The following is a 57,563-nucleotide window of genomic DNA, read 5'->3' on the forward strand; positions in this document are numbered from 1 at the left end:
TCGTGGACTTCGTTCTATTATTGAAGGCTTAATGCTTGATGTAATGTTCGAACTTCCATCTCGTAAAGATATCGAGAAGTGTATTCTTACAAAAGAAACAGTAGCTGATAATGAGCCGCCAAAATTGGTGTTACAAGACGGTACTGTACTTGATACAAAAACATCTGCATAATGCGAAAGGGAAACAGCAATTTTTATAATTGCTGTTTTTCTTTATGTTTAGCTACGTTCCTCCGCGGAAATACTAAGAGATAAAATATTGCGGGAGGAAATAAATAATGAGCTGGACAAATATATTTTTAGTTGTTCAACTTGTTTTTGGTGTAATTGTCGGATTGTATTTCTGGCATTTACTTCGAAATCAACGAACACAAAAAGTTTCAATTGATCGAGAATCGAAAAAAGAATTAGAACAGCTTCGTAAAATGCGTGAGATTTCTTTAACAGAGCCGCTAGCAGAAAAGGTGCGTCCTACAACCTTTTTAGATATTGTAGGGCAAGAGGACGGAATTAAGTCGTTAAAAGCGGCTCTTTGTGGTCCGAATCCGCAACATGTAATCATATATGGCCCGCCAGGTGTTGGGAAAACAGCGGCAGCACGTCTTGTATTAGAAGAAGCGAAACGAAATCCTAAATCTCCATTTCGTACGAATGCAACATTTATTGAACTTGATGCGACAACAGCTCGGTTTGATGAACGTGGTATCGCAGACCCTTTAATAGGTTCGGTGCATGATCCGATTTATCAAGGTGCTGGGGCGATGGGGCAAGCAGGTATTCCGCAACCGAAAAAAGGTGCTGTAACAGATGCACATGGTGGTATTTTGTTTATTGATGAGATTGGCGAGCTCCATCCGATTCAAATGAACAAAATGTTAAAGGTGTTAGAAGATCGAAAAGTATTTTTAGAAAGTGCGTACTATAGTGAAGAAAATACGATGATCCCAACATATATACATGATATTTTCCAAAAAGGCTTACCGGCAGATTTTCGCTTAGTTGGAGCAACGACACGTTCGCCAGAGGAAATTCCTCCTGCTATTCGGTCACGTTGCTTAGAAGTATTTTTCCGTGAATTAGATACGGAAGAAATTCAAAAAGTAGCGAAAAATGCCGCGGAAAAAGTGGAAATGCAAATAGGTGAAAATGGTATTGAAATGATCGGGATGTATGCAAGGAATGGACGAGAAGCGATTAATCTCGTGCAAATCTCTGCTGGTATGGCGATAAATGAAGAACGTTCTTTCATTAAGGATGAAGATATAGAGTGGGTTGTTCACTCAAGTCAGCTTACACCGAAATATGAAAAGCGCATTTATCCGATTCCAAGGATTGGTCTTGTAAATGGTCTTGCTGTATACGGACCAAATACAGGTGCGTTATTAGAAATTGAAGTAACAGCAATCAAGGCGAAAGATAAAGGATCGGTAAATGTTACCGGAATTGTGGAAGAAGAAAGTATTGGTAGTCAAACGAAATCGATTCGTCGTAAAAGTATGGCGAAAGGCTCTGTTGATAATGTATTAACAGTACTTCGTTCTTTAGATGTGTTGTCAGAAGGATATGATATACATATTAATTTTCCAGGTGGTATCCCGATTGATGGCCCTTCTGCAGGAATCGCTATGGCAACAGGTGTATATTCTGCGGTGCACCGCACGTATGTAAATAATGAAGTAGCGATGACAGGGGAAATAAGTATACACGGAGAAGTAAAACCTATTGGTGGCGTGTACGCAAAAATAAAAGCTGCGAAAAAAGCGGGAGCTAAGAAAGTCATTATTCCTGCTGAAAATATGCAACCATTTTTGTATACGATCAAGGGAATTGAAATTATTCCTGTCCGTAAGTTAAAAGAAGTATTTGAGTTAACGTTTATGCAAGAAAATATGCATAGAGAGCTAGATGTACATACTAAGGTAGACGAAACTGATGCACAATCTATGTGAAAATAAACAATAATAAAATTTGCCAGACTTCGTTTAAGTTTGTATGCTTAATCGGAGTCTTTTTTCTTTTCGTGAGGTAGAAAAACAAGCTATTTACAATTGCGCGGAATCTCAGCAATTGCATCTAGGTGTATTGTAATATAAAATAGTTGAACAGGAGTTTAATTTATTATGGAGGTGCTATGTCTAGTATGAATACGAACGAAAGAATCGTGCCCCTCCTACCATTAAGAGGCGTTCTCGTATATCCAACGATGGTTTTGCATCTTGATGTAGGACGTGATAAATCGATACAAGCACTAGAGCAGGCGGCAATGGATGAAAATATCATCTTTTTAGCAATGCAAAAAGAAATGAATATCGATGATCCGAAAGAAGATGACATATATAGTGTAGGTACGGTGGCGAAAGTGAAGCAAATGTTAAAATTGCCGAACGGTACGCTTCGTGTCCTTGTGGAAGGTTTACATAGAGCAGAAGTAATAGAGTTTATCGAAGAAGAAAATGTAGTACAAGTGTCGATTAAAACGGTAACTGAAGAAGTAGAAGATGATTTAGAAGAGAAAGCTCTTATGCGTACGTTACTGGAGCATTTCGAACAATATATTAAAGTTTCGAAAAAAGTTTCAAATGAAACATTTGCAACGGTAGCTGATGTGGAAGAACCAGGGAGATTAGCTGATCTAATTGCTTCTCACTTGCCGATTAAAACGAAGCAGAAACAAGAGATTCTAGAGATTGTATCTGTAAAAGAACGATTACAAACACTTATTTCAATTATTCAAGATGAACAAGAGTTACTTAGCCTAGAAAAGAAAATTGGGCAAAAAGTGAAACGTTCCATGGAGCGCACGCAAAAAGAATATTTCTTACGTGAGCAAATGAAGGCGATTCAAACTGAACTTGGCGACAAAGAAGGCAAGGGCGGAGAAGTAGAAGAACTTCGTGAGAAAATTGAACAGTCAGGAATGCCGGAAGAAACAATGAAGGCTGCGCTGAAAGAATTAGATCGTTATGAAAAGTTACCAGCAAGTTCTGCGGAGAGTGGTGTTATTCGCAATTATATTGATTGGTTATTAGCGCTTCCGTGGACAGAGGCAACAGAAGATATAATTGATCTTGCTCATTCGGAAGAGATTTTAAATAACGATCATTACGGTCTTGAAAAAGTGAAAGAGCGTGTACTTGAATATTTAGCTGTACAGAAGTTAACGAATTCATTAAAAGGACCTATCCTTTGTTTAGTAGGCCCTCCTGGGGTCGGCAAAACTTCGTTAGCGCGTTCAATTGCAACATCATTGAATCGTAACTTCGTCCGTGTATCTCTTGGTGGTGTGCGTGATGAATCTGAAATTCGTGGTCACCGCCGTACATATGTTGGAGCAATGCCAGGACGCATTATTCAAGGTATGAAAAAGGCGAAAACAGTTAATCCAGTCTTCTTATTAGATGAGATTGATAAAATGTCTAACGATTTCCGTGGAGATCCATCAGCGGCATTACTTGAAGTATTAGATCCAGAACAAAACCATAACTTCAGTGATCATTACATTGAAGAACCATATGATCTATCAAAAGTTATGTTTGTAGCAACTGCTAATACACTTTCAAGTATTCCAGGTCCATTACTTGACCGTATGGAAATCATTTCGATTGCTGGCTATACAGAACTTGAAAAAGTACACATTGCTCGTGAGCATTTATTGCCGAAACAATTAAAAGAACATGGCTTACGAAAAGGTAATTTACAAGTGCGTGATGAAGCGCTGCTTGAGATTATTCGTTATTATACACGTGAGGCTGGTGTTCGTACACTAGAGCGCCAAATTGCAAAAGTTTGCCGTAAAGTAGCGAAGATTATCGTTACAGCAGAACGTAAACGTATCGTTGTGACAGAGAAAAAGATTGTTGATTTACTTGGTAAACACATATTCCGTTATGGGCAAGCTGAAAAAACAGACCAAGTTGGTATGGCAACAGGTCTAGCTTACACAGCAGCAGGCGGCGATACACTTGCCATTGAAGTTTCTGTAGCGCCAGGAAAAGGGAAACTAATTTTAACAGGGAAACTTGGGGATGTTATGAAAGAATCAGCACAAGCTGCGTTTAGTTATATACGTTCTCGTGCAGAAGAGCTTCAGATCGATCCGAATTTCCATGAGAAAAATGATATTCATATTCACGTTCCAGAAGGAGCAGTTCCAAAAGACGGACCGTCAGCAGGTATTACGATGGCAACGGCACTTATTTCTGCGCTAACAGGTATTCCTGTAAGTAAAGAAGTCGGTATGACAGGTGAAATTACACTTCGTGGTCGTGTATTACCAATTGGTGGTTTAAAAGAAAAAACATTAAGTGCTCACCGCGCAGGCTTAACAAAAATTATTTTGCCAGCAGAAAACGAGAAAGATTTAGATGATATTCCAGAGAGCGTAAAAGAAAACCTTACGTTTGTGCTTGCATCTCATTTAGATGAAGTATTGGAGCACGCATTAGTAGGAGTGAAACAATGAAAGTAACAAAAGCAGATATTGTAATTAGTGCTGTTAAACCAGAACAATATCCAGACAGTGATTTACCAGAAATTGCATTAGCAGGTCGTTCAAATGTGGGGAAGTCTTCCTTTATTAATAAAATTTTAAATCGTAAAAAGTTAGTACGTATTTCTTCTAAACCAGGAAAAACGCAAACGCTGAACTTTTTCTTAATCAATGAGATGATGCACTTTGTTGACGTTCCAGGTTATGGATATGCGAAAGTATCTAAATCGGAGCGCGCTGCATGGGGGAAAATGATTGAAACGTACTTTACAACGCGTGAACAATTAGACGCAGCTGTATTAGTAGTTGATTTACGTCACCAACCAACAAGTGATGACGTGATGATGTATGATTTCTTAAAGCATTATGAAATCCCAACAATTATTATTGCGACGAAAGCCGATAAAATTCCGAAAGGGAAATGGCAAAAGCATTTAAAAGTTGTAAAAGAAACGCTTGCTGTTGAAATTGGCGATGAAATTGTTCTATTCTCTTCTGAAACAGGACTTGGAAAAGAAGAAGCGTGGAAAGCAATTCATAAATTTACAAAAACAAAAAACGCGTGACGAATGTCGCGCGTTTTTGTTTTGCTAAATTTTTTAGCGTACGTTTAATGTAACTTCAATATTTCCTCGTGTTGCTTTCGAGTAAGGACATACACCGTGAGCCGCTTCCACAAGTTCTTGTGCTTCGCTATGTGAAACGCCAGCCACATGTACATCAAGTACAGCAGATAGGCCGAAACCACCATCTGTATCTTTTCCGATAGAAACGTGAGCAGTTACTTCTGTACTTTCTACTTTCACACGTTTTGTACGAATGACAAGTTGTAATGCACTATCGAAACAAGCTGCATAACCAGCTGCAAATAGTTGTTCTGGATTTGTTGCTTCTCCGCCTGCACCACCTAGTGCTTTCGGCATTTTTACATCAAGATTTAATATGCCATCATCTGAAACTACTTTCCCATTTCTTCCACCTGTTGCTGTTACTGAAGCAGTATATAATTTATCCATATTTATTCCCCTTTTCCATCATTAATTGTTTTCATTGTGTCAATCAGTTTATTTAGTTGAATTAATAAAGAGCGATATTCTTGCTCTGTAATTCCTAAGTTTGTAGCCATCGTTGTCGGTAATGAACAAGCCTTTTCCTTTAAATCTTTGCCCTGTTCTGTTAATTCAATACAAACTTTTCGCTCGTCTTCTTTGGAACGAACACGTTTTACAAGTTTTAATGATTCCATGCGTTTTAACATAGGTGTTAACGTACCAGAATCTAAAAATAGACGTTCTCCAATTTCTTTTACTGTTAGTCCATCTTGCTCCCATAGTACGAGTAAAGTAATGTACTGGGGATACGTAATACCCATTTCTTCTAAATAAGGTCGATAAAAACGAGTAACCTCTCTAGAGCAGGCGTAAATAGAAAAACAAAGTTGGTTATCTAGATGCAAAGAGTCTTCTGTCATAAATAACTCCCTTCTAATTAAGTTGTGCACAATTTAATTTTGTAAAACCAATATAACGAAAAAGAAATACAATGTCAAATACATTGTATTGAGAAAGTCTTTGTTACATTTTGGAACAATCATACATATTTTCCTTCATGATGAAAGAAGATAGGGAAGATGATGTTATAATTTATATGGAATAGTTTCCATCACTTGATTATGAGGGCTTTTTTTGGTAACGTACAAATAGAGTTATTAATTTATAATCATTATAAAGTAGAAATTTTTTTATTAGTGTTACTGAATCTCCTTTATTACATACGGAGAATAATTAAAAAATAATCGGTTGTTCACACGATTGTCAGATTCATAAGAGGAAAGTTGTATTATGATAGTAGATAAAGTGATAAAACGGGTGAAGGGGGACATGCTGCGTGCATATTCTTGTTGTTAGTGTAAATTATCGAACAGCCCCTGTAGAATTTCGTGAGAAACTCACATTTCAGGCAGCAGAACTAGAGCGAGCGATGACTACATTACAAAATCAAAAGAGCGTGTTAGAGAATGTCATTGTGTCAACTTGTAATCGCACTGAGATTTATGCTGTTGTCGATCAATTACACACGGGACGGTATTATATTAAGAAGTTTTTAGCTGATTGGTTTCAGCTTGAAATAGAAGAAGTCGCGCCATATTTAACTATTTTTGAACAAGATGGCGCAATAGATCATTTATTCCGCGTAACGTGCGGTTTAGATTCAATGGTAGTCGGAGAAACGCAGATTTTAGGTCAAATAAAAGATAGCTTTTTAGAAGCGCAACAAGTTAAAGCAACAGGCACAATTTTTAATGAATTGTTTAAGCAAGTCATTACATTAGCAAAACGTGCCCACTCAGAAACAACAATCGGGGAAAGTGCAATGTCTGTTAGTTATGCTGCTGTTGAGCTTGGAAAGAAAATATTTGGCGAGTTAACAGATTGTCATGTGCTTATTCTTGGTGCTGGTAAAATGGGCGAACTTGCACTACAAAACTTATATGGAAGTGGTGCTCGTAAAGTAACAGTTATGAATAGGACGCTTTCGAAAGCAGAAGTAATGGCTGAGAAATATATGGGACATGCAAAATCGTTAAGCGAATTACAATGTGCATTATTAGAAGCAGATATTTTAATTAGTTCAACTGGTGCATCTGAGTATGTCATTACGAAAGAGATGATGACAAAGGTGGAGAAAATGCGCTCTGGTCGTCCATTATTTATGGTTGACATTGCAGTGCCGCGTGATATTGATCCAGCGATTGATGAGCTAGAAGGTTCTTTCTTGTATGATATTGATGATTTACAAGGAGTAGTGGAGGCAAACCGTGCTGAGCGTTTGAAAGAGGCAGAGAAAATTCAATTTATGATTGAAGAGGAAATTGTTCTGTTTAAAACGTGGTTAAGTACACTTGGTGTTGTTCCATTAATATCAGCTCTTCGTGATAAGGCACTTGCAATCCAAAGTGAAACGATGGTAAGCCTAGAGCGAAAAATACCAAACCTTAGTGATCGTGAGAAAAAAGTTATTAGTAAGCATACGAAAAGTATTATTAATCAATTATTAAAAGACCCAATTTTAGTAGCGAAAGAAATAGCTGCTGAAGAGGGAGCGAGCGAAAAATTAGCGTTATTTGCAAAGATTTTTGATTTAGAAACGGAAGAAGTAGAGAGTCGTGCGGAAGAAGTAGAACATAAAAGAGTGTGGACACCATCCGTTCCATCTTTATAATTTGGAAGGATGATCGGATGAGTTTTTTAAATAACAGTATTATTTATCATATTGCAATTATTTTATATGCTTGTAGCATTAGTTTATATTTTATAGATTATTTCCAAAGTAACCGAAAGGCGAACCGATTTGCTTTTTGGTTACTTGCGATTGTATGGGTCCTGCAGTCTATTTTTATGTTGCTTAGAGCTACAGATTCAGAAACGAATCCTATTTTAACTTTATTATCAGGGATTTATTTTTATGTTTGGTTATTGATTACGATGTCGTTAGTTATTAATCGATTTATGAGAATTGACTTTTTAGTCTTTTTTACAAATGTTGTAGCATTTGGCGTAAGCGCTTTTTCTATTTTTACACCGCTCGGAAAGATGTCGCCAGTACTTGCGGAACAATTAGTTTCAGAACTTGTATACGTGCATGTCGGTATGGCAATTATTTCTTACGCAACGTTTACTGTATCGTTCATTTTTTCTATTATGTATTTATTGCAATATCGCCTATTAAAAAAGAAAAAATGGAATGCGAGATTAAGAAGGTTAGGGAATTTACCGAAGCTAGAATCTATGTCTTACGGATTAAATTTATTTTCTGTTCCATTTTTCTTACTAGCAATTTTATTAGGATGTATATGGGGATATACAAAATTGGATAATTTCCATTGGTATGATACGAAAGTAATCGGATCTTTTGTCGTTCTATTTGTGTATTGCACAGGTTTATATTTACGAGCGGCAGATGTGTTGCAAGGTAAGAAAATTGTACAGTGGAATATCGGATCGTTTCTCGTAATGCTAGTAAACATTTTTCTATTAAGCAGTTTGTCCAATTTCCACTTTTGGTATTTATAATGAGGAGAGAGAATTATGCGCAAAATTATTGTAGGATCACGAAAGAGTAAACTAGCATTAACGCAAACAAACTGGTTTATTGATCAGTTAAAAGCCTTAGGTCTACCATATGAATTTGAAGTGAAAGAAATTGTCACAAAAGGTGATGTTATTTTAGATGTTACTCTTTCAAAAGTAGGCGGAAAAGGCTTGTTTGTGAAAGAGATTGAACATGCGCTACTTACGAAAGAAATTGATATGGCTGTACATAGTATGAAAGATATGCCGGCCGTACTTCCAGAAGGATTAATGATCGGTTGTACACCAAAGCGTGTTGACCCTCGTGATGCTTTTATCTCAAAAAGCGGAGCGTCGTTTAAAGAGTTAGCAGAAGGCGCTATTTTAGGTACGAGTAGTTTAAGACGTAGTGCACAGCTACTCGCTGCGAGACCAGACTTACAAGTGAAGTGGATTCGCGGAAATATCGATACACGTTTACGTAAATTAAAAGAAGAAGAATATGATGCAATTATTTTAGCGACAGCAGGATTACAAAGAATGGGCTGGGATAATGAAGTTATTACAGAACATTTAGATGAGACGTTATGTGTACCTGCTGTAGGACAAGGTGCATTAGCGATTGAGTGTCGTGAGGATGATAAGGATTTATTGCAGTTGTTAGCGCATATTAATGATACGATAACAGAAAGAACAGTGGCAGCGGAGCGAGTATTTCTTCATAAACTTGAAGGTGGATGCCAAGTTCCAATTGCTGGATATGCAACCCTTACAGAAAACGATGCAATCGAATTAACAGCTCTTGTCGGCTCTATGGATGGCTCTGTTTTATTAAAAGAGACAGTAGTGGGTACTAATCCTGAGGAAGTAGGGTTAGAGGCCGCGGACCGTTTAATTAAACAAGGCGCCAAAGAACTCATTCTTGCTGCAAATAAGGAGCAACAATAAATATGAACGCTCTCGCTGGAAAAACGGTATTGATTACACGTGCCCAGCATCAAGCGAAACAAATGAGTGTAGCAGTGAAAGAAAAGAGCGGAATTCCATTGGAAATTCCGCTTTTGCGTATGGAAGGTATGTCTCATAGGCAAATTCAACATATTGAAGAGCAGCTACATTCATACGACTGGGTTATTTTTACGAGCAGAAATGGTGTAGCTTTTTTTCTAGATAGTTTAAAAAAGAAACTACCGCTAACCATTAGAATCGCTGCGGTAGGTGTGAAAACAAAATTAGAGTTAGAAAAAAGGGGCTATCAAGTTCATTTTGTTCCGACTTCATTTGTTGCAGAAGCATTTGCAGAAGAGTTTCTAAAAGAATTAAGTGGAAACGAACGTATTTTATTTCCGAAAGGGAATTTAGCAAGAGAGGTAATTCCGGTTGCACTTCGGGAAATTGGTGTTTCTCTAGATGAGCTAATCGTATACGGTACGAAAGTGAATATAGAAAAAAAGCAAGAGCTTATAGCAGTATTGAAGTTAGGGAAAGTAGACATTATTACATTTACGAGCCCTTCAACTGTTACTAGTTTTGTTCGTTTACTTGAGGGTACAAACTGGAGAGAATGGACAAAAAAATGTACAATTGCTTGTATAGGACCTATTACGGAAAAAGAGGCAAGTCTTTATTTTCCGTCTGTTATTGTGCCGAAAGAGTACACTGTAGAAGCATTACTACAATATGTTTGTGAATCTATAAAATGAAAGAATGGGGATAGAAATCTATGAACTCTTTACAATTTAATCGTCATCGTCGTTTAAGACAAAGCGGGGGCATGCGTGCACTTGTGCGTGAAACGTTTTTACATACGGAAGATTTTATTTACCCTATTTTTGTATTAGAAGGTGAAAATGTTCGTAATGAAGTTCCTTCTATGCCGGGCGTATATCAAATGTCTTTAGATTTATTGCAAGCTGAAATGCAAGAAGTTGTTGATTTAGGTATTCGTTCTGTTATTGTATTTGGTTTACCTGCTGAAAAGGATGAAGTTGGATCATCAGCATATTGTGATCATGGAATTGTACAACGTGCTATTCAGCAAATTAAAGGTGATTTCCCTGAGCTAGTAGTAGTTGCAGACACGTGTTTATGTCAATTTACAAGCCATGGTCATTGCGGTGTAATTGAAGATGGGATTATTTTAAATGACGAGTCTCTTGCAGTTCTTGCGAAAACAGCTGTAAGTCAAGCGAAAGCAGGAGCGGATATTATTGCGCCATCAAACATGATGGACGGCTTCGTAACAGCAATTCGTCATGCGTTAGACGAAAATGGTTTTGGACACGTGCCAGTTATGTCGTACGCTGTGAAATATTCATCAGCATTTTATGGACCATTCCGTGATGCTGCGCACGGTGCACCGCAATTTGGTGACCGTAAAACATATCAAATGGATCCGGCAAACCGTATGGAAGCATTCCGTGAAGCAGAATCAGATGTAATGGAAGGTGCAGATTTCTTAATCGTAAAACCAGCTCTTTCTTACTTAGATATCGTTCGTGATGTGAAAAATAACTTTAATTTACCAGTTGTCGCTTATAATGTAAGTGGTGAATATTCGATGATTAAAGCGGCAGCGCAAAATGGTTGGATTAATGAAAAAGAAGTTGTTCTTGAAAAATTAATTAGTATGAAACGTGCAGGGGCAGATTTAATTATTACGTATCATGCAAAAGATGCAGCAAGATGGTTACAAGAAGGAGGCGCTAAATAATGAAAAAGTTTGATAAGTCAATTGCAGCGTTTGAAGAGGCGCAAGACTTAATGCCTGGTGGCGTAAATAGCCCGGTTCGTGCCTTTAAGTCTGTTGGGATGAATCCGTTGTTTATGGAGCGTGGAAAAGGCTCTAAAGTATATGATATCGATGGGAATGAATACATCGACTACGTATTATCATGGGGGCCTTTAATTCATGGTCATGCAAATGATCGTGTTGTAGAAGCGTTAAAATCTGTTGCTGAAAGAGGTACAAGCTTCGGTGCACCAACAGAAATTGAAAATAAATTAGCAAAACTTGTTATTGAGCGCGTGCCATCAATTGAGATTGTGCGTATGGTTAACTCTGGAACGGAAGCAACAATGAGTGCACTACGTTTAGCTCGTGGTTATACAGGTCGTAATAAAATCTTGAAATTTATTGGTTGTTACCACGGTCATGGTGATTCGTTATTAATTAAAGCTGGTTCTGGTGTGGCGACTTTAGGTTTACCAGATAGTCCTGGTGTACCAGAAGGTGTAGCGAAAAATACGATTACAGTAGCTTATAACGATTTAGAAAGCGTAAAATACGCGTTTGAACAATTCGGTGATGATATTGCTTGTGTAATTGTAGAACCAGTAGCAGGAAATATGGGGGTTGTTCCTCCGCAGCCTGGATTTTTAGAAGGTCTTCGTGAAGTAACAGAACAAAACGGTGCATTGCTTATTTTTGATGAAGTAATGACAGGGTTCCGAGTAGCTTATAATTGTGGCCAAGGTTATTATGGCGTAACGCCTGATTTAACATGCCTAGGTAAAGTAATCGGTGGTGGTTTACCGGTAGGAGCATACGGTGGTAAAGCGGAAATTATGCGCCAAGTTGCGCCAAGCGGACCGATTTACCAAGCTGGTACTTTATCAGGTAATCCACTTGCAATGGCGGCAGGTTATGAAACGTTAGTACAGTTGACGCCAGAATCATATGTAGAATTTGAGCGTAAAGCTGAAATGTTAGAAGCTGGATTACGTAAAGCAGCTGAAAAACATGGCATTCCGCATCATATTAACCGTGCAGGCTCTATGATTGGTATTTTCTTTACAGATGAACCCGTTATTAATTACGATGCAGCAAAATCTTCAAACTTAGAATTCTTTGCGGCTTACTATCGTGAAATGGTAGAACAAGGTGTATTCTTACCACCATCTCAATTCGAAGGTTTATTCTTATCGACAGCACATAGTGATGCAGATATTGAAGCAACGATTGCAGCAGCTGAAATTGCAATGTCAAAATTAAAAGCGTAGTGTATTAGAGAAAATCGCTCTCCATAAGGGGAGCGATTTTTTTTTATTCATAAAGTAAGCTTCCCACACATAAATCTGTAATGACATATAGTTTGGGAGGGGGAAAAGAAGTGGCTGCAGATCATTCATTACGATTTTCATTAAAAGAATCTGTGTGGTTCCAAAAAGGACAGGAAGTCGAAGAACTTTTGTCAATTTCGTTAGATCCAGACGTTGAGATAGAAGAGCTTGATCATGAAGTAATCGTGAGAGGACAATTAGATTTAACGGGAGAGTATGTTGCACGAAAAGATGATTCCGCGTATTCATTAAGAGAACTATCGCCAGCAAAGTCAATTGATTATGTAGAAACAAGAGAAGATGGGGTTAATGAACTTGTTCATTCCTTTCCACTTGAAATATCAATTCCGAGAAATCGAGTGAAAGTAATTGAAGAGCTATATGTATCAATCGAGGAATTTGATTATGAATTAAAGGAAAATGGTTGCTTACAATTATTAGCGGATATATCTATTACCGGTTTGTGTGATGAAGAGAGAAGCGAGGATGAAGTTGAAGAGGAAGAAACGGTGTATGTTGAGTTAGAAGAAGATTCAGCGCAAGAGGATGAAAATAGACCGGCGCCGCATGTAGAAGAACCAGCATATAAGGAATCAGATGAGTGGGAAGATTACGCATTTGAACCGTTCCAATTAGAGGAAAGAAAAGAGCAGGAATTAGAAGAAGAGAAAATAGAAGAACATGAATTTGTGGAACGTGAAGAGGAGCAAGAAACAACGCCGCAATTTGAACTGTTCGGACGAAAAGATTTCAAGAAAGAAAAAGCGAAAAAGCAGGAAGAACAAGAAGAAGAGTACTCACAGCGAGATGAAAATGCGCTTTATTTAACAAAACTATTTACGAAAGAACCGGAAGAAGAATTTACAAAGTTAAGAATGTATTTCGTGCAAGAAGGGGATACAATTGAATCTATTGCAGACCGTTATGAAACGTCTGTACAAAATTTATACCGTGTCAATCAAACAGAAGATATATTTTTAAATACGGGGCAAATTATTTATATTCCCGTTTCAAGGGTAAAGGCGAAATAAGGAAGTGAGTGTTTTCACTCACTTCCTTTCTTAGAGGCTATGTTTTGAATAGAAAGGGTTATTCGTATGGATATTGAGTTGCGAAATCACTATGAACCTATCGTGAGGCAATATAGATTGGATACGCAGCATATGGAAGAGTACGGAAATGTAATGAAAATTTATACGAATCAAGGTCCATATGCACTCAAGAAAATAGAAGGCAGAAAGTTAGAGCGGAATAACTTTCTGCATCATATTCAATATTTGAAGGAGAAAGGTTTTTCAAATTATGTACCTATATATCATGCGACGGATGGAAGTTATATTTTAAGTGACGGGACGTATAATTATTATTTAATGCCTTGGTTAGAACGTGCAGAAGGAAACGGTGAGGACAATGATCAATACCATAAAATGTTTCAGACACTTGGAACGTTGCATCAAAAAACTGTGAAGGAAGAAACGTATACGGAAGAAGATTTAGAAAAACATTATACAAGTATATCCGATCGTTGGGAAAATGATGGTGAGATGTTAGAAGAGTTTCTCGTAGAATCTGAATCAAAATGGTATATGTCCCCGTTTGAATTGCAATATTGTACGTACTATCATCATGTAATGAGAGCGCGTGAATTTGCAACGAAGCAATTAAATGAGTGGAACGATGCGATGAAAGAAAAGGAGAAAACGCGTATTACTTTTGTGCATGGTAATGTGTCACTGAATCATTTTTTATTTGACTATGAACGGAATGGCTATTTTATTAGTTTAGAAAAATCGAAGTTTGCAACGCCTGTGCAAGATATAGTAGGTTTTTATTCACGGTCTTTAAACACATATCCAATCGCAAGAAGTGATCGGTTTGAATGGTTTCAAATGTATCAAAAAAATTTCCCTTTTACGAAAGAAGAGCAACTACTTATGTTTGCGTATATGACGTATCCATCGCAATTTATTCGGCAAATCCAGTCTTATAAGAAAAGAAGAGATAATCGTAACGAGGAAAATGAACTGCGCGGAGTAAAGAGTTTGCAACAATCGCATTGGCTCGTTAGCAATATAGAATATTTCCTGTCACAATTACAAGCTGCCCAGCAAGGGAACGGATAAAGTAAACATTCCCCGCTGATGATTAGCCTTCACTAATTGGGCGTTTACGGGCACCAGGGCTCCCATCTAACTTCTTTGCTTCAGCTGAGTTTTGAGGTGGAGGTCTTACTGCCCACAAATAGCGGGGTAAAGAAGATAAGTAGAGGATTCTACTTATCTTCTTTTTGGCACCAAAAGCTGTAGTTTTAAATTTATCTTGACGAATAAGGTTTCGTTTTTTACACTATTGTATATAATAATTAACAATCATATAAATGCCTTGAAGGGGAAGAGTATAACATGAAACGTCTTCAGAGAGGAGAATCATTAGCTGGGAGATTCTCTAGATAGTTATGTTAGAAGGTAGCCCTGGAGCATCTTTTCTGAACGGAATAGTTCTTATTAGGAAAAGACGGATTTGTCCGTTATCAAATTAAGAGTATAAGCAAATTATGAATTTGTTTGTAAATAAAGGTGGTACCGCGATGTCCCTCGTCCTTTTTGGATGAGGGACATTTTTTATTTTAAGGAGGGAAAATAATGTCAAACACGGAAAAGAATTTACCAACTAAATATGATCATATGTCCGTTGAAGAAGGCCTTTATCAATGGTGGCTTGAAGGCAAATATTTTGAAGCAACAGGAGACGAGAAGAAACAACCGTATACAATTGTAATTCCACCTCCGAACGTAACTGGTAAGTTACACTTAGGTCATGCTTGGGATACAACTCTTCAAGATATTTTAACTCGTACGAAGCGTATGCAAGGATACGATGTACTATGGCTTCCAGGAATGGACCATGCTGGTATCGCAACACAAGCGAAAGTAGAAGGAAAACTTCGTGAAGAAGGTATTTCACGTTACGATCTTGGCCGTGAAAAATTCCTTGAAAAAGCTTGGGAGTGGAAAGAAGAGTACGCTTCTCACATTCGTCAACAATGGGGGAAAGTTGGTTTAGGACTAGACTATTCTCGTGAACGCTTCACATTAGACAAAGGTTTATCAGATGCGGTTAATAAAGTATTCGTTCAATTATACGAAAAAGGCTTAATTTACCGTGGTGAATATATCATCAACTGGGATCCAGCAACACGTACAGCTCTTTCTGATATTGAAGTAATTCATAAAGAAGTTCAAGGTGCATTCTACCATATGAACTATCCGTTAACAGATGGTTCTGGTCACATTCGTCTTGCTACTACTCGTCCAGAAACGATGCTTGGTGATACAGCAGTAGCAGTTCATCCAGAAGACGATCGTTACAAACATTTAATCGGAAAAACAGTTACACTTCCAATCGTAGGCCGTGAGATTCCGATTATTGCTGATGAGTACGTAGAAAAAGATTTCGGAACGGGCGTTGTAAAAATTACACCAGCTCATGACCCGAATGACTTTGAAGTAGGTAACCGTCATGACTTACCACGCATCTTAGTAATGAACGAAGATGGATCGATGAACGAAAAAGCTGGTAAGTATAACGGTATGGATCGTTTCGAATGCCGTAAAGAATTAGTAAAAGACTTACAAGAAGCTGGCGTATTAGTAGAAATCGAGCCACATATGCATTCAGTAGGTCATAGTGAGCGTAGCGGTGCGGTTGTTGAGCCTTATTTATCAACACAGTGGTTCGTAAAAATGGCTCCACTTGCTGAAAAAGCAGTAGCGCTTCAACAAAAAGAAGAAGAAAAAGTAACGTTCGTACCAGAGCGTTTTGAAAACACATATTTACGTTGGATGGAAAATATTCATGACTGGTGTATTTCTCGTCAATTATGGTGGGGACACCGTATTCCAGCTTGGTACCATAAAGAAACTGGTGAAGTATACGTAGGTACAGAAGCACCAGCAGATATTGAAAACTGGAATCAAGATAACGATGTACTTGATACATGGTTCAGTTCAGCATTATGGCCATTCTCCACACTTGGTTGGCCAAATGAAGATTCAGCAGACTTCAAACGTTACTATTCAACAGATGCACTAGTAACGGGTTATGATATTATCTTCTTCTGGGTATCTCGTATGATTTTCCAAGGTTTAGAGTTTACAGGCGAGCGTCCATTTAAAGATGTATTAATTCACGGTTTAGTTCGTGACGAGCAAGGTCGTAAAATGAGTAAATCTCTTGGTAACGGTATTGATCCAATGGATGTTATCGAGAAGTACGGTGCAGATGCAATGCGTTTCTTCTTATCAACAGGAAGTGCACCAGGTCAAGATTTACGTTTCAGCATGGAAAAAGTAGAATCTACTTGGAACTTCATTAATAAAATTTGGAACGCATCACGTTTCGTATTAATGAACATGGATGATATGAAGTATGAAGAAATCGATTTAACTGGCGAAAAATCAGTTGCGGATAAGTGGATCTTAACTCGCTTAAACGAAACAATCGAAAGCGTAACACGTAACATGGATAAATATGAGTTCGGTGAAGCTGGTCGTTCATTATACAACTTCATTTGGGACGATTTCTGTGATTGGTATATTGAAATGGCGAAACTTCCACTATACGGTGAAGATGAAGCAGCTAAGAAAACAACTCGTTCTATTTTAGCTTACGTATTAGATCAAACAATGCGTCTATTACACCCATTCATGCCATTCGTAACAGAGAAAATTTGGCAACATTTACCGCATGAAGGCGAGTCTATTACAGTAGCTGCGTGGCCAACAGTTCGCGAAGATTTACAAGATACGGAGGCTGCGGCAGAAATGCACCTTCTAGTTGATATCATTCGCTCTGTTCGTAACATCCGTGCAGAAGTAAATACGCCAATGAGCAAAAAAGTTCAAATGCAAATTAAAGCAAAAGATGAGGCTGTACTTGCTCAACTTACGAAAAACAGCTCTTACATTGAGCGTTTCTGTAACCCAAGCGAATTAACAATTCAAACAGACTTACAAGCGCCAGAAAAGGCAATGACTGCAATCGTATCAGGTGCAGAGTTATTCTTACCGTTAGCTGATCTTATCAATCTTGATGAAGAGAGAGCTCGTCTTGAGAAAGAACTTGAGAAGTTCGATAAAGAAGTAGAACGTGTACAGAAGAAACTTTCTAACCAAGGTTTCGTAGCGAAAGCTCCTGCAGCGGTTATTGAAGGAGAGCGTGCGAAAGAGCAAGATTACCTAGAAAAACGCGAAGCAGTTCGTCAACGTCTAGCAGATCTTGAAAAGTAAAAATGTTTTTAGAGACTCACTATATTGGTGAGTCTCTTTTCTTTGCGTATAATAGAACTATGAAAGTTGTCTTTTGAAAGGGGAAAAGCATACGTGATACATACATACGAAGAAGCGATAGGGTGGATCCATAGCCGATTGAAATTTGGAATTAAGCCAGGATTAGAAAGAATGAGATGGATGTTAGAAGAACTTGGAAATCCAGAGCGTCATATCAAATGTGTTCATCTTGCTGGTACAAATGGAAAAGGTTCAACGTTAACATATATGCGTTACATGTTAGAAGGCGCGAAATATAAGGTAGGAACGTTTACCTCTCCTTACATCGAATCATTTAATGAACGCATTAGTGTGAATGGAACACCAATTGCAGACGAAGAGATTACTGAACTTGTAAAGCTGGTAAAACCAGTCGTGGAAAAACTAGATGAAACGGATTTAGGGGAAGCGACAGAGTTTGAAATTATTACTGTTATGGCGATTTGCTATTTCGGAAAATTCAATTTCTGTGATGTTGTTTTATTTGAAACAGGGCTTGGTGGACGTTTTGATTCTACCAATGTTATACACCCTGTTCTCACGATTATTACGAATATCGGTCACGATCATATGCATATTTTAGGAAATACACTAGGAGAAATTGCATATGAAAAGGCGGGGATTATTAAGTCTGGCGTGCCGGTAATTACTGGTGTACAAGATGAAGAAGCTTTGCAAGTCATTCAAAATGTTGCAAAGGAAAATCATGCAAACTTATACGAGATGGGCAACCATTTTACAGCATTACATAAACAGTCTAGTGAAGATGGAGAACAGTTCGATTTCACTTGTCCTTTCGCCTCTTTTGAAGATGTGCGAATCACAATGAAAGGCAGCCACCAAGTAGGAAACGCAGCACTTGCGCTTATGGCAGTCATGTATGTAAAAACATACTTATCATTTTTAATTGAGGAAGAAGAAATAAGAACTGGATTACAGGAAGCGTATTGGGTGGGGCGCTTTGAAAAACTGCAAAGTAATCCAGATATTATTATAGATGGTGCTCATAATCCAGAAGGTATCGAAAGCCTTGTGAAAACAGTAGAAGCGCATTACAAAGATAAAAATGTAATAGTGTTATTTACTGCCCTTGGTGATAAACAATTACATAACATGGTAGGCCAATTAGAAACCATTGCAGATGAAATTATTTTTACAACATTCGCCTTTGATCGTGCTATTTCTGCTGATAAGCTTGCATCATATTCACAGAAAGAATCAAAATTAGTTTTTGAAAATTGGAAAGAGGCAATTGATACAAAAGTTGAAATGATAGCAGAAAATGATGTTTTTATCATAACAGGTTCTCTTTATTTCATTTCTGAAGTACGAAAATATATTTGCGAGAAAAACTAGATAGTCTTTGCTATCTAGTTTTTTTGTTCTACAAATGAAGTCAAATGCATACATATAAGATAAATATATAGGGTTATTTGGCGAATTCCTCTGACAAATATCTCGTTTTTTTATGAAATGAATATGATATGATGCGGACAACGATAAGAGGTGAGGTGTGAGTGTATGGACAAGCAATCACGAACGATCTCAGTGAAAGTGAATGGAACAGAAGCGAAGTATGAGGAAAAAAAGAAAGATGAATTTGAATGGATGGTAGTAGAAAGTGAACGACCGAAAAATGTTGTTCCGTTTCAAAAAGCGAAATCAATGTCTGTGGAAAAATACCGAAAGAAGTGGAGTAATACATTAATTGTAATCGTTGCAACTGCAATCATTATCGGTACGGCGTTTGGAATGGGGATGCTTCATTTACTTACTGGACAAGGAACGACAGGAGGAAGTGAAGTGACAGCTTCAAGGCCGACTGGAAATGGAGAATCAAAGGTGGGTGGAACGGCAGAACAAACACCAGCACCGAAAGAAGAAAAACAAAAAGCACAAGCAGGAACGTCATTGGATCCAATGAAATTATTTTTTGTTCAAGGGGGGCTTTATTCTTCTGAAGAAAAGGGACAGGCAGCTCTTGAAGAATGGAAAGGCAATGGGGGCATTGGTGCTTTGAGACCGAGCGGTGATAAGTATGCAATAGTTGTTGGTATTGCTAGCGATGAACAGTCTATAGATCAATTAATGACTAAGTATAAAAATGATGGTGTCTCCGTTTTAAAAAAGAACTGGGATATAACAGATAAAGCATTGCTGAAAGATGATAAAGAAGTAGGAACATTTTTAACAAAAGTGCAGCCATTATACACTCATTTAGCAAAATATGCTTCTAGCGTACAAGTTGGTGGAAAAAGTAGCGCAAAAGATATAGAAGTAATTGAAAAAGAATGGAAAAAGGTTGAAAAAGAAGGGAAAAGTATGAAACAAGAAGAAGCAAAGAAACTGTATATGTATACGTCGGTAGCTGTACAAACAGTAAAAGATGGGAAGATGGATAAGGAATCTTTGGCGAAATTAAATCAAGTTATTATTGATGGTTTACTCTCGTATGAAAAAATTGTTTCGTAGAAAGTGAAATGATAGGATAATAAAATGAGTAAGAAAGAAGTACATGTACTTCTTTCTTTTCTTTTGAATTTAGAGCAAAGTGCTTTCTCTATGACAGGAATATAATCGTATGCAATAAAGAAGTGTTATTTTAGTTAGAGAAATTAATATTTCTTTCATTTGTGGACAAACTATTCCTTTGATACGATTAATATAAATTGTTCTGCTTCATGTGAGAAAGGAAGGAGAAAATATGAGAAAAATAATTTTAGCTTCAGGGTCACCTCGGAGGAAGGAATTGCTTGAGTTAGCTAGTGTGCCATTTGAAATCGTTGTAAGTGAAGTAGAGGAAACAATTGGTGCATATTCATCGCCTTCTGATATTGTAATGTCGCTTGCCTTGCAAAAAGCATCAGCGGTGGCAGAAAATAATAGTGATCACATTGTGTTAGGTGCAGATACAATTGTTACATATGAGTCGCGTATTCTTGGTAAGCCTTCTAATGAGGATGAGGCGAAAGAGATGTTGCAATTACTATCAGGGAAAACACATGAAGTGTATACAGGTGTTGCAATTATAGCAAAAGAAAAAACGGTTACTTTTTATGAGCGTACAGAAGTTACATTTTGGGAGTTAACAGAAGAGGAAATTGATACATACGTCGCGTCGAAAGAACCTCTTGATAAAGCCGGTAGTTATGGGATTCAAGGTAAAGGATCTATTTTCGTTCAAAATATTCAAGGGGACTACTATAGTGTAGTTGGCTTACCAATTGCACGTCTCGTTCGGGAATTAAAACAATTTGATATTGATGTAACCCATGCGTAAAATTGCATGGGGTTTTCTTTGAGAGAACAAATAAAGGGGTGGAGAGATGAACGGTATTCGTGATGTTGTAAGAGAAGAACAGCCACGGGAGCGTTTATTGTTAGAAGGTGCTGGAAGTTTATCAAATCGAGAGCTTCTCGCAGTGTTACTCAGAACAGGTTCTAAAGAAGAAACAGTTTTAAAGTTGTCAGATAAAATTTTACATCAATTTGATGGCTTACGTATGTTGAAAGATGCAACATTAGAAGAGCTAATTAGTATACATGGTATTGGGATTTCAAAGGCATCGCAACTTATGGCAGCCTTTGAACTAGGCAGAAGAATGGTACGTTTAGAATATCAAAATAGATATAGTATTCGAAGTCCAGAAGATTGTGCGAAATACATGATGGAAGAAATGCGTTTTTTACAACAAGAGCATTTTGTTTGTTTATATTTAAATACAAAAAATCAAGTTATACATAGGCAAACGATCTTTATTGGAAGTTTAAACACGTCAATTGTACACCCGAGGGAAGTTTTTAAAGAAGCCTTCCGTCGTGCAGCAGCCTCTATCATATGTCTTCATAACCATCCCTCAGGAGATCCCTTATCCATAGTATAATAAAACATAGATTATAAAGTAGTAAAGTAGGGGAACGTACTTTTTATATTACTTTATATAATAAATATATGTAGTTAAAATTGATACTATATAAAGTATTCAAAGAGGAGGTAAATATGAAGGTACAACGGATAGAAGTAAAGGGGAAATCTTATCCACTTTATATATTATTAGATAGTCAATACAAAATGGTAATTCCGGTTATGGAGTTTATCAAGTATTTAGATAATACAGGCAAAGCACCAAATACAATTAAGACATATTGTTATCATTTGAAATTATTTTATGAATTTATTGAAAGAAAAAATATCAAGCTTAATCAAGTACGACTTGAAGGATTAGTAGAATTTATTGGATGGTTGAGAAATCCTTTAGAAAATCAAAGTGTATTCAATTTTCAACCTTTAGAATCAATAAGAGAAGAAACTACTATAAACGCTATTTTAAATGCAGTATTAAGTTTCTTTGAGTATTTAGCTCGATCTGAACAATATGAAGGAATTAATGTATTTAAAGAAGCGAGAGGAAGGGATTTTAAAGGATTTCTTCACCATATTAGCAAAAATAAAAAAGGTAAGAAAAATATTTTAAAGTTGCGAGTGAAAAAGAAAAGAATAAAAACACTTACTGAGCCAGAAGTGAAGAATATTATAGGAGCGTGTAATTGCTTAAGGGACAAACTAATAATGATGTTAATGTATGAAGGAGGACTTCGTATAGGCGAAGTTTTAAACCTTCAAATAGAGGATATTATAACGTGGGATAATCAAGTGAAAATTACACCGAGAGAGATATCTTTGAATGAATCATATATAAAATCCAAAAGAGAACGTATAATTCATGTTAGTAAAGAGCTTATGAAATTATATACTGATTATCTTATTTATGAATACCCTGAAGAACTGGAACATGCTTATGTATTCATAAATTTTAAGAAATCTTATTTTGGAAAACCAATGAAATATCAGAGTGTACTAGACTTAATTAGACGTTTATCTAAAAAGACAGGCATTAAGTTTAATGCACATATGTTTCGTCATACTCATGCAACGGAGCTAGTTAGAAATGGTTGGGATGTTTCTTATGTGCAAAAACGATTAGGTCATGCTGCAGTTCAAACTACTTTACGGACATATGTGCATCTTTCAGATGATGATATGAAACAGGAATATCAAAAGTATCTTAAAAGGAGAAAATAGTCTTGCTTACTTCTAAAAAACAGAAAATTTTAGAAAGTTCGATTATTCACAGAAAAATAGTAGAAATGAGTGAAGAGTTAAAGGGTTTTTGGAAAGATGATCGGTGGGATATTAGAAAGTGCCCACATCCTTCCGCTATGGAGATAGCTAAACGTAAAGCAGTTCGTATTAGATGGGTGAATTTTCAGGACATAGAAAATATCTGGTTAAAAATTGAGCTAAAATATTTTTTTTTCTATCATATAAAAAATGAAATATGGAGTGCACAAACTGTATGGATTAGAAAAGGTACAGTTATTGGTCGAATGTTGAAGTTTTTTATATCGCGATATCCAGATGTTAAAACTATTACAGAAATCCCCATTGAAAAAGCATTAAGTGAATATCGAATGTATCTCGTGAAACAGGGCATACGGACCACAACAACTAATTATAAAGTAACAGCGAAACAAGAACGTATTAAAGTTGAAGCAAATTCTTATTATATTACAATGTTGAAGCAATTTATGGAATTTTATGAAGACTATTATTTTGATGGTAAAGAGTTAGAAAAGGATGTATGGGATAGGCGGAAGCTGAATTTACCTAAGGAAAAAATCAATCCAACACAATATGGATATTTAATAAATTTTAAGGGCTATAAAAATCATTATTTTAAAGAAATTGTAAAACGGTATTGTCAATTAAAATTAAACACAGATAGTTTTAGTCATGTATCAGATATAGCACAAAGTTTGAGAGTTTTTTTTAACTTTTTACACGACCAATTCCCTCATATCGGAAAAATTAAGCAGATAACGAGAAAAATTATGGAGGAATACATTGGAGTTCTGAATGAGCAGGGGTTAGCATCATCAACTATCAGGGGAAAAATTAGTGCAATTCAAATGTTTTTTTCATCGATACAACGTTTTGACTGGGAGGATATTCCTCAAAAAACACTAATATACCCAGAAGATTACCCTAAAATGGTCAGACCGACTCCAAGGTTTATTGATGATTATGTACTGGAACAATTAAATAAGAAATTGGATAAATTACCTAAATATATTGCAACTATGGTAATGATTATTCAAGAGTGTGGTATGAGAATTAGTGAGTTATGTTCTTTGAAAAAAGATTGTTTATTACAGGATAAGGACGGAGATTATTTCTTAAAGTATTATCAATGGAAAATGAAAAAGGATCATATTATTCCTATCTCTAAAGAGGTAGCAGAATTAATACAGGTACATGAAAAATATACAGATCCATCCTGTGAGTATTTATTTGCTACTAAGCAAGGGTTGCCTTTAAAACAAGACACATTTAGAAAAGCGTTAAATGATTTAGCCGTGGAAGAGGAAATTGTTGATCGACAAGGGAAAGTGTTTAGATTTCATGCGCATGCTTTCCGACATACAGTTGGAACCAAAATGATTAACAATGGAGTACCACAGCACATTGTACAAAAATTTCTTGGTCACGAATCTCCTGAAATGACAAGTAGATATGCTCATATTTTTGATGAAACTCTTAAGATAGAATTTGAAAAATTTCAAGAGAGGTTAGTGACTAAAGAAGGAGAATTTGTTGACTTTGAAAAAGGAGAAGTTAACACTACAGATTTTCAATGGTTTAAAAAGAATATTAATGCACAGGTATTGCCAAATGGATACTGTCGTCTACCTATAGTGACAGGGCCCTGTCCACATGCTAATGCTTGTTTGGATTGTACACACTTTTGTACTAGTAAAAAGTTCTTAAAAGAACATGAAGAACATTTAAACAGAACGGAAGAGCTACTAACTTATGCAATGAAAAATCAATGGCAACGGCAAATTGAAACAAATAAGCGTGTAAAAGAAAAATTAGAGCATATTATCCATTCTTTAAAGGAGACAGAATGATATGGTTGAACATAAAAGAAATACCAAATCAATTGTTCATTTGGCTAAAGAAAAATCAAAAAAAACAAAAGAAAAAGTAGACAGAGTAATTTCTCAGTTAGCGTTGAGTGGGGAAACAATTAATTTTAATACAGTATCTAAAGTTGCGGGTGTTTCAAAGTCTTGGTTATACAAACAAGAAGGTGTAAGGGAAAGAATTGAATTATTAAGAGGACAACAAATCAAAAGGAAGGTTGTTGTTAATCAACATAAAAGTCCACGATCAGAAGAAGTTTTAATCAAAACTTTGAAGAACAGGCTAAAAGTTTTAGAAGAAGAAAATAAGATTTTAAAAAAGCAAATTCAGGAGTTATATGGACAAGTCTATAGCCAAAGTAATTAAAGATAGGTGTCTTTAGAGCAATATGGATATTAACTTTTAGGAAAATTGTGCGCTAAGGAGCCTATAAATGTTTCTTAATAGATTTATAAACGTGACAAACCGTGATTTAACAGGACTACAAGCTTTATCCTTAAAGTTAAACTTTAAAATACAGCATTGTTTAATTGCCCCCATAAAGCTTTTTGCCTGTATAGAAGAAGGCAACTATTGCTATATTATTACACTTACCCCTTAGTAAAAAGACTATTAATTTTTCTAATTAAAAATCTGAATCACTTAACTTCACATATAACAAATATTGGATTAAGTGATATAATTTAATCAATGTTGTGATAATTATAAAACTTAATTTTGGGGGTAAATAAAATGGAAACAGAAGGAGTCAAACAGGGGTATTGGGCAATTGCGACACAAAAACACTTAAGGTTGTATGCTCAAGAGAGTCCTGGATTGGGAAGATTAGGTAATTTAAACACTGCTGGTAAAGCGGGAAGGTTTCTAGGGGTTATAAGGGGCAATGACAGAATAACTAATATGGATAAACTTCAACAAATGGCTGAAAGTGTAGGAATTGTTAGCCGGGCGGAGCTAGAAAGAATTATTTTGCCGGACATTGAAAAGGCATCCGACAAAAGGGTAGAGCTAATCAAGGATGTTAAGGGTGATATTGTTGGTATTCAAGAATATCTGCTTTCCAATAATTCGATATTAGAGACCACTGGAAAGTTATTTGAGAATTTAAATCCAAATGAAATTGAACTCTCCTCTATAGAAGCAATGGATGAGACGAAAAGAATCCCCTACTTTCAAAATGAACTGATTCAAATTTTAGCAGCTAAAGGCTTTAAAGAAGAAAGCATTAAACTTTCTTTAATTCTTCAACAAGAATATAAGTTATTGACGATGGTTAACAAAAGCAAACATTCAGATCCTATCATAAGCAATGAATATGTTTGGGGATACAACCATGACAAAATTGCACTAGCTGTTTCTTCTCTTGGTATTACAGAAAAAGAAACTCTTAAGCAAATAATTGCAAAAATTCAAGGGCATCAAGGGATTCCTATGGAATGGTTACCTAAAGAAGCGGAAGAAATAATTAAAACAGCTAAAAGAACAGGAATGATTAATCCCACCTCGATAATTTCAAATAGAGGCATTCAAAAAGAATTTGGATTTAGTTCTAAACTATTAGAAGTAGATAATCTAATGTATAACGATGATATCTTAGACGATGTTAAATTATTACTTGCATCTATTAGATTCGGGGAAAATTATACTGAGTATTCAACGATTACTGATCCAGTAAAATTCCTTTCAAAACTTCTTAATACAGGATTTATTGGACCTCACTCGGCAAATGCAACAGATTATACTTTGCTTGAGAAGAAGGGGATTGTAAGGGTAGTTACCAAAACAGTACCTGGTTTTTATGGAGCTAGAACTGGTCCATGTTTAGAAATTGTCAAGGAAGACATAGCACAAAATACTTTAAATATAATCTCCAATCCTGATTTTATAATGAATGATTATGGAGGAATTAATGATTTTTCATCTATGATGGATGCAGGAGGATTTATAACTCCTGAGCATAATAGAGCAATTTTAGGTGAATTATCAGAATCATCCAGGGAATTAGAGGAGGAAGCTCTTAAGAAGTTGAGAGGTGAGAATATACAATGAGTGATAATGATAAACAAAAACACACTAAAATGGAGTCAAGTCAAGGAACCTTTAATACCGAAGGTTCTAAAGGTACAGAAGTAAAAAGAAATGAAGTGAAAATAAAGGGTGATAGTAAAGGGAAATCGTCAACCATAAAGATACCTAAAGGTGATTTGCTGGAATATAGAATAAAAAGACTTCTATTTCATATGGGGTATTTTCCTAAAACCAATGTATTTATTAAATCATCAATAGATGACGGTGCCGATCCTATTACAGACCTAGATGTTTACGGGATTTCAGTTTTAAATAATTTTTCAACTAAAACATTATGGGCTGATTGCAAATCGGGTAGTGTAAGGGTACATGAGAGGATATCTTGGATCAAGGGTGTAAAAGAGGAAGCCAATATAGATGAGGTTTTATTTGTAGCTCCCAACGTAAGGACAACTGTAAAACAGTATGCTGGTAAATCAAATATCAGAATATTAGATGTTAATTTAATAGAAAGATTAGAAGGTAATTACAATATTGCCTTCAATGATTGGAAAGGATCCTGGAACCCTTATGAACAGTTAGGTTATCTAAATAAGCTTTCTAACATTAATGTTCCTACAATCGGATTATATAAAAAAATAGCGAAATTTATTTCTACAGATTTTTGGGTGCTTGACTGCTATAGTCAATTAAAAAAAACAATAACTGGAATAAAAGATTTGTACTTGGGATACGGAGTTCATTCGGACCCAGAAGTAAAACGAATAATTAAAATGGCAATTTATGAACTTATTACGCTCCTTACGTCAGCTATTTTAACAATAGTAAAGGAAACACTGTATTTCAAAGACGAAGAGAAGAAGGAAATAATATTTGATGCGCTCTCTTCAGGCGATATCCCAAACAAAAAACGAAAAGAAATATTTGATGCTGCTTTCAGATATGCATACAGTATGATTAAAAGAAGTAAACCAGATATCGAAATTCCAGTCGAAATGCCAGTAATCAACATTACTCCTCCAAATTATGCGCCGATACTTTTTGAATTAATTTTAAGAATTAACAAATATCCTAATCAATATACAGATGTATTAAGATTTATTGATGTAAGTCTTATGGAATATGAATTACAATCAAAACCATTGGATAGGTTATACCTTAATAAAATTTTTAATAATAATGATGAATTAATACGTGGTGTAAAAACTATTCTCCATTTCGTTTGTGAAATAACAGATATTCCTCGGTCCTTTTTTATGGTATTAGAGTAAATTTAGTGGGGCAAACACATACAAAGGTTTGCCCCTTTTTATTATAAATAATGATTTATACATAGCTAACTAATTGACTTTATATAGGCTTAACAAAATGGGGGTTTTGTGCATCTTTTTATATTTTTTATGAGGCAAATCTCGTTCTTGTTAGGGAACATATATGATATATTTAAGATAATATAATTAATATAAAAAGAGGTTTTAGAGAAGAGGGGTTTGAGGTTGAAAGTTCATTTTATCCAATTATCAGATATTCATTTTCAATATCAAAATTATAATATAATGCGAATGAGAGATTCATTATCAGAGTATCTCGAGCAATTAAACAAGGAGAATGGAATAGACTTTTTTGTTGTAACTGGTGATATTACTCATCAAGGAAGAGGATACACTACGGATGTCAAAGAATTTTTAGATGACGTTTTAAAAAGTACAAATCTTACAAAGAAAAGTATGTACATTATACCAGGCAATCATGATGTTAACCGCTCTAAACAAGTAAGGGGTTTCATAATTGATAATATGCAAGGGAAAAAAGATGCGTCTGATGAATTAAACGGAGAAATGTATTCTACTTTATTACAGGGACAAGAAGAATTTTTTAAATTTTATAGTAGTTATTTAGGAGAAGAATATCCGCAGGAAGAGCTACATTTCATAAAAAAATCCGATAAATATAACGTTTTTCACATTAATACTTGCTTAGTTTCAGGTAAAAATGGTGAAGAAGGGCATTTATTAGTTGATATTAATAAGTTCTATAAAGTTATAAGAGAATTAAGACAAACTAAAGATGAAAAAGTATTGAATATTGCAATTGGGCATCACACACTTGGGTGTCTTTGTGAAGCAGACAGAAATGCAATGATGAGTAATTTTGTTGACTACAACGTCGACTTATATTTATCTGGACATGTTCATGATCCCTCATATAACGTAAGTGCAAATCATGGAGATGCACCATTCCTTGAATTGGTGAGTGGTGCTGTAATGAGTGATGAGTATGCAACACCAGGATTTGTAGACGTTGAGGTAAATTTAGAAAATGGTCAAACTAATGTCAGATATCATATATGGAATAATTCTGCAGAATATTGGGCTGTAGATAATCAAGTAGGTAGAAGAGTGAGGAGCGGTACATTAAACCATACCGTAGAAAGATTAAATAAAAAAAAAGTACCTGAAGTATTAGCTGAATTGGGGGTATATAAAGGAGACTCTTTAGAAGTAGATGAAAATGAGTTTAAAAACTTTATTATTGATCTACATGAGAGTATAGCTTCTCAAAAGCATACAGGAGGAAGTTTTGATTATAAAGTAGATTTAGAAGACAAATTTACAAATATGGTTTGTAGTGAAACCTTCCAGATAAATTTTGATACTTACTCGAGGTACTTTGATATAATTGAGAAGATTATGTCCTCTACATCATATGTTTCATCTGATAAGAAAGAATTGATAACGGAGGAAATTAGCGATAAGTATTTATTGATTCATCACCAATGTAAAACGGGTGATGAAATTTTTATAAAATTAGTTGAGCAACTAACAGAAGAATATGCTAGTTATTTTTCTTATTCTAAATTACGAGTAAAAAGGCATATAAAGATACTAACCAGCTGGGTTATATACAAATGTCTAATATTTAATGACGATAAAAGAGAGATAGTAATGTAGAATGGAGGGCTTAAGACTTACTGCAGATTGTATACTTAGAGATTCGATTTATGCATATTTTAAAAAAAATAAAGCCGTTACTACTAATTCAAAAAATGTAGTGGTTCCTTTTTTAAAAAATATTAATTTAAACTTCGATAAAAAGGAAAGGTTAGCTATGAAATATTTTCTGTTAAATAAACAAAGTACAGTTGAAGAAAACGTGATGTTTACGGCTAAAATTCTTTATGAACAAATCGGTGATTCAAAGCTACATATAGATGAGCTTTTCTTAGAGTTTATAAAAAAACAAGATATTACTTTGAACTTAAATATAGAGCGTGTTTTATATTTAGCGTTAACATTCTTGTTCACAATAGGGAAAATTAAATTTAATGATAATATGATAGAAAGGGTAGAGAAAAAATAACAATGATTTTAAAAAAATTGATTATATATAGTCTACGTGACAGGGAAAAATTAAAAGAGTATGAATTTAATCCTAAAGGTTTGAATATAATTTTAGGGGAAAAAAGAGAAAACGAAGATGAAACTAATGGTGTCGGTAAAACAACTATGGTGGATTGTTTACAAATGTTATTAGGGAAAAGTATCTCTAATTATTATGAAAATAACGTTATCTTAATTGAGAGAAATCCATTTATTGTTCTTGAAGTAGAAGTACGTGGTGAAACAATATTTTTAGGTAGATTGTTTACTAGTCCACGCAATGGCTATATTCTACGTTTAGAAAAAGTATCTTTTGATATAAATGACTGGGAAAAAATAAAGATTACGGATTATAAAAAAGCTATAGAGAGCTTTGTACTAGATAACAGTGATAAAAAAATTACTTTTGCAGGTCTAAGGGAATATATTATTCGAGATGAGAAAACGGGATTTAATGATATTGTACTTCCTAATAGGGCAGCACTTAAACAATACATGCTATTAGCATATCTTTTTAAAATGCCGTATGAGACAGAAAATAAAATTAAAGTTTTGAATAAGGAAATAGAAAAGCTTAATAATGAAATTAAACTAATCGAATCTTTAACAGGTGACATCGGAAAACTAAAGGTTAGAGAAGAAGAATTTATTAAGGAAATAGAAGAATTAAACTCTTTAATAGAGCAAGCGAAAACAGTAAAACGATACAATGAGAATACGGTTGAGTATTCAAAGGTGAAAAAAACTTTAAATGAAGTACAGGATACAATATTTGAGTACGAACATATTTGTAATCAATATAAAAAAAATATAGACAACCTAGTAGATAAAGTCAATGAAATAAAAAAATTAGATGATGTGGAAGAGTTTTATGAGGAATTAGTAGGATTCTTTCCAACTGAGGTTAAAGAGAATTATCAAGAAGTTAAAGAGTTCTATGATTTTATGGTAGAAAGTAGAGGGAAATACTTTAATAATAAAATAGAAAATTTACAGTCCAAGTTAAAAAAGCTTTATGAACTCAAAGCTGAATTAGAGGTGCAATTAGAAACAAGTACGCAAATGCTCAATACGAATGAATTTATTGAAGACCTCTCGATTTTAATGAATGATCGTAGGGAAAAAGAAGTTGAGCTAACTGAAATTAAATTACGCATCAAAGACTATAATAAAATGAATACATTAAATGATCAGATCAATGAAATTCAACAAGAGATACTAAGAATAAACTCAATGAATTATGATGAAGTTACCTCGTATAATGAACAAAAAGAACGATTACAAGAAATTTTCAATAATCTAATGCAAGTTACGTATAATCAAAATGGTTTCCTAGACTTTGAATATGATAATAGGATTAAAAATGCTACCCTAGGTAGGCTGAAAGTAAGTTGTTCAATCCCGGATGAGAAGTCACATGGCAGACTACATATGAAAGTAAATATGTTTGACTTAACATGGTTCTTGTATAGGAGAGAACAAAACGAGCCTATAGAGTTTCTAATTCATGATGGTTCTTATTCAAAACCGGATGATCATGTAAAGGGTAAATTATTAAGAGTCATTGGTGAGGAGCTACACAAAGTAGGTAGTGGACAATATTTTGTAACTCTTAATAAAAGCGAATTATTAGAAGAGGATTTAAAGTTTTTTGAACAAAATAGATGTATTGTAGCAAAATTAGACCGAACTGAAGAAGAAGTAAATAGATTTTTCGGTTTTAAATTTTAAATAAGAATATAAAGCAAAAAAGTTTCAATCCCTTCTTTTAATATTAGTTATAAGAAGGGTTTTTTTTGAGGAATTATGTTAAAAATATGTTTGATGTTAAAGTATACATATGTATACAGGTTGTCTTCATACTCATAAAGAATATGCATATAGTTCTTTTATAATTCATTTTTAAGATCAAATTCTATAATCAATTCGTGTATTATAAAATCTAGACATTGAACTTGACCCAAAAGACTATCTCGCATACAAGAAAACTCATTTTGTATAAGTTGACTGGCAATAATCTCTTTTCGGGAAATAAGGCGCTTAGTGTGATCAATTATTTTTCCCCTTCTAAATGTTTCTGCCATCTATATCACCTCGTGTGTTTTTGTGGTTTTCCATCATGTATACGATTGTATACGTATTTAAAATGAAGATGTAGAACCTTCTGGTAAGAATACTTCCCTAAAAATATTTTAAATATGTGAAAAGTGATGTGAAATAATTCAAGATGTAACTCTTCTTTAAAGACATGTACTCAAAGTTAGAAGGCTGATTTGAAAGTTTTTTTTGAAATTCACTATTGATAAGACCCAACGCCGAGCCGTGAAGATATTGCAGTAACAAAACGCTTAGTAGAATGCGGCCAGATTATCGGAATTGAAGTGCTTGATCATATTATAATAGGTGACCATAAATTCGTGAGTTTAAAGGAAAAAGGTCATATTTAAGACTATGCTTTTTACTTATTTTGTTTTATAATGTGATTTATGAGTTTTTTGTAGAAATTTATCTACAAAAAGGATAAAGATATAAAAAACGTACTGTTTTTATAATATAAAGTAAGAAAAAATGAGTCCGTGAAAACAAGAAAGGAAGATAAATAATATGTTTGGATTTGGTGGATTTACTCGCGATCTTGGAATAGACTTAGGAACTGCGAACACGCTTGTATATGTAAAAGGAAAAGGTGTAGTTTTACGTGAACCTTCAGTAGTTGCGTTACAAACTGATACGAAACAAATCGTTGCTGTAGGTAGCGATGCAAAACAAATGATTGGTCGTACACCAGGGAACGTTGTGGCACTTCGCCCGATGAAAGACGGTGTAATTGCTGATTATGAAACAACTGCAACAATGATGAAATATTACATTCAACAAGCTCAAAAATCAAACGGTTTCTTCTCACGTAAGCCGTATGTAATGGTATGTGTACCATCTGGTATTACAGCTGTAGAAAGACGTGCAGTAATCGATGCGACTCGTCAAGCGGGTGCTCGTGATGCTTATCCTATCGAAGAGCCATTTGCAGCAGCAATTGGTGCAAACTTACCTGTTTGGGAACCAACTGGTAGTATGGTTGTTGATATCGGTGGCGGTACAACAGAAGTTGCAATTATTTCTCTAGGTGGTATTGTAACAAGCCAGTCAGTCCGTGTTGCTGGTGATGATATGGACGATTCAATCATTCAGTACATTAAGAAAAGCTATAACTTAATGATCGGTGAAAGAACAGCTGAAGCATTAAAATTAGAAATTGGTTCTGCAGGCGAGCCAGAAGGTATCGAGCCTATGGAAATTCGCGGTCGTGATTTAGTAAGTGGTTTACCAAAAACAGTACTAATTCAGCCAGAAGAAATTGCAGATGCATTAAAAGATACAGTAGATGCGATTGTAGAATCAGTTAAAAATACGTTAGAAAAAACTCCACCTGAATTAGCGGCTGATATTATGGACCGCGGTATCGTATTAACAGGTGGCGGGGCATTACTACGTAATTTAGATAAAGTAATTAGTGAAGAAACGAAAATGCCAGTTCTTGTTGCAGAAGATCCATTAGATTGCGTAGCAATTGGAACAGGTAAAGCATTAGACAATATCGATCTTTTCAAAACTGCTGCTCGATAATATTGCAAAATAAAAATCAGTGAAATTAAGAGGGTGTGAACGTGCCACAGTTTTTCTTAAACAAAAGATTAATTGTTTTGTTGGTTAGTATTATTCTTCTCGTGGCATTGATTGGAATCTCATTGAAAGAACGGAACAGTTTAACATGGCCAGAGCAGTTTGTTAAAGATACTGTCGGTGTTGTAGAACGTGTATTCCAAAAGCCAGCGAAATACGTAGCTGGATTCTTCGAAAATGTAGAGGATGTAAAGCGCACGTATGAAGAGAATAAAGAATTAAAAGCAAAATTAGATAATTATGCAGGTCTATCAGGGAAAGTAAAACAATTAGAAGATGATAACAAGAAGTTACAAGAGCTAACTGGTAAAAAAGAGTTAAATAGCGGGTATACTGAAATTCCAGCTACTGTTGTTTCTCGTAATCCAGATAAATGGTACGATTTAATTGGAATTGATAAAGGGGCACAGCAAGGAATTAAAAAAGATATGGCTGTAGTAACTTCACAAGGGTTAGTTGGAAGAGTGAAAAGTGTATCTCAGTTTACATCATCAGTAGAATTACTAAGTTCTATGAGCCGAACAAATCGCGTTTCTGCTATTGTACAAGGGCAAGAGAAAATCTTTGGATTGATTGAAGGTTATGACAAAGAAAAGCAATTACTTCTTTTCACAAAGATTGGCTCTGATGCACCGGTAGAGAAAGATCAACTAGTTGTAACATCTGGACTGGGTGATATTTTCCCGAAAGGTCTTGTAATTGGAAAAATCGTTGAAGTTCAGCCGGATGCATATGGCTTAACAAAAACAGCTTATGTAAAACCTGCCGCTGATTTAAATGACGTAGAGCATATTACGGTTGCTAAACGTGCAACACCTTCAGCGCCATTAGAATAGGAGGAGAAGAAGAGATGATGAAGATATTAAAAAGAGCAGCTCTTCCTCTTTTGCTCCTTTTTGTGTTTCTATTTGAAAATATGTTTGCTACTGTTGTTCCAACGGATGTATTTTGGAAAGACAGCATAGCAGCACCGCATTTCTTTATAATCGTCTTATGTTTTATTACAGTGTATTATAGTCCGGTCCAAGGGATTTATTACGGACTATTATTTGGCTTCTTATTTGATACCGTATACACAGAACTTGTCGGGATATATATTTTTGCTTATCCGATTTTAGCTTATTTAGTATATAGTGTGATGAAAGTACTACAATTGAATTTATTTATTGTTGTTTCTATCATATTAGCTAGCGTTGTAGCACTAGAGTATTATGTGTATGGATTCTTAACTTTATTAGGACGTACTCATATGCCAGCGTATGTCTTTTTCACAGATCGTCTCCTTTCTACTTTATTGTTAAATGCTATTTTCTTATTGATAGTTTGTTTCCCACTGAGACGATATATAGTGCGTCTTTCAAAAGCGATGGAAGAAAAAGAAAAAAGGATTTTCTAATTTTATGTCGAATTGAATCGGTGGGGTGAACTTTAGTGGAAGAAAAAAAGCAACAAAATGTAACGATAAAAGGGACAAAAGATGGGATAACGCTTCATTTAGATGATTGTTGTTCATTCTCAGAATTATTGATGGAATTAGACGAAAAACTTTCTACACATTACTACGATGGTGATGGGCGCTCTTTAATTGAAGTGCATGTGAAAGTAGGAAATCGTTATTTAACAGAAGTCCAACAAGAAGAGATTCGTACGTTAATTCGTAATAAAAAGAATCTTGTTGTGGATTCAATTGAAAGTGATGTTATCACTAAAGCAGAAGCAATAGCTTGGAAAGAAGAAACAGAAATTGTCCCTATTTCCAAAATTGTTCGCTCTGGACAAGTTTTACATGTAAAAGGAAATTTGTTGTTAATTGGAGATGTTAATCCAGGCGGAACGGTTATCGCTGGGGGGAATATTTTTGTCGTAGGATCATTAAGAGGAATTGCACATGCTGGGTATTATGGGGATTCGGATGCTGTAATCGCTGCATCTGTTATGAACCCGATGCAACTTCGAATTAGTGATGTGGCAATGCGGGCTCCGGAAGAGAAAGAAGACGGAGCGGAGGCGGCAGAATGTGCGTATATTAATGAGAACAATCACATTGTTGTCGATCGCCTGCAACTTCTCACTCATCTTAGACCTAATTTAACAAAGTTAGAAAGGGGAATTGTATAGCTGTGGGAGAGGCAATAGTAATTACATCTGGAAAAGGCGGAGTAGGTAAAACTACTACATCTGCGAACATTGGTACGGCCCTAGCGTTATCTGGAAAGAAAGTGTGCTTAATTGACACAGATATCGGTCTTCGAAATTTAGACGTAGTAATGGGGCTGGAAAATCGTATTGTATTTGATCTTGTTGATGTCGTTGAAGGGCGTTGCCGTTTACCTCAGGCTCTTATTAAAGACAAACGTTTTGATGATCTTTATTTATTACCTGCAGCACAAACGAGTGATAAATCAGCGGTAACACCTGAACAAATGGATGAATTAATACAAGTATTACGTCAAGATTATGATTACATATTAATCGATTGTCCTGCGGGGATTGAGCAGGGATTTAAAAATGCGGTAGCTGGTGCGGATAAAGCAATCGTTGTTACGACTCCAGAAGTATCCTCAATGCGCGATGCGGATCGTATTATTGGGCTTTTAGAAAAAGAGGATATTGAACCACCCAAACTTGTTATTAACCGTGTACGTAGTCATATGCTTCATGAACAGGATATGTTAGATGTTGATGAAATTGTACGTACATTGTCAATCGAGCTTCTTGGTGTTGTCGAAGATGACGATGAAGTTATTCGAGCTACAAATACAGGTGAACCTGTGGCGTTGCAACCAAGCGGAAAAGCAGCGTTGGCTTATCGTAATATTGCAAGACGCTTGTTAGGTGAGAATGTACCATTACAAGCATTTGAACAAGAAAAGGTATCGGTATTTGCAAAGGTGAAAAACTTCTTTGGAATCCGTTAAGAGCACTTCGCACATATGCGAGGTGCTTTCTTTTTTCTTCACACGAATATCTTTCTTTCTTAGCTCATACATATGTACAAACTGTATACAACTGTTTCTAATGAAATTAGCTTAACGAAAGAAAGGAGACAGTATGAAGAATAGACGCGTAGAAGAAATTAAAAAGCGGATTGCAAAAAGGAAGGCCGAGCAAGAAAGGATGGAGGAAGAGCAGTATTTTAACGGAGGGAATTTTGATAGTGAAGCAGTATTTATTGAAGATGGAGAAAAGGAAATGCATCCTTTATTTCGAAAGGAAGTCTTTTTCTTCAAAGTTTTATTATCAGCAATATTAGTTCTTTCGGTTGCTATTTTATATAAGAATGCTCCTTCTTCATTCAATGGAGCTAAAGCTGTTACAGAAAAAGTGATGAAAGAGGAATTTCAGTTTGCTACTGTAGCGAAATGGTACGAAAAGCAATTTGGAAAACCGCTTGTATTCTATTCGCCGAACGAGAAAAAAGAAGGAAGTATTCAGCAAAAAGATTATGCAATTCCTGCTTCTGGAAAGGTAATGCAAGGGTTTCAAAAAAATGGCCAAGGTGTATTTGTCCAAACAGCTACAAATGCAAAAGTGGAGTCAGTAAATGAAGGGTTAGTTGTTTTTGCAGGCAAGAAAGAGGAACTTGGAAATACAGTTCAAATTCAACATGCAGATGGTACGGAGTCATGGTATGCAAACTTAAACGATATGTCAGTGAAATTATATGATTACGTTTCAAAGAAACAAAAAATTGGAACGGTGAGTAATGATACAAATGATAAAAATGGAAAGTTTTATTTCGCGATAAAAAAGAATGAGAAATTTATTGATCCGATCCAGGTGATATCATTTGATTAAATATAGGGACGTTTTAACGAAAATTTCCGTGCATCCATTATTTTGGGTTATTATTGTCATTGGTATTTTTACTGCGCGTTTTAAAGAGTTACTACTGTTATTTTGTATTGTTCTTATTCATGAACTTGGGCATGCTTTTGCAGCAGCACACTATAATTGGCGTATAAAAAGAATTCAGCTTTTGCCATTTGGTGGCGTTGCCGAGCTTGAGGAACATGGTAATAAGTCATTGAAAGAGGAACTTGTTGTCGTAATTGCAGGACCGATTCAACATGTTTGGATGATGCTGGTAGGTTATATGTTGTTCAAAGCTGGTTGGCTGAATGCAGATTTATATTATTTCTTCATGTGGAATAATATAATTATTTTAGCATTTAATTTACTTCCTATTTGGCCGTTAGATGGCGGGAAAGTATTGTTTAATGTATTATCATATCGTTTCCCTTATTTACAAGCACATGAAAAGATGATGCAATTGTCATGTGTTTTTTTTAGTGTAATATTAGGATGGCAGTTACTCTGGAATAGTAACAATATTATGATGTGGGTACTACTCATATTTTTAGCAGTGTCATTATATCAAGAGTGGAAACAAAGACGGTATGCATTTATGCGTTTTTTATTAGAACGTTATTATGGAAACAAAAGAGGAATCGAAAAGATTGCACCTATTGAAGTGCAAACGGAAGATCGTTTATATACGATCTTCACAAAATTTCGTAGAGGATATAAGCATTCTATTATCGTCCGTGGAAAATATAAAGAGCATTACACATTGGATGAAAATGAATTGCTCTATGCATATTTTACTGAAAAACGAACAACTTCATCAGTTGAAGAATTAATCGGTTAGTGTTGACGATAGCACTAACCTTTTATTATTGTAAAAGCAAAGAAGATTATAAAGTGAGGAAATAATTTTGAAAACGTTATATGTGAATTACGCTGGTTCGGAAAAGCGCGTTGCAATTGAAGAGAAGAAAAAGATTGTTGAGTTTTTATGGAAACGTAATGAAGAGCAAGAGATTGTTGGGCATATTTATGTTGGACGTGTCGTAAGAACAATTGCTGGAATGAATGCAGCTTTTGTAAACATCGGTTTAGAAAAACATGCTTACCTTTCATACGATGATGTACCATCTTCTTATCGTATACATGAAGGGCAAGCGATACTCGTACAAGTTGTGAAAGAGGCAATTGATACGAAAGGGCCTAAATTGACAGCGAATATAGAATTTACCGGGAAATATGTCGTTTATATGCCGTTTGATGAGATGCGCGCTGTTTCTCGAAAAATAAAAAATAATAAAAGAAGACAACAGTTACTCCAAATTGAAATAGAGGGAACGGGGGGATATATTTTCCGTTCTGCTTCTGAAAAAGGAGCAATTGAAGAAATACAAGCTGAAATGCAAGGGTTACAACAGTTGTATGAAGAGTTAAAAAGAAAAGAGGGTCAAGGAAAGGTGCCGTTATTACTTCATCGACCGGCGACCTTTTTAGATCGTGTATTTCAAGAGAACCCAATTGAAACAATTGAAAAAGTAGTTGTAGATACAAGAAGTATAGTAAAGGAATTAGAAGACAAAGTTGGAAAAGAAAAAGTATCTTTTTATAATGAAAAGTCTTCGATGTTTAACTATTTTGGAATAGAGCGTGAGATTGAGAAAGCACTCCAAAAAATTGTTTGGCTTCCAAATGGTGCTTATTTAATTGTAGAACAAATGGAGACGATGACTGTAATTGATGTGAATACGGGCAAGTTTACGGGAAAACAAAATTTACAAGATACAGTACTTCGCACAAATGAGCTAGCCGCCGAAGAAATTGCACGCCAATTAAGACTTCGTGATATTGGTGGTATGATATTAATTGATTTTATTAATATGAAAAAAAGAGAAGATAAAGAAAAGGTAAGAGAATGTCTCATAGCTGCTATGCAAGATGACCGAACATATACAAGGGTGCTCGGCTTTACGGAGCTAGGGATTTTGGAAATGACACGTAAACGTAAAAAGCATTCTTTACGGGACGTATTATTAAAAGAGTGTGTACCTTGCAAAGCGACGGGTTATGTGATGTCGCATGAAACAATTGCGTATGAGTTAGAGAGAGAACTAATCACATATGGCAATATAGAAGATGAAGCAGTATTAATCGCTGCGCCTAAAGAACTGCAAAAACAGTTTTTGCAAAAAGGATTACAAAAAAATATTCCATTTGAAATTTATTTCAAAGATGATATTATCGAAAAGTATGCTATCGTTCGTTTTGGAAGTAAAAAAGAAATTGTAGAACGGAAAAAATAGTTAGCAGAACATTTATTGACAACCGTCTATGATTCATGATAACATCTTTATGTTATAGTTTATAGCACCTAAACGGCTATATGCTACAACCGCACAAGACAGGTTCCCTAAAGGCATTTATGTCTACCTCGTTTTTGGCGAGTCTTAGTAATTAAGAGGAGGTGCAAGTATGTACGCAATTATCGAAACAGGTGGAAAACAAATTAAAGTTGAAGCTGGTCAAGCAATCTACATTGAAAAATTAGATGTTGAAGCTGGTGAAACTGTTACTTTTGACAAAGTTCTTTTCGTTGGTGGCGAAAACGTTAAAGTTGGTAGCCCAGTTGTAGAAGGTGCAACAGTTACTGCGAAAGTTGAAAAACAAGGTCGCGCTAAGAAAATCATCGTTTTCAAATACAAAGCGAAAAAGAACAATCGTAAGAAACAAGGTCATCGTCAACCTTACACTAAGCTAGTTGTTGAAGCTATCAACGCTTAATTCTGGTTAACATGATTAAAATTACGATAAGTCGCACGAAATTAGGAAGTATCCAATCATTTAAAATGACTGGACATGCCGATTATGCGCCACATGGACAAGACCTTGTCTGTGCTGGAACTACAGCGGTTGTGTTTGGTTCTATAAATGCAGTGGAAGAACTTTGTAATGTGCAAGCAACTATTGAACTCGGAAGTGATGGCGGATTCTTAACGTATGAATTGCCTAATGATTTAGACGTTCATGCAGCAGAAAAAGCACAAACGCTTTTAGAAGGATTAGTTGTTTCGCTTAAGACGATCGAACTTGATTACGGAAAGTATATCCGTTTAATAGAAAAAGTGCAGGAGGTGTAACGTATGTTAAGATTAGATCTTCAGTTTTTCGCATCTAAGAAAGGTGTAGGTAGTACAAAGAACGGTCGTGACTCTCAGTCAAAACGTCTTGGTGCTAAACGCGCAGATGGTCAAACGGTTACAGGTGGTTCAATTCTTTACCGTCAACGCGGTACAAAAATTTATCCAGGTGTTAACGTTGGTCGTGGTGGCGATGACACTTTATACGCGAAAGTTGACGGCGTAGTACGCTTTGAGCGTCTTGGTCGTGACCGCAAACAAGTGAGCGTATATCCTGTTGCTCAAGAAGCATAAGAACTCACGGAAAACTCTAACCTGAGTGCAGGTTAGAGTTTTTCTATATTAAGGGGTATCTAAATGAATGAAAAATGGACAATTATAGATGCATTGCGCCATTCAAGACATGATTGGCTCAATCGTATGCAGATGGTGAAAGGAAACCTTTCCCTTGGAAAAGTGGAAGAAATTCATAGTCTCATCGATCGTTTTGTCCAAGAAGCGAGACAAGAATCCAATCTGATGGGGCTATCAATGCCTTTATTTTCAGAGTGGATTTTAACATATAATTGGAAACAGCAGCCGTGCTTATTGGAGTACGAAGTATTAGGGAAATTACATAACTTATCTCACTTAGATGAGACTGTATGTACATGGACGAATCAATTTTTCTCGATGCTTCAGCATAGTTTAGACGTATATGTTGAAAATTATGTTTGTATCACAATTGAATGTGACGCGGATAATGCTCGTTTCTTTTTTGATTTTCGTGGTAAGCTAACGAGTGTAGAAGAACTACAGAATTGGCTTGCGACCCAAAACAATAAATGGTATTCCATTTCTTATACAGTGCGAGACGAAGAAGTCTCAGTTATATTACAACCAATTGAAAAAAGTGTGGTGAAATAATGTTTGTAGATCAGGTCAAGATATATGTAAAAGGCGGCGACGGTGGTAATGGTATGGTTGCGTATCGTCGTGAGAAGTATGTACCAAAAGGTGGCCCAGCAGGTGGCGACGGAGGTAAAGGTGCAGATGTTGTTTTCGTAGTTGAGGAAGGCTTACGTACATTAATGGACTTCCGCTACCAACGTCATTTCAAAGCTGATCGCGGTCAGCACGGAATGAGTAAAGGTCAGCACGGACGTAAATCTGAAGATTTACTTGTAAAGGTTCCGCCAGGAACAGTAGTAAAAGATGAAAAAACTGGTCAAATTCTTGCCGATTTAGTAACGCATGGACAAACTGCTGTAATTGCAAAAGGTGGCCGTGGTGGCCGTGGTAACTCACGTTTCGCAACAGCTACGAACCCAGCGCCAGAAATCGCTGAGAACGGGGAACCAGGTCAAGAGCGTGATGTTATTCTAGAACTTAAAGTACTAGCAGACGTTGGACTTGTTGGATTCCCAAGTGTAGGTAAATCTACATTATTATCTGTTGTATCATCAGCGCGTCCGAAAATTGCAGAGTATCACTTCACAACAATCGTTCCGAATCTTGGTGTTGTTGAAACTGGTGATAACCGCAGCTTCGTTATGGCTGACCTTCCAGGACTAATTGAAGGCGCACATGCTGGCGTCGGACTTGGACACCAATTCTTACGTCATATTGAGCGTACACGTGTAATCGTGCATGTTATTGATATGTCTGGTTTAGAAGGCCGTGATCCATATGAAGATTACGTAACGATTAATAATGAATTGAAAGAATACAATCTTCGCTTAACTGAGCGTCCGCAAGTTGTTGTTGCAAACAAAATGGATATGCCAGATGCAGAAGAAAACTTACAAGCATTTAAAGAGAAAGTGGGAGACGAAGTAAAAATCTTCCCAATCTCAGCTGTAACAAGACAAGGTGTTCGTGACTTACTGTTTGAAGTAGCGAACTTAATAGAAACAACACCAGAATTCCCAATACATGAAGTTGCGGATGAGTCTGATACAAGTGTAATGTACAAATTTGATACTGAAGGTGTTAAATTTGAAATTACCCGTGAAAGTGATGGCACGTTTGTTATCTCTGGTTACGATATCGAGAAAACATTCAAGATGACAGACTTCTCACGTGATGAATCTGTACGTCGTTTCGCTCGTCAAATGCGCGGAATGGGTATTGATGAAGCGCTTCGTGCACGTGGTGCAAAAGACGGAGATATTGTAAAAATTCTTGAATATGAATTTGAATTTATCGATTAAGACTGCCGAAATACGGCAGTCTTTTTTTATATCGTAAAAATCGGATTTGTATAGGAAAAAATCCCCACTAATTAAATTTTCAATTTATAATAAAAAGGGAGTGGTTTTTAGAAGAATTTTTTATGGGGAGAAAACGAACATGTATAAAATATTAATTGTAGAAGATGATGAGAAAATCGCGGGAATATTAGAAGAGCATTTAGAAAGATATGGCTATCAATCATTTAGAGCAAGTGATTTACGTCAAATAAAAGATGAGTTTGTAAAAGTGAATCCTCATCTCGTGTTACTTGATATTAATTTACCGTACTTTGACGGTTTTTATTGGTGTCGTCAAATTCGTACTGTATCGAATGCGCCAATTATTTTTGTTTCTGCAAGAACAGGGGAAATGGACCAAGTAATGGCGATTGAAAATGGCGGCGATGATTATATTACGAAGCCATTCCATTTAGATATCGTAATGGCAAAGGTGAAGAGTGCGCTTCGCCGTGGTTACGGAGAGTATGCTTCTGCTGCTGAGAGTGATTGTTTAGGTGTAAATGGACTGTTGTTATTCCCGTCTCAGCATATTGTTGAGTGGCAAGGACAACAAACTGAACTGACAAAAAATGAGTTTTACTTATTAGAGTGTTTAATGAAACAGGTGAATCAATATGTAACGCGCGAAGAACTGTTAGAAGCTCTATGGGATGAAGTAGCATTTGTGGATGATAATACATTAACCGTAAATGTAAAACGTGTAAGGAAGAAACTAGAGGAGTTAGGCATTAAAAATGCAATTGTAACGAAACGTGGATATGGTTATGCGCTTCTTACGGAGTGGGGCGAAGGGCATGAAGGTTAAAAATTACCTCATGGACCGCTTTTCTTTAATTCTTTCTTATATTGTTAGCCTTTGTTTATTTGGGCTCGTTTTACAGTTGCAAAGTCTTTTAGAAAAGCGATCCATTGATTGGAGTACATGGTTATATGGACTTTTATTAGGAACAGTTGTGTTTACTGTATACCTCATTTACGATTACCGAAAACGGAGTGTGTTTTTAAAGAGGATCGAAAAGTATGTTACTGGTGGAAATACATTACATGACTCTTTACTTATTGATGAATCTTATACATCAGAGCAAGAAATGGTCGTTGAATCTTTTACGTTATTAAGACAGCAATATATGAATGAAGTTCATAAACAGCATGCGAAAGAGCAACAGCAAATGATATTTATGAACCAATGGATTCACCAAATGAAAACACCAGTATCTGTTATTGAATTATTGCTGCAAAAGTTTGGCAAAGAGCATCGTGAGGCAAGAGCAACAGTTGAAAGTATTCGTGAAGAAAATAATCGTATACTAAATGGTTTAGATTTAGCGTTACATATGGCAAGACTAGAGCAGTTTGCGAAAGATTATAAGGTAGAAGTAGTAAATGTTATAGATGTCGTGCGAGGTATTATTAATGAAAATCGGAAATCCTTCATTCAATCGTCTGTATTTCCGAAAGTGATGTTTGAAGAAGATACTTGTATGGTTGCCTCTGATAGAAAATGGCTAAGTATTGCCATAGGTCAAATCGTTGTAAATGCAATTAAGTATACGAAAATCTCAGAAGCAGATAAAAAGGAAATTCAATTTCAAATTGAAGAGAAAGACCAAAAGGTGTTATTACATATTAAGGACAATGGAATCGGTATTCCAGAGCAAGATGTAAAGCGCATATTTGATCCATTCTTTACGGGGGTAAATGGCCGTAAAACGAGAGAAGCGACTGGAATGGGTTTATATATTACGAAGGAAATTTGCGATAATTTACATCATGGAATGTATGTTCAATCGGCTGAAGGAGAAGGGACAACATTCACGTTCCAATTTGCAAAAGATGAAGAATATCATACATTGATGAGAAAAATGACAAAACTGTAAGATAACAAAACGTTTTGTAAGGGAAATCACTCGTTTCTTTTTCTTATTTTTCTTATAGTAAATGTAAGAAGAAAACACGTAGGGGGATTAGAAATGAGTGTTCTTGAAGTAAAAGGATTAACGAAGGTGTACCAATCAAAAGGTTCAGTAGCGACGACTGCTTTAAACGATATAAATTTTAAAATAGAAGAAGGCGAATTTGTAGGGATTATGGGTCCTTCAGGAAGCGGGAAAACGACGCTTTTAAATTTATTAGCAACAATTGATAAGCAAACTTCAGGTCATGTGCTTGTAAATGGTGAAGAAATTAATCAAATGCGTGCTGCAAAATTAGCGGAGTTTCGCCGTACACATTTAGGGTTCATCTTTCAAGATTTTAATTTACTTGATACGTTATCCATTAAAGAAAATATTATTTTACCACTTGTAATGGCGAAGAAATCTGTAAATGAAATCGATGCGAAAGTACTGGAAATTGCGAAGTTTTTAAACATCGAAGAAATTTTAAATAAAAAAGTATACGAAGTATCTGGGGGACAACAACAACGTGCAGCAGCAGCGAGAGCAATCATTCATGAACCGACGTTAATTTTAGCAGATGAGCCAACTGGAAACTTAGACTCGAAGTCAGCGAAATCGCTAATGGGCGCTCTGCAAGATTTACACGAGCAAAAGAAAGTAACGATTGCAATGGTTACGCACGATCCAGTAGCGGCTAGTTATTGTGAACGTATCCTTTTCATACGCGATGGGGAAATTTTCTCGGAAATACATAAAGGAAGAACGAAACAAGCCTTTTTCCAAGAAATTCTGGACGTACTTGCGATGCTAGGAGGAGAATATCATGAACTTTCGCCAGCTCGCGCTTAATAACGTAAAAGGAAATTGGCGTAACTATAAAGCGTTTCTTATAAGTAGTTGTTTATCGATTGTCGTATTTTTCATGTATGCTTCTTTTATTTATCATCCAGATGTCGTAAGCGGTAATATTAGTATGAGAAAGATGATCACAAAAGGATTAGAATCGATGAATTATATTGTGGTCATCTTCTCGGCACTCTTTATTTTATATGCAAATTCAACGTTTTTACGAGCAAGAAAAAAAGAGTTTGGTCTACTAACATTAATAGGCGGAACGAAATCGCAGCTCGGTCGAATGATTATATTAGAGCAACTGATGTTAGGTAGTATTGCAATTGTAATTGGTATTGGGGTTGGAATGCTTTGTTCAAAATTATTTTTCCAAGCGTTAAGCGTATTATTGAAAATAGATAAGACACTTCCACTTGTTTGGAATAGTAAAGCAGTTCTTATTACAGCTGGCGTATACTTTATCCTATTTTTAATCCTATCATTGTTTAGTGTTTGGACAGTAGGACGCTTGCAAATTATTGATTTATTAAGAGAAGCTAGAAAGCAAAAAGTAGAGCCGTTTGCATTTACATGGTTATGTGTAGTTGGTATAGGATGTATTATTGCTGCATATGTACTTAGCTTCCAAGTAACGTTTCTGAATTTCCTCATCCTCTTTTTACCGGTGGTAGGACTGACAATTGGCGGAACGTATTTATTATTTACACAAGGTAGTACAGTTGTATTAAAAGCATTACAAAAAAGAAAGCAATCTTTCTATACGTATCCAAATATGTTTGTTCTTAGCAATCTTATTTATAAAATGAAAGATAATGCTCGTTTTCTATTTGTAATTTCTATTATTACGGCGGTAGTATCTTCAGCAGTAGGTACACTGTACGTATATTTTGAAAATATGAGTGCGAAAACGGTAGAACTTACACCACATGCTATTTCATATGAGGAAAAGGGGTTAAATACGCATAATCTTATTAATGAAGAAAAGGTACAGGAGCTTGTGAAGAGACACGGGTTTGAAGATGCGCGAAAAGTAACCTACGTTAAACTACCGGCAACACAGAAAATAACGTTGTTTAATAGTGAACATGAAGTACCGATGACGATTATTTCAGAAAAAGAATATAATGCAGAAGTGCGCAAACAAAAGAGAGAGCAACCTACAGAAGTTCATAATGCACCAGGTAGTGCAACGATGGTTATGGTTGATATGTCAAATGAACTGATGAAGATAGATCGTACGAAACCGTATGAATTTACAATTAACGGGCAAAAGCAGTCTGTTCAATTAAATAATCCAACGCAGTATTCTGTTTTTAATGATAGTGAATATCTTATTGTAAATGATCAAGATTTTGAGAAATATGCAAAACTCGTACCAGATGAAGAAAAGACGAAATATTACGGTTATTATATCGAGGATTGGAAAAATACAGAAAATCTTGTATTAGATTTGAAAAATGAAATTGCACCAGAAAAGCAAGGAGAATTGAGAAATTCAGTGTTTGCGTATAAGGATATAAGAGAAGGTGGAGCAATTACAATGTTCATCGGTTTCTTCGTAGCGGTACTGTTCTTCTTCTTCGCTTGTAGTATGACATACTTTAAATGGTTTAACGATAAAGAACAAGATCGTATTCAATTTAAATCGTTAAAGAGAATCGGTATGACAGATAAAGAAATTCGCAAAATTGCGATTCGACAAATGGGAGTTATCTTCTTTATCCCAATTTTAATCGGTTCCATTCATAGTGGAGTTGCTCTTCATACGTTAGGGAAAATGCTTTATATTGATTTATGGAAATCAGGTGCGCTTGTAATTGGAGCATACATTTTAGCTTCTGCCATTTACTTTATGATCGCGCAAAGAGGATATTTAAAACACGTAAAAAGCTAGGGGAACCTCTAGCTTTTTGCCTATGTAGTAAGTTACAGGAGGACGATAGATGAACATTTGGCAACTAGCGCTGCAAAATATAAAAGGGAATTGGCGTAATTATAAAGTGTTTTTCTTAAGTAGTTGTTTTGCAATATTTGCTTCTTACGCATATATGTCTGTCATTGTGCATCCGTATATGCAAGAGACGATGTGGTATCAAAACGTACGTTGGGGACTTATCATATGTAATGTTATAATCATTTCTTTTTTCGTCATATTTATTTTGTACTCTACTTCTATTTTCATAGAAGCACGTAAGAAAGAATTAGGGTTATATATGTTAATGGGAGCAACGAAGTCTAACGTAATAGGAGTAATTATGACCGAGCAAATATTAATTGGAATTTTTGCTAATATTTTCGGTATAGGACTGGGCTTGATCTTTTTAAAGCTCTTCTTCATGGTATTTAGTATGTTACTGGGGCTTCCGAAAGAACTCCCTGTCATATTTGACGTAAGGGCGATTGGTGTAACATTTATTACATATATGGTCGTTTTTATTTTGTTATCTTTTATAAGTGCTTTACGTATATGGAATATAAAAATCATTCGGTTATTGAAAGAATTTCGAACAGATAAAAAAGAGAAGAAAACATCAAAGTGGCTTTGTTTATTCGGTTTTGCTTGTTTAGTGGGCGGGTATGCGTTGGCGCTACAAGTGACGATGACTACGATAGCAATATACTTTTTCCCTGTGTCTATACTTGTCTTTTTTGGAACGTACTTTTCTTTTACACATGGAGCTACCCAAGTGTTAGAAATGATAAAGCGAAATAAAAAGATTATGTATACATATCCGTATTTATTTATAGTGAATCAATTGTCACATCGAATGAAGGAAAATGGTCGCTTTTTCTTTCTGATGTCTATGGCAACGACGTTTGTAGTTACAGCAACAGGTACGGTGTTCTTATATTTTTCTAGCATGCAAGATATGTGGCGAACTGGAGGGGTACACTCGTTTTCGTACATAGAAAAAGGTATTTCTACTCATGAAGTCTTTGAGGAAGATGCGGTTGAAAAATTACTGCATCAATATGAGTATGATGATTTTCAATATATGAGTTTTGTTGGAGTTTATGCATCCTTTCAGTCTAATAAGGGAGAAACAACAATAGTACCGCTTATAAAAGAAAGTGAATATAACCAAGAAGCAAGGAAACAAAAACAGAAAACGTATTGTCCTAAAAAAGGTACAGTGACACTCGTTTATTATAATAAATACAATAATTCGAATGTGTATAATCAAAAAGAGATTCAATTGCAAGTAATGAATCAACCATATCAATTCGTATTTAACGGTCAGAAAGAAGGGGTTCAATTTAACCATCACCCTTCGTACATTAATGGTCTGTTCTTCGTTATGAATGATGAAGATTTTGACAGTATAGCAAATCAGGTTCCTGATTCTGAAAAAATGATATATAGAGGCTACACATTATCAAATATAGAAAATACGAAGAAATTAAATGAAGATTTACGGAGACATATAAAACAAGATAATAATAATGCATTTCGAAGCAATATGGAGTTGTATGTAAATATGAAAGAAGGCGGTGATATTACTCTATTTGTAGGCTCATTTATTAGTATATTATTCTTTCTCACTTCATGTAGTATCGTGTATTTTAAATGGTTCCATAATATTGCATCGGACCGAAAGCAGTATGGTGCACTCTCTAAACTTGGAATGACGAAGGAAGAAGTATGGAAAATTTCTCGTTGGCAATTATGTATGCTATTTTTTGCGCCAATTATAGTAGGGAGTATGCATAGTGCAGTTGCATTATATACGTTTCATAATACGCTTTTTATGGATGGATCATTAAGAAAAGTAGGTTTGTTCATTCTGTTTTATATCGCAGCATGTATCATTTATTTCTTCTTCGCTCAAAGAGAGTATAAGAAACATTTAGACTAGCGAATGCTAGTCTTTTTTAAATATTCGAAATTTACATAGAAGAATATAAAAAAGTATGGTATAACAGTAAGAAAACGAAAAAGAGGGGAAAAGACGATGATTCGAGTAGGATATTTAGGACCAGAAGCAACATTTACAAATATGGCGGTGAGTCGTTTTTTTCCGGAAGCAGAGCATGTACCGTATCGAACGATTCCAGATTGTATAGATGCAGCTGCAAATGAAAATGTAGACTTCGCAGTTGTACCGTTAGAAAATGCAATAGAAGGTTCAGTGAATATAACGGTTGATTACCTTGTACATGAGCAGCCGCTTTCCATTGTAGGAGAAATTACAGTACCAATTCAGCAGCATTTACTTGTACATCCGCAGTATGCAGAAGTGTGGGATGAAGTATATGCAGTGCATTCTCATCCGCATGCCATTGCACAGTGCCATAAATTTTTAAATGAAGAATTAAAAGGAGTAACTGTTCGAGATATGACATCTACAAGTGCTGCTGCACAATATGTGAAAGAACATCCTGAAGAGAAAATTGCCGCTATTGCAAATGAAGCGGCTGCAGAAAAATACGGATTAACAATTGTGAGACGTAGTATTCATACGCATAAAAATAATCACACACGTTTCTTAGTACTCCATAAGAAAAAGAAAGCAGTACTCCCGAATAACGGAGAGAACCGCGGAGAGAAAACGACGCTTATGATAACGTTACCTGCAGATTATGCAGGTGCCCTATATCAAGTGTTATCAGCTTTCGCATGGAGAAAATTAAACTTATCAAAAATCGAATCGCGTCCGATGAAAACAGGTCTTGGAAATTACTTTTTCTTAATCGATGTCGATAAAGCATACGATGACGTATTATTGCCAGGCGTAACGATGGAACTTGAAGCACTCGGTTTTTCTGTTACTGTGCTGGGGAGTTATTCTTCTTATTGGTTGTAAGATGTAGATGGAATATTGGTGTTTGTCTAATCGTCAATATCATTTCATTGCCTAATATATTTTTTAATAGATTAATAAAATCCCACCTGCAGAAGGTGGGATTCTTTATTTTAACTTCGCAAGACGATCTTCTAACTGACCACGCCAAATATCAGCTAGTTCTGGAACAGCAAGGATTTTTTTAATGCCATCTTTATCTTTTCTATTATGAAAATAAATTTCGTTAGAGAACAAAACAGAAACATTGCTCGGCTGACGTTCTAGTAATGTAATTTTTGAATCTTTACGTACAGTACCTTCTTGAAGAACGCGGCATAGGTAGCCAGTAAATCCAGTTGCTACAATACGCGGCAGTATGCCAGGGATGCCAAGACGTTTTGAAATTGTGCTACAAGGTACGCGAGCTTGCGTTACTTGAATGATTGCTTCGCCTAGTTGATATGTATCTCCGATGCATACGTCATGCTCTAACATATTTGTTACGGTAATGTTTTCACCAAATGTGGAAGCGGGAAGCGTAGTTTGAAATTCCTCTTCCCATAGTGCGTAATGCTCGTGTGGGTACACACAAACAGCGCGATCAGGTCCGCCGTGATGTTTTAAATCCGCTACGTCATCACCACGAAATCCGTCTTTTGAGAGAAAGGCCTCTTCTGTAGGATCTTTACATATACCTGTTATCATTTCTTTATCTTCGCCATATTTCATTTGTTTCGGTTTGCCAATGCTAAAGTGAACGAGTTCAATTCCCATATTTGATCTCCTTTACGATTGATTACAATATTATAGCATTAAAAAAGCACAGAGAATGATAAAAACTCTGTGCTTTACATTAATAAACGAGAAATCCTGCTTTATCTAACGCCTCACAAGCAGCATCTAATTTTTCTTTAGAATCTGCCTCGATTGTATGTAAGTGAATACCATCTGTTAGTTGTGAAAGATAGGAAGCATTTGTGTTTTCGATTTTTTGTAAATATTGCTCTACATCAAAGCGATTGCTTACCATAATGGAGGCTGTTAAGTCACCGTATACAGGATGCTCAACTTTTACGTCTTTAATCGTAACGCCATGGTCAACAAGCATTGTAAGTTCCTGACGTACTTCTGCTGGTTTATGTTGGCATACGATTACGCGTTCAAAAGTTTGTTGCTTCTCTTGTGGCTTTAAATATAAATAACCTTGAGCAGTCGCAATAATTGGTTCGTTTCGTGCTTTAAGCAAGGAAATATCTTGCACGATAACTTGTCTACTTACGTTCGTCTTTTTCGATAGTTCATTCCCCGATAACGGTTCATTTGCAGCAAGAAGCCACTGGAGGATAAGTTGTCGTCTTTCTTCACCTAAAATCTTTTTTTGTTCATTTTGTTTCATTATGATTTAACACCTCTATAAAATTGATTTCCAATTGTGTGTAGTGCATGAATAGTAGTATCAATTTGATCTTTCGTTGTTTGTTGTCCGAAAGAGAAGCGGACATATTGTTTTGCCTCTTCATACGTTTTTCCAATTGCAAGCATAGTTTTCGAAGGTTCTTGTTTACCGACTTGGCAAGCACTTCCGGTGGAAATGGCGATACCATGGCGATTACATTCTAGCATAGTATATTGACCTTCTATTCCTTTTATTGTAACCCCAACAATATGTGGTAAACAAGAAGTAGAATGACCTTCTACTTCAATTTCTAGCGGAAGTGTTTGTATTTGTTCTAAAAAGTAGGATCGTAACTCTTTAAAACGTAAACTTTCTTCCCATTGAGTTTTTAATATATTTTCAGCAGCTGTTAAAAAAGATGCGATGCCGGGAACGTTCACTGTACCTGGGCGAAATCCTTTTTCGTGAGAAGTTCCTGGAAATACTTGTTCCCAGCGAGTTTGCGGATTTATGTAGCAAGCGCCGACACCTTTTGGTCCGTATATTTTATGTGCTGAAACAGAAAGACTATCAATCCCCATCTCAAAAACATGGATAGGCAGTTTACCAAACGTTTGCACACAATCCGTATGAAATAAAACATTATATTTTTTTAAAAGTGCCCCGATTTCTGTAATGTTTTGAACGGTTCCGATTTCAGAGTTTCCATGCTGTATACTTGCTAGCACAGTATCTTCCGTAATAGCTGCCTCTAAATCTACTAAACAAATGAGTCCATTTTTATCAACAGGAATTTCAGTGATCGTATAGCCTTTTGATTTTAGAGATTGAAAATAACTTCGAATGGATGCATGTTCCATAGGTGTCGTAATAATATGCTTCTTATTTCGGGCATTTAGAAGTGATTGAATCGCAAGATAGTTCGATTCCGATCCACCGCTTGTGAAAAATACTCCTTGTTCTTTGCCTCCAATCATTTCCGCAAATGTTTTTCGGCAAACTTGTAATAAAGAAGAAGCCGTTCCTCCAATATCATGTAAACTTTGTTCATTTCCGAAGTATTGTGAAGCTGCTTTCATATATGTTTGTAACGCTTCCTCGCTCATAGGTGTAGTAGCTGCATAGTCAAGATATATCATCATGTAAGTTCCTCTCTCTAGTAAGAGTTACATTTCTTTTACTTTTTAAATGGTAGTGAAAATAAGAATTATAAAAAAACTCTTGTCATTATTTTAAAACTATGTAAATATAGGTGTCAAGACAGTTGAAAAGTGTAAAGTAGGAGGCAACAATTATGCCAAGCGCAGATGTCTTAATTATTGGAAGTGGCGTTGCGGCACTTCGTGTTGCAAAAGAGATTTGTCACGAAAAGAATGTGATTATTATCACAAAGGAGACGAAACATAATAATAATACACATTTAGCTCAAGGTGGAATTGCCGCAGCGGTAGCTACATACGACAATCCTAATAATCATTTTGAAGATACGCTAGTAGCAGGGTGTCATTATAACAATGAAGAAGTGGTCCGTTATTTAGTCGAGGAAGGACCGAAAGAAATTAATAACCTTATTGAAAATGGAATGAAATTTGATGGAGATGAAACAGGTCCTCATCTTGGAAAAGAAGGAGCGCATCGAAAACGTCGTATTTTACATGCAGGTGGCGATGCAACAGGAAAGAATTTATTAGAGCATCTTATTCAAGAAGTAGCTCCATACGTTACGGTAGTGGAACAGGAAATGGTGCTCGATTTTATTATAGAAAAAGATAAATGTGTTGGGGCTTTAACTCGCAACAATAAAGGAGAATTGAAACGTTGCAATGCAGATTATACGGTGTTAGCTTCAGGCGGTATTGGCGGTTTATACGCCTTTACTTCTAATGATGAGACGATTACAGGCGATGGACTTGCAATGGTGTACCGTGCAGGCGGAGAGCTTGTAGATTTAGAGTTTATACAATTTCATCCGACGATGTTATACGCGGGTGGGCGTTGTTCTGGTCTTGTGTCCGAAGCTGTTCGCGGAGAAGGAGCTGTCCTTATAAATGGAAAAGGGCAGCGTTTTATGATGGATATACATTCCGAACAGGATTTAGCGCCTCGTGATGTAGTCGCAAGGGCTATTCATGAACAGCTACTTGCGGGTGAAAAAGTGTACTTAAACATCGAAATGATTCAAAACTTTGAACAACGCTTTCCGACCGTGTCATCGATATGTAAAACAAATGGAGTCGATATAAATAAAAAACTTATTCCAGTCGTGCCTGGTACTCATTTTCACATGGGCGGCGTGAAAACGAACTGTGATGGAGAGACGTCTATTCCGAACTTATACGCAGTCGGTGAAGTAGCTTGTAACGGGGTTCATGGTGCAAATAGATTAGCGAGTAATTCATTATTAGAAGGTCTTGTGTTTGGAAAAAGAATCGGACGACACATTTTATCTAGAGAGACAAAAGAAAAGGTGAACATGCTAGCCGAAAAGGAAGCAAAGTTTATCGTTCTGAATCATTTACCGACGAAAGAAGAAATACAAAAATGCATGATGAAATATGTTGGGATTGTGCGAACAGAGCAAAGTTTATCTTATGCGAAGAGATGGCTTAGTAAGTATGGTGTTCGAAATATGATATTACAACATGATGTTCTTACGAATGAAGAGATAACGCTTATTAATATGTTAACGGTTTGTGAGCTTATAGTTGTGTCAGCCTTGCAAAGAGAAGAAAGTATTGGCGGGCATTACCGGAGTGATTATCCAGATAGAAATATAGGAAAGAAAGAGATTGTTCGAGTAAAGAGAAAACGACAACTTGTGTGATGAGGGGAAGAGGGGCTTTATGAACACGATAAAAGTTAAAGAAGCATTAAATCGATTTTTTTTAGAAGATATAGGGGAAAGAGATGTAACATCTCAGCTTATTTTTCCAGATAACTTGCTTTCGAAAGGAACGTTTCTTGCGAAGGATACAGGGGTCTTTGCAGGACGTTTAGTAATTGAATCAGGATTTAAATTAATTGATGAGAGAATTGAAGTAGAGCTTCATAAAAAAGATGGGGACCTTGTAGAAAAAGGCGAAATCATTGCAACTGTGCAAGGTCCAATTGCATCGTTATTAACAGCAGAGCGCGTTATATTAAATATTATTCAGCGTATGAGCGGAATAGCGACGATGACGCGTAAAGCGGTTCTTGCTTTAGATAGCAGTCATACTCGCATTTGTGATACGCGAAAAACGATGCCAGGACTACGTATGTTTGATAAGCATGCAGTCGTGTGCGGCGGTGGATTTAATCATCGCTTCGGTTTATATGATGGTGTCATGATTAAAGACAATCATATTGCGTTTGCTGGTTCTATTACAAAAGCTGTTACATCAGTGAAAGAGAAGTTAGGACATATGGTGAAAGTAGAAGTAGAAACAGAAACTGAGGAACAGGTGAGAGAGGCTGTTGCTGCTGGTGCTGATATTATTATGTTCGATAATCGTACGCCAGATGAAATCCGGGAGTTTTCAAAAATTGTACCAAGTGCTATCGTTACAGAAGCTTCAGGGGGCATCACAATTGAAGATTTACCGAAATACGGAAAAACAGGGGTAGATTATATTTCACTTGGAGCGTTAACACATTCAGTGAAAGCACTTGATATTAGTTTCAATATTGAAGGATAAGGAAAGTGGCTTAGAGGGGAGAAACGTATATGAGTATTTTAGAACAAGTACAGCCAATTGAAACGATGTTACCAGAGCGTTATTACACGATGTCAACGGAAGATATGGAAAAGCGTGTTCGTGAAATTAAAGAGAAAATGGGGAAAATGTTATTCATTCCAGGGCATCATTATCAAAAAGATGAAGTGGTACAATTTTCAGATGCAGCAGGGGATTCACTTCAGCTTGCACAAGTTGCAGCGAGCAATAAAGACGCAAAATATATTGTGTTTTGCGGGGTGCACTTTATGGCGGAAACAGCAGATATGTTAACGACAGATGATCAAGTTGTCATCTTACCAGATATGCGTGCAGGTTGTTCGATGGCGGATATGGCAGATATTGAACAAACAGAAAGAGCATGGAAAGAGCTCACGAAATTATTTGGAGATACGATGATTCCGTTAACATATGTGAACTCTACAGCTGCAATTAAAGCGTTTTGTGGTCGTAACGGAGGAGCAACAGTAACATCTTCTAATGCAAAGCAAATGGTATCTTGGGCGTTTACTCAAAAAGAACGTCTCGTCTTTTTACCAGACCAACATTTAGGGAGAAATACAGCGTACGATTTAGGTATCCCGTTAGATAAAATGGCAGTATGGGACCCACACACAGATTCATTAGAGTACGATGGGGATATAGAAGAAATTCAAGTAATTTTATGGAAAGGGCATTGTTCTGTTCATCAAAATTTTACAGTGAAGAACATTGAGAGCGTACGAAAAAATCATTCTGATATGAATATTATTGTACATCCAGAATGTTGTTATGAAGTTGTAGCTGCTTCAGATTATGCAGGCTCAACGAAATATATTATTGATATGATTGAATCAGCGCCATCTGGTAGCAAATGGGCGATTGGTACAGAAATGAATTTAGTGAACCGAATTATTCAGCAACATCCAGATAAAGAAATTGTTTCACTTAATCCATTTATGTGTCCGTGCTTAACGATGAACCGAATTGATCTGCCTCACTTATTATGGACACTTGAAACGATAGAAAGAGGAGAAGAAATTAACGTTATTAGCGTAGACAAACAAGTAACGGCAGAAGCGGTTCTTGCATTAAATCGTATGTTAGAGCGTGTGTAAAGCAACGGTATTCCTGTTGCTTTTTTTCATACATATAATCATAACGAGAACGAAATGGGCATACATTGTTTTGAAGAAATCATTGTGGTTCTTTATGCTTATTCCGCTTCGAATGATATTGAAAATCGAAGAAGTGATAAAAGTGAAAAGAAGTTAATGTTATTTAGAAAGAGTTACTTCATGAGATTTGTTACTTATAGATAAGTTATACAGGAGGGGGAAAATTTGAAAATTCATATCGTGCAAAAAGGGGATACCCTTTGGAAAATTGCGAAAAAGTACGGAGTGGATTTTGACACGTTGAAAAAAACAAATACACAACTTAGTAATCCAGATTTAATTATGCCAGGTATGAAAATTAAAGTGCCATCCAAGAGTGTTCACATGAAACAACAGGCTGGAGCAGGTTCAGCGCCTCCAAAGCAATACGTAAAAGAAGTGCAGCAAAAAGAATTTGCAGCAACACCAACTCCGCTTGGAATAGAAGATGAAGAAGAAGTTACGTATCAATCAGCACCAATTACACAGCAGCCAGCTATGCAACAAACACAAAAAGAAGTGCAAGTAAAACCGCAAAAGGAGATGCAGGTAAAGCCGCAAAAAGAAGTACAGGTGAAACC

54 protein-coding genes, 1 pseudogene and 2 other annotated features (1 of these 57 only partly in view) are annotated in these 57,563 nt (G+C 35.9%); of the genes and pseudogenes, 49 read left to right on the forward strand and 6 right to left on the reverse strand.

What is annotated here, in order from left to right; translation table 11 throughout:
* From clpX to ysxC, 4 genes are all read left to right on the forward strand, one after another.
* Window positions 1-172 carry the 3' end of an ATP-dependent protease ATP-binding subunit ClpX gene (gene clpX, locus MR107_RS06415; protein ID WP_000472289.1) on the forward strand. 1,088 nt of this gene lie to the left of the window's left edge, so the window shows 172 of its 1,260 coding nt (coding positions 1,089-1,260); its start codon lies beyond the left edge, outside the window; its stop codon occupies window positions 170-172.
* A 106-nt stretch (window positions 173-278) separates the two neighbouring features.
* Window positions 279-1,949, forward strand: a complete 1,671-nt coding sequence (gene lonB / locus MR107_RS06420; RefSeq protein WP_242292191.1) for an ATP-dependent protease LonB — start codon at window positions 279-281, stop codon at window positions 1,947-1,949.
* A 182-nt stretch (window positions 1,950-2,131) separates the two neighbouring features.
* Entirely contained in the window at window positions 2,132-4,462 is a 2,331-nt protein-coding gene (gene lon / locus MR107_RS06425; protein ID WP_000097289.1) for an endopeptidase La, read from the forward strand.
* Window positions 4,459-5,055 carry a ribosome biogenesis GTP-binding protein YsxC gene (gene ysxC, locus MR107_RS06430; protein ID WP_000869116.1) on the forward strand — a complete coding sequence of 199 codons (597 nt, stop codon included), beginning with the start codon at window positions 4,459-4,461 and terminating at the stop codon, window positions 5,053-5,055. Before lon ends, ysxC begins: the two co-directional genes overlap by 4 nt.
* Before the next feature lie 33 nt (window positions 5,056-5,088).
* Here ysxC and MR107_RS06435 read toward each other — a convergent pair whose 3' ends face one another.
* Together MR107_RS06435 and MR107_RS06440 are read right to left on the reverse strand one after the other, a co-directional pair.
* Entirely contained in the window at window positions 5,089-5,505 is a 417-nt protein-coding gene (locus MR107_RS06435) for an organic hydroperoxide resistance protein (RefSeq protein ID WP_000359781.1), read from the reverse strand.
* A gap of 2 nt (window positions 5,506-5,507) precedes the next feature.
* The gene (locus MR107_RS06440; protein ID WP_000133916.1) at window positions 5,508-5,960 is read right to left on the reverse strand and encodes a MarR family winged helix-turn-helix transcriptional regulator; all 453 of its coding nucleotides are present in this window, start codon (window positions 5,958-5,960) and stop codon (window positions 5,508-5,510) included.
* Window positions 5,961-6,376: 416 nt separating this feature from the next.
* Here MR107_RS06440 and hemA point away from each other — a divergent pair, with 416 nt between their 5' ends.
* The 21 genes from hemA to MR107_RS06545 all read left to right on the forward strand — a co-directional run bounded on the left by hemA (window position 6,377) and on the right by MR107_RS06545 (window position 32,075).
* A complete protein-coding gene (gene hemA, locus MR107_RS06445; RefSeq protein ID WP_000547868.1) occupies window positions 6,377-7,711 on the forward strand; it encodes a glutamyl-tRNA reductase in 1,335 nt (444 codons plus the stop codon).
* A 17-nt stretch (window positions 7,712-7,728) separates the two neighbouring features.
* Window positions 7,729-8,562, forward strand: a complete 834-nt coding sequence (locus MR107_RS06450) for a cytochrome c biogenesis protein (RefSeq protein ID WP_000008991.1) — start codon at window positions 7,729-7,731, stop codon at window positions 8,560-8,562.
* Window positions 8,563-8,577: 15 nt separating this feature from the next.
* Window positions 8,578-9,507 carry a hydroxymethylbilane synthase gene (gene hemC, locus MR107_RS06455; protein WP_001226424.1) on the forward strand — a complete coding sequence of 310 codons (930 nt, stop codon included), beginning with the start codon at window positions 8,578-8,580 and terminating at the stop codon, window positions 9,505-9,507.
* Window positions 9,508-9,509: 2 nt separating this feature from the next.
* On the forward strand, window positions 9,510-10,262 hold the full coding sequence (gene hemD / locus MR107_RS06460; RefSeq protein ID WP_242292192.1) for a uroporphyrinogen-III synthase: 753 nt from the start codon (window positions 9,510-9,512) through the stop codon (window positions 10,260-10,262).
* 20 nt (window positions 10,263-10,282) lie between these two features.
* On the forward strand, window positions 10,283-11,272 hold the full coding sequence (gene hemB / locus MR107_RS06465; protein WP_001087065.1) for a porphobilinogen synthase: 990 nt from the start codon (window positions 10,283-10,285) through the stop codon (window positions 11,270-11,272).
* The gene (gene hemL / locus MR107_RS06470) at window positions 11,272-12,561 is read left to right on the forward strand and encodes a glutamate-1-semialdehyde 2,1-aminomutase (RefSeq protein WP_000712943.1); all 1,290 of its coding nucleotides are present in this window, start codon (window positions 11,272-11,274) and stop codon (window positions 12,559-12,561) included. Before hemB ends, hemL begins: the two co-directional genes overlap by 1 nt.
* 80 nt (window positions 12,562-12,641) lie before the next feature.
* A complete protein-coding gene (gene spoVID, locus MR107_RS06475) occupies window positions 12,642-13,652 on the forward strand; it encodes a stage VI sporulation protein D (RefSeq protein WP_242292193.1) in 1,011 nt (336 codons plus the stop codon).
* 66 nt (window positions 13,653-13,718) lie between these two features.
* A complete protein-coding gene (gene ysxE, locus MR107_RS06480; RefSeq protein WP_242292194.1) occupies window positions 13,719-14,744 on the forward strand; it encodes a spore coat protein YsxE in 1,026 nt (341 codons plus the stop codon).
* Between the two features lie 250 nt (window positions 14,745-14,994).
* Window positions 14,995-15,226: a binding site (T-box leader), on the forward strand.
* 37 nt (window positions 15,227-15,263) lie between these two features.
* Window positions 15,264-17,909, forward strand: coding sequence for a valine--tRNA ligase (locus tag MR107_RS06485; RefSeq protein WP_000072244.1), 2,646 nt, complete (start codon window positions 15,264-15,266; stop codon window positions 17,907-17,909).
* 93 nt (window positions 17,910-18,002) lie between these two features.
* Entirely contained in the window at window positions 18,003-19,304 is a 1,302-nt protein-coding gene (locus MR107_RS06490) for a bifunctional folylpolyglutamate synthase/dihydrofolate synthase (protein ID WP_000582064.1), read from the forward strand.
* Window positions 19,305-19,469: 165 nt separating this feature from the next.
* On the forward strand, window positions 19,470-20,420 hold the full coding sequence (locus MR107_RS06495) for a stage II sporulation protein B (protein ID WP_078186328.1): 951 nt from the start codon (window positions 19,470-19,472) through the stop codon (window positions 20,418-20,420).
* A 232-nt stretch (window positions 20,421-20,652) separates the two neighbouring features.
* On the forward strand, window positions 20,653-21,228 hold the full coding sequence (locus MR107_RS06500) for a Maf family protein (protein WP_001226291.1): 576 nt from the start codon (window positions 20,653-20,655) through the stop codon (window positions 21,226-21,228).
* Between the two features lie 46 nt (window positions 21,229-21,274).
* Window positions 21,275-21,832, forward strand: coding sequence for a RadC family protein (gene radC / locus MR107_RS06505; protein ID WP_098276348.1), 558 nt, complete (start codon window positions 21,275-21,277; stop codon window positions 21,830-21,832).
* Between the two features lie 116 nt (window positions 21,833-21,948).
* The gene (locus MR107_RS06510) at window positions 21,949-23,031 is read left to right on the forward strand and encodes a tyrosine-type recombinase/integrase (protein ID WP_088107384.1); all 1,083 of its coding nucleotides are present in this window, start codon (window positions 21,949-21,951) and stop codon (window positions 23,029-23,031) included.
* A gap of 65 nt (window positions 23,032-23,096) precedes the next feature.
* Complete coding sequence (locus MR107_RS06515; protein WP_429775010.1) at window positions 23,097-24,920, forward strand: tyrosine-type recombinase/integrase; 1,824 nt, start codon at window positions 23,097-23,099, stop codon at window positions 24,918-24,920.
* Between the two features lies 1 nt (window position 24,921).
* Window positions 24,922-25,302, forward strand: a complete 381-nt coding sequence (locus MR107_RS06520) for a DUF6262 family protein (protein WP_044784519.1) — start codon at window positions 24,922-24,924, stop codon at window positions 25,300-25,302.
* Window positions 25,303-25,668: 366 nt separating this feature from the next.
* Window positions 25,669-26,985, forward strand: a complete 1,317-nt coding sequence (locus MR107_RS06525; RefSeq protein ID WP_044784518.1) for a hypothetical protein — start codon at window positions 25,669-25,671, stop codon at window positions 26,983-26,985.
* Window positions 26,982-28,235 (forward strand): hypothetical protein, encoded by a 1,254-nt coding sequence (locus tag MR107_RS06530; protein ID WP_242292196.1) that lies wholly within the window; start codon window positions 26,982-26,984, stop codon window positions 28,233-28,235. The genes MR107_RS06525 and MR107_RS06530 overlap by 4 nt, the downstream gene beginning before the upstream one ends.
* A 225-nt stretch (window positions 28,236-28,460) precedes the next feature.
* Complete coding sequence (locus tag MR107_RS06535) at window positions 28,461-29,915, forward strand: metallophosphoesterase family protein (RefSeq protein ID WP_242292197.1); 1,455 nt, start codon at window positions 28,461-28,463, stop codon at window positions 29,913-29,915.
* A 1-nt stretch (window position 29,916) separates the two neighbouring features.
* On the forward strand, window positions 29,917-30,324 hold the full coding sequence (locus MR107_RS06540; protein ID WP_044784514.1) for an ABC-three component system middle component 6: 408 nt from the start codon (window positions 29,917-29,919) through the stop codon (window positions 30,322-30,324).
* 2 nt (window positions 30,325-30,326) lie between these two features.
* On the forward strand, window positions 30,327-32,075 hold the full coding sequence (locus MR107_RS06545) for a DUF2326 domain-containing protein (protein ID WP_044784513.1): 1,749 nt from the start codon (window positions 30,327-30,329) through the stop codon (window positions 32,073-32,075).
* A gap of 158 nt (window positions 32,076-32,233) precedes the next feature.
* On the opposite strand, the gene MR107_RS06550 is transcribed toward MR107_RS06545, so the two are convergent.
* Window positions 32,234-32,428: a hypothetical protein gene (locus tag MR107_RS06550; protein ID WP_044784511.1), complete on the reverse strand. Its 195-nt coding sequence runs from the start codon at window positions 32,426-32,428 to the stop codon at window positions 32,234-32,236.
* 222 nt (window positions 32,429-32,650) lie between these two features.
* On the opposite strand from MR107_RS06550, the pseudogene MR107_RS06555 reads away from it, so the two are divergent.
* The 20 genes and pseudogenes from MR107_RS06555 to pheA all read left to right on the forward strand — a co-directional run.
* Window positions 32,651-32,791 (forward strand): annotated as a pseudogene (locus MR107_RS06555) (JAB domain-containing protein); the annotation flags it as partial.
* A 157-nt stretch (window positions 32,792-32,948) separates the two neighbouring features.
* Window positions 32,949-33,968 carry a cell shape-determining protein MreB gene (gene mreB, locus MR107_RS06560; protein ID WP_000466736.1) on the forward strand — a complete coding sequence of 340 codons (1,020 nt, stop codon included), beginning with the start codon at window positions 32,949-32,951 and terminating at the stop codon, window positions 33,966-33,968.
* Window positions 33,969-34,009: 41 nt separating this feature from the next.
* Window positions 34,010-34,861, forward strand: coding sequence for a rod shape-determining protein MreC (mreC, locus tag MR107_RS06565; RefSeq protein ID WP_001135488.1), 852 nt, complete (start codon window positions 34,010-34,012; stop codon window positions 34,859-34,861).
* A gap of 14 nt (window positions 34,862-34,875) precedes the next feature.
* Window positions 34,876-35,421, forward strand: a complete 546-nt coding sequence (gene mreD / locus MR107_RS06570; protein WP_000975766.1) for a rod shape-determining protein MreD — start codon at window positions 34,876-34,878, stop codon at window positions 35,419-35,421.
* Between the two features lie 35 nt (window positions 35,422-35,456).
* A complete protein-coding gene (gene minC / locus MR107_RS06575; RefSeq protein ID WP_000391521.1) occupies window positions 35,457-36,143 on the forward strand; it encodes a septum site-determining protein MinC in 687 nt (228 codons plus the stop codon).
* Between the two features lie 2 nt (window positions 36,144-36,145).
* Window positions 36,146-36,943, forward strand: coding sequence for a septum site-determining protein MinD (gene minD / locus MR107_RS06580; protein ID WP_000503309.1), 798 nt, complete (start codon window positions 36,146-36,148; stop codon window positions 36,941-36,943).
* Window positions 36,944-37,076: 133 nt separating this feature from the next.
* Window positions 37,077-37,823: a stage IV sporulation protein SpoIVFA gene (gene spoIVFA / locus MR107_RS06585; protein WP_000797471.1), complete on the forward strand. Its 747-nt coding sequence runs from the start codon at window positions 37,077-37,079 to the stop codon at window positions 37,821-37,823.
* Entirely contained in the window at window positions 37,816-38,676 is an 861-nt protein-coding gene (spoIVFB, locus tag MR107_RS06590; protein ID WP_000599058.1) for a stage IV sporulation intramembrane metalloprotease SpoIVFB, read from the forward strand. The genes spoIVFA and spoIVFB overlap by 8 nt, the downstream gene beginning before the upstream one ends.
* Before the next feature lie 67 nt (window positions 38,677-38,743).
* On the forward strand, window positions 38,744-40,132 hold the full coding sequence (locus tag MR107_RS06595) for an Rne/Rng family ribonuclease (RefSeq protein WP_000855493.1): 1,389 nt from the start codon (window positions 38,744-38,746) through the stop codon (window positions 40,130-40,132).
* Between the two features lie 77 nt (window positions 40,133-40,209).
* Window positions 40,210-40,287: a sequence feature (ribosomal protein L21 leader region), on the forward strand.
* Between the two features lie 14 nt (window positions 40,288-40,301).
* On the forward strand, window positions 40,302-40,610 hold the full coding sequence (gene rplU / locus MR107_RS06600) for a 50S ribosomal protein L21 (RefSeq protein ID WP_000270907.1): 309 nt from the start codon (window positions 40,302-40,304) through the stop codon (window positions 40,608-40,610).
* An 11-nt stretch (window positions 40,611-40,621) separates the two neighbouring features.
* Window positions 40,622-40,966, forward strand: a complete 345-nt coding sequence (locus tag MR107_RS06605) for a ribosomal-processing cysteine protease Prp (RefSeq protein ID WP_001973720.1) — start codon at window positions 40,622-40,624, stop codon at window positions 40,964-40,966.
* 3 nt (window positions 40,967-40,969) lie between these two features.
* Window positions 40,970-41,260 carry a 50S ribosomal protein L27 gene (gene rpmA, locus MR107_RS06610; protein ID WP_000944958.1) on the forward strand — a complete coding sequence of 97 codons (291 nt, stop codon included), beginning with the start codon at window positions 40,970-40,972 and terminating at the stop codon, window positions 41,258-41,260.
* A 63-nt stretch (window positions 41,261-41,323) separates the two neighbouring features.
* Window positions 41,324-41,872 carry a sporulation initiation phosphotransferase B gene (locus MR107_RS06615; protein ID WP_001003584.1) on the forward strand — a complete coding sequence of 183 codons (549 nt, stop codon included), beginning with the start codon at window positions 41,324-41,326 and terminating at the stop codon, window positions 41,870-41,872.
* A complete protein-coding gene (gene obgE / locus MR107_RS06620; RefSeq protein WP_000497128.1) occupies window positions 41,872-43,158 on the forward strand; it encodes a GTPase ObgE in 1,287 nt (428 codons plus the stop codon). The genes MR107_RS06615 and obgE overlap by 1 nt, the downstream gene beginning before the upstream one ends.
* A 139-nt stretch (window positions 43,159-43,297) precedes the next feature.
* Window positions 43,298-44,005: a response regulator transcription factor gene (locus MR107_RS06625; RefSeq protein WP_000276723.1), complete on the forward strand. Its 708-nt coding sequence runs from the start codon at window positions 43,298-43,300 to the stop codon at window positions 44,003-44,005.
* Complete coding sequence (locus MR107_RS06630; RefSeq protein ID WP_075677858.1) at window positions 43,995-45,077, forward strand: HAMP domain-containing histidine kinase; 1,083 nt, start codon at window positions 43,995-43,997, stop codon at window positions 45,075-45,077. The genes MR107_RS06625 and MR107_RS06630 overlap by 11 nt, the downstream gene beginning before the upstream one ends.
* A 93-nt stretch (window positions 45,078-45,170) precedes the next feature.
* A complete protein-coding gene (locus MR107_RS06635) occupies window positions 45,171-45,947 on the forward strand; it encodes an ABC transporter ATP-binding protein (protein WP_000114529.1) in 777 nt (258 codons plus the stop codon).
* On the forward strand, window positions 45,922-47,844 hold the full coding sequence (locus tag MR107_RS06640) for an ABC transporter permease (RefSeq protein ID WP_001011410.1): 1,923 nt from the start codon (window positions 45,922-45,924) through the stop codon (window positions 47,842-47,844). The genes MR107_RS06635 and MR107_RS06640 overlap by 26 nt, the downstream gene beginning before the upstream one ends.
* A 49-nt stretch (window positions 47,845-47,893) precedes the next feature.
* Window positions 47,894-49,807 carry an ABC transporter permease gene (locus tag MR107_RS06645; RefSeq protein WP_001028682.1) on the forward strand — a complete coding sequence of 638 codons (1,914 nt, stop codon included), beginning with the start codon at window positions 47,894-47,896 and terminating at the stop codon, window positions 49,805-49,807.
* A gap of 96 nt (window positions 49,808-49,903) precedes the next feature.
* Window positions 49,904-50,755 (forward strand): prephenate dehydratase, encoded by an 852-nt coding sequence (pheA, locus tag MR107_RS06650; protein WP_000621701.1) that lies wholly within the window; start codon window positions 49,904-49,906, stop codon window positions 50,753-50,755.
* Between the two features lie 105 nt (window positions 50,756-50,860).
* Here the strand turns inward: pheA and MR107_RS06655 are convergent, their stop codons facing one another.
* The 3 genes from MR107_RS06655 to MR107_RS06665 all read right to left on the reverse strand — a co-directional run bounded on the left by MR107_RS06655 (window position 50,861) and on the right by MR107_RS06665 (window position 53,272).
* Window positions 50,861-51,508 carry an MOSC domain-containing protein gene (locus MR107_RS06655; RefSeq protein ID WP_074553425.1) on the reverse strand — a complete coding sequence of 216 codons (648 nt, stop codon included), beginning with the start codon at window positions 51,506-51,508 and terminating at the stop codon, window positions 50,861-50,863.
* Between the two features lie 79 nt (window positions 51,509-51,587).
* A complete protein-coding gene (locus MR107_RS06660; RefSeq protein WP_000812275.1) occupies window positions 51,588-52,130 on the reverse strand; it encodes a transcription repressor NadR in 543 nt (180 codons plus the stop codon).
* Window positions 52,130-53,272 (reverse strand): IscS subfamily cysteine desulfurase, encoded by a 1,143-nt coding sequence (locus tag MR107_RS06665; protein ID WP_000973777.1) that lies wholly within the window; start codon window positions 53,270-53,272, stop codon window positions 52,130-52,132. Before MR107_RS06665 ends, MR107_RS06660 begins: the two co-directional genes overlap by 1 nt.
* A 152-nt stretch (window positions 53,273-53,424) precedes the next feature.
* On the opposite strand from MR107_RS06665, the gene nadB reads away from it, so the two are divergent.
* The 4 genes from nadB to safA form a co-directional block, all read left to right on the forward strand.
* Window positions 53,425-54,954, forward strand: a complete 1,530-nt coding sequence (gene nadB / locus MR107_RS06670) for an L-aspartate oxidase (protein WP_242292198.1) — start codon at window positions 53,425-53,427, stop codon at window positions 54,952-54,954.
* A gap of 19 nt (window positions 54,955-54,973) precedes the next feature.
* Complete coding sequence (gene nadC, locus MR107_RS06675; protein WP_069358209.1) at window positions 54,974-55,807, forward strand: carboxylating nicotinate-nucleotide diphosphorylase; 834 nt, start codon at window positions 54,974-54,976, stop codon at window positions 55,805-55,807.
* A 29-nt stretch (window positions 55,808-55,836) separates the two neighbouring features.
* On the forward strand, window positions 55,837-56,943 hold the full coding sequence (gene nadA, locus MR107_RS06680) for a quinolinate synthase NadA (protein ID WP_000025339.1): 1,107 nt from the start codon (window positions 55,837-55,839) through the stop codon (window positions 56,941-56,943).
* A gap of 225 nt (window positions 56,944-57,168) precedes the next feature.
* On the forward strand, window positions 57,169-57,563 hold a 395-nt coding region (gene safA / locus MR107_RS06685), incomplete at its 3' end, for a SafA/ExsA family spore coat assembly protein (protein ID WP_242292199.1).

It is taken from the genome of Bacillus cereus group sp. BfR-BA-01441 (assembly GCF_022663075.1).
Lineage (GTDB): Bacteria > Bacillota > Bacilli > Bacillales > Bacillaceae_G > Bacillus_A > Bacillus_A cereus.

Coding starts and splice junctions, on each gene's coding strand:
- lonB (WP_242292191.1), top strand. CDS start 279: ATGAGCTGGACAAATATATTTTTAGTTGTTCAACTTGTTTTTGGTGTA.
- lon (WP_000097289.1), top strand. CDS start 2,132: ATGTCTAGTATGAATACGAACGAAAGAATCGTGCCCCTCCTACCATTA.
- ysxC (WP_000869116.1), top strand. CDS start 4,459: ATGAAAGTAACAAAAGCAGATATTGTAATTAGTGCTGTTAAACCAGAA.
- MR107_RS06435 (WP_000359781.1), bottom strand. CDS start 5,505: ATGGATAAATTATATACTGCTTCAGTAACAGCAACAGGTGGAAGAAAT.
- MR107_RS06440 (WP_000133916.1), bottom strand. CDS start 5,960: ATGACAGAAGACTCTTTGCATCTAGATAACCAACTTTGTTTTTCTATT.
- MR107_RS06450 (WP_000008991.1), top strand. CDS start 7,729: ATGAGTTTTTTAAATAACAGTATTATTTATCATATTGCAATTATTTTA.
- hemC (WP_001226424.1), top strand. CDS start 8,578: ATGCGCAAAATTATTGTAGGATCACGAAAGAGTAAACTAGCATTAACG.
- hemD (WP_242292192.1), top strand. CDS start 9,510: ATGAACGCTCTCGCTGGAAAAACGGTATTGATTACACGTGCCCAGCAT.
- hemB (WP_001087065.1), top strand. CDS start 10,283: ATGAACTCTTTACAATTTAATCGTCATCGTCGTTTAAGACAAAGCGGG.
- hemL (WP_000712943.1), top strand. CDS start 11,272: ATGAAAAAGTTTGATAAGTCAATTGCAGCGTTTGAAGAGGCGCAAGAC.
- spoVID (WP_242292193.1), top strand. CDS start 12,642: ATGACATATAGTTTGGGAGGGGGAAAAGAAGTGGCTGCAGATCATTCA.
- ysxE (WP_242292194.1), top strand. CDS start 13,719: ATGGATATTGAGTTGCGAAATCACTATGAACCTATCGTGAGGCAATAT.
- MR107_RS06485 (WP_000072244.1), top strand. CDS start 15,264: ATGTCAAACACGGAAAAGAATTTACCAACTAAATATGATCATATGTCC.
- MR107_RS06495 (WP_078186328.1), top strand. CDS start 19,470: ATGGACAAGCAATCACGAACGATCTCAGTGAAAGTGAATGGAACAGAA.
- MR107_RS06500 (WP_001226291.1), top strand. CDS start 20,653: ATGAGAAAAATAATTTTAGCTTCAGGGTCACCTCGGAGGAAGGAATTG.
- radC (WP_098276348.1), top strand. CDS start 21,275: ATGAACGGTATTCGTGATGTTGTAAGAGAAGAACAGCCACGGGAGCGT.
- MR107_RS06510 (WP_088107384.1), top strand. CDS start 21,949: ATGAAGGTACAACGGATAGAAGTAAAGGGGAAATCTTATCCACTTTAT.
- MR107_RS06515 (WP_429775010.1), top strand. CDS start 23,097: ATGAGTGAAGAGTTAAAGGGTTTTTGGAAAGATGATCGGTGGGATATT.
- MR107_RS06520 (WP_044784519.1), top strand. CDS start 24,922: ATGGTTGAACATAAAAGAAATACCAAATCAATTGTTCATTTGGCTAAA.
- MR107_RS06525 (WP_044784518.1), top strand. CDS start 25,669: ATGGAAACAGAAGGAGTCAAACAGGGGTATTGGGCAATTGCGACACAA.
- MR107_RS06530 (WP_242292196.1), top strand. CDS start 26,982: ATGAGTGATAATGATAAACAAAAACACACTAAAATGGAGTCAAGTCAA.
- MR107_RS06540 (WP_044784514.1), top strand. CDS start 29,917: ATGGAGGGCTTAAGACTTACTGCAGATTGTATACTTAGAGATTCGATT.
- MR107_RS06545 (WP_044784513.1), top strand. CDS start 30,327: ATGATTTTAAAAAAATTGATTATATATAGTCTACGTGACAGGGAAAAA.
- MR107_RS06550 (WP_044784511.1), bottom strand. CDS start 32,428: ATGGCAGAAACATTTAGAAGGGGAAAAATAATTGATCACACTAAGCGC.
- mreB (WP_000466736.1), top strand. CDS start 32,949: ATGTTTGGATTTGGTGGATTTACTCGCGATCTTGGAATAGACTTAGGA.
- mreD (WP_000975766.1), top strand. CDS start 34,876: ATGATGAAGATATTAAAAAGAGCAGCTCTTCCTCTTTTGCTCCTTTTT.
- spoIVFA (WP_000797471.1), top strand. CDS start 37,077: ATGAAGAATAGACGCGTAGAAGAAATTAAAAAGCGGATTGCAAAAAGG.
- rplU (WP_000270907.1), top strand. CDS start 40,302: ATGTACGCAATTATCGAAACAGGTGGAAAACAAATTAAAGTTGAAGCT.
- MR107_RS06605 (WP_001973720.1), top strand. CDS start 40,622: ATGATTAAAATTACGATAAGTCGCACGAAATTAGGAAGTATCCAATCA.
- rpmA (WP_000944958.1), top strand. CDS start 40,970: ATGTTAAGATTAGATCTTCAGTTTTTCGCATCTAAGAAAGGTGTAGGT.
- MR107_RS06615 (WP_001003584.1), top strand. CDS start 41,324: ATGAATGAAAAATGGACAATTATAGATGCATTGCGCCATTCAAGACAT.
- obgE (WP_000497128.1), top strand. CDS start 41,872: ATGTTTGTAGATCAGGTCAAGATATATGTAAAAGGCGGCGACGGTGGT.
- MR107_RS06625 (WP_000276723.1), top strand. CDS start 43,298: ATGTATAAAATATTAATTGTAGAAGATGATGAGAAAATCGCGGGAATA.
- MR107_RS06630 (WP_075677858.1), top strand. CDS start 43,995: ATGAAGGTTAAAAATTACCTCATGGACCGCTTTTCTTTAATTCTTTCT.
- MR107_RS06635 (WP_000114529.1), top strand. CDS start 45,171: ATGAGTGTTCTTGAAGTAAAAGGATTAACGAAGGTGTACCAATCAAAA.
- MR107_RS06640 (WP_001011410.1), top strand. CDS start 45,922: ATGAACTTTCGCCAGCTCGCGCTTAATAACGTAAAAGGAAATTGGCGT.
- MR107_RS06645 (WP_001028682.1), top strand. CDS start 47,894: ATGAACATTTGGCAACTAGCGCTGCAAAATATAAAAGGGAATTGGCGT.
- pheA (WP_000621701.1), top strand. CDS start 49,904: ATGATTCGAGTAGGATATTTAGGACCAGAAGCAACATTTACAAATATG.
- MR107_RS06655 (WP_074553425.1), bottom strand. CDS start 51,508: ATGGGAATTGAACTCGTTCACTTTAGCATTGGCAAACCGAAACAAATG.
- MR107_RS06660 (WP_000812275.1), bottom strand. CDS start 52,130: ATGAAACAAAATGAACAAAAAAAGATTTTAGGTGAAGAAAGACGACAA.
- MR107_RS06665 (WP_000973777.1), bottom strand. CDS start 53,272: ATGATGATATATCTTGACTATGCAGCTACTACACCTATGAGCGAGGAA.
- nadB (WP_242292198.1), top strand. CDS start 53,425: ATGCCAAGCGCAGATGTCTTAATTATTGGAAGTGGCGTTGCGGCACTT.
- nadC (WP_069358209.1), top strand. CDS start 54,974: ATGAACACGATAAAAGTTAAAGAAGCATTAAATCGATTTTTTTTAGAA.
- nadA (WP_000025339.1), top strand. CDS start 55,837: ATGAGTATTTTAGAACAAGTACAGCCAATTGAAACGATGTTACCAGAG.